Here is a 54,271-nt window from a genome sequence, read left to right on the forward strand (position 1 = left end):
CATCACCCCCGAGCGGGTCGCCGTGATGGGCGACAGTGCCGGCGGCAACATCGCGGCGGTCCTGGCCCTGCTGGCACGGGACGAGGGTGGCCCGCAGCTGCGCGCCCAGGTGCTGATCTACCCGAGCGTGGAGATGTACGAGCGCTGGCCGTCCGAGGACAGGCATGCCGAGGCGCCGGTGCTGACCTCGGCGAACATGCGCGGATACGCCCGGCTCTACCTGGGCGAGCAGTACGGCACCGAGGACTTCCGGGCGTCCCCGATCAGGGCGGCATCGCACGCGGGGCTGCCCAAGACCCTGATCGTGACCGCGGCGGCCGATCCGCTGCTCGACAACGGCGCCCGGTACCGGGACGCGCTCGCGGCGGACGGGGTCCCGGTTCGCTACGTCGAGCACGACGGCGCGATCCACGGGTTCATGAGCCTGCCGGGCGTCGTCCCGGTCGCCCGCGAGGCGCTGGACGACATCGTCGAGTTCCTGGGCGAGGCGCTCTGAGCCTATTGTGACAGTGGGACTGTCACGATAGTGTCCGGGCATGAGGCCCCTCTTCTGGCAGCGCAGTCACTGGCAGCAGCAGATCTCCCGGCTCGACCCGGAGACGCAGTACGAGCAGATCGCCCGCATCACCGGCATGCTCGAGTTCCCGTGGGACTCCCAGCAGGCGCTGAGCTTCGCCCTGTTCCGCACGTACGCCGTGCCGTCGATCGGCCGGCTCCTGTACGACACGGGGGAGTTCACGCAGGCGACGCAGAAGCGCCACGACGACACCGCGCTGATCCTGGAGACCCTGGTCGCCGAAGGGCTGGAGTCGCCCGACGGGCGCGCCGGCGTCCGCCGCATGAACCAGATGCACGGCAGCTACGACATCTCCAACGACGACATGCGGTACGTCCTGTCGACGTTCGTGGTCACCCCGGTGCGCTGGATCGAGCGCTATGGCTGGCGCGAGGGCCTGGCCGCCGAGAAGACCGCCGCGGTCCGGTACTACCAGCGGCTCGGACGTCTCATGGGCATCCAGGACGTGCCGGCCGACTACGACGGCTTCGCCGAGCTGATGGACGCGTACGAGCAGCAGACCTACGTCTTCGACCCGAAGGCGCGGGCCGTCGCCGACGCCACGCTGGACCTGTTCGTCGGGTTCTACCCGCGGCCCGTGCGCCCGCTGATGCGACGGTTCAGCATCGCGCTGCTGGACGATCACCTGCGGGAGGCCTTCGACTACCCGCGGCCGTCGCGGCTGGTGAGCCGGCTCGCGCACGGTTCGCTGGTCGCCCGGGGCAGGATCGTGCGGTTCCTCCCGCCACGCCGCAAGCCTGCGCTGCTGCGCGACAACCACCGCATCCGTTCCTATCCGGGGGGCTTCATGATCGAGCGCCTCGGCACGTTCCCGGCGACGATGCCGCAGGACAGTGGGACGCCGACGGGCTGATCAGGGGTTGCCGTGAGGGCGGGTCGCGCCGACGATGGAGTGATCCTCTCGACGACAGGACCGATCATGAGACAGTTCCGTTGGGCGGTGGGACTCGCCGTGATGATCATGGCCGGGTCCGTCCTGCCCGCCTCCGCCCACCACGACCACGACCGACGCCCCGCGCAGCCGGACCGCATCGAGCTGCCGAACGGCTGGCTGCCCGAGGGAATCACGACAGACGGCAAGAATCTCTACTCGGGCTCCCGCGCCGACGGGGCCATCGTGAAGATCGCCATCCGCTCGGGACGCACCACCCGCTTCGCCGGGGCAGCCGGGCGGGTGGCCGTCGGCATCGACTACGACCGGCGCCGGGACGTCCTGTGGGTCGCCGGTGGGGCCGGCAAGCAGGTGCGTGCGCAGGACGCCGACACCGGCAAGGTCCTGGCGACGTACGCCTTCCCGAGCGCGGGCGCGCGATTCGTCAACGACCTGACCGTGACCCGCACCGGCGTCTACGCCACCGACTCGCTGTCCAAGGAGCTGCTGGTCATCCCGTTCGGGCACGGGCGGAGCGCGAAGCTGCCCGCGGCCGGTCGCGCCAGGATCGTGCCGTTGACCGGCGATCTGCAGCTCGCGGAGGGCAACAACCTCAACGGCATCGTGAGCTACGGCAGGTCGTTGGTCGCGGTGCAGAGCAACACCGGTCTGCTCCTTCGCATCGACCCGCGATCGGGCCGGACCCGCCAGGTCGACACCGGCGGCACGACCTTCGTCAACGGCGACGGTCTCGAGCGGGGCCGCGGCGTGCTCTACGTCGTGCAGAACCGGTTCAACAAGATCGCCGTGGTCGACCTCGACCGGCGCCAGCGGACCGGCGAGCTGGTCGACACGATCGAGCGGAGTGACTTCGCGGACGAGATCGACGTGCCCAGCACGGTCGCCCTCGTGCATCGATCGCTGTTCGTGGTCAACGCCCGGTTCGGGATCGCGAGCCCGGGGACGGCCGCCTACTGGATCACGCGGGCGGACGCGCGTCGCTGAGGCGTTTGGAGCGCCAGGCCCGCCACGCGCCGGTCGACCACAGCGCCCAGACCACGAGCACCGGCTGGAAGAGCAGCCGGACGGCGCGGGCCCGGTCCGAGTCGAGGCCGAAGGCGTCCGTCCGGGTGACCAGCTGGGAGATGTTGCCGGGGAAGATGGCCACGAAGAAGGCCGCGACGACCCATCCCACGGTGGCCCGGTGGCGTCGCGGGGCGGCGACGAGTGCGCCGCCAAGAGCCAGCTCGACCGCGCCCGACGCGATGACGACCAGATCGGTCTCGGCCGGGAACCACGGCGGCACCTGGGCGGCGAACTCCTCGCGGGCGAAGGTCAGGTGGCTGGTGCCGGCGAACAGCAGGAAGGTGCCGAGCACGATCCGTCCGGCCGTGCGGGCAGGTGAGGTCGAGGGCATGTGCACCAGCGTCCCGCAGCGGCGGCCTCTGCGCACGACGGAGCCTTGGCAGGGATCTCTCGTCGGAGGCATCCGCCTAGAACCAGATGCTGAGGTACGGCTCGACCGGGGCGCGGAACATCCGGTCGAGCCGCTCGGCGTCTCCGGCTAGGCCGCCGGCCGCCACCAGCGTGCTGGCGGGGACGCCGCCGAGGTACAGCGCGCCGAGGGCGTTGACGCTCATCGAGACGTCGGCCGGGTCGTCCGTCGCGGTGACCGTGGCCTCGCCGGTGTCGCCGACGTCGAGCGCCCAGGTTCCGGCGGCGAAGCCCAGCGGGTCGTTGATCGCGATGACCAGCCGGCCCGCGGCGCCGTAGGTGCGGGCGGTCAGCGCGGCCGGGACGTCCAGGACGCGGACCCACAGGTGGTCGAACTCGCTGACCCGCACCGCGCGGAAGTCGTCGATCATCCAGCGCAACGGCTCGTCGACCGGACGCAGGTGGGCGGTGACGGTCGACACGAGGTCCACCTCGAGCAGGTACCGCCACAGCCCGGCGTACGCATCGGTGGTTGCCGCGACGAGCGTCTTGACCGCGAGCCGGTGGTCGGCGAAGTCGGACGGGTCCTCGGTGATCTCGTAGACCGCGAATCCCTGCGGTGTGCCATCGGCGTCGTCGTACCGGATCGTCTGCAGCTTCGGGGCGCTCGGGTCGCCCGCGGACAGGCCGAGCTGGCGGGTCCACAGGTGCCCGGAGTACGAGATCTGCCCGGGGCGGGCCAGGCGCACCCGCTCGACGATCGCGAGCCCGTCCTCGCGCAGCTGCTCGGGTGTCACGAGGCGCACCTGTCCCTGCGCCGTCGGGCCCGTCCAACGGACCCGACGGGTCGACACGGTGACGTCACGCGCCAGGGCCGCGGGGGAGAAGCCGAAGCGGGAGTAGATCGTCGACTCCGAGACCGTGAGCATCGCGACCGGCAGGTCGAGGGCACGGGCCGTGCGCAGCTCGGCCTCCAGGAGGGCGCGGGCGATGCCGCGCCGCCGGTGCGTCTGCGCGACCGTGACACCGCTGACGGCCCATGCCGGCACCGCCCGCAGACCAGGCACGGTCAGGTCGGCCGGCCAGCAGATGGTGGTGGCCACCGGCTGCTCGGGGATGCCGGCCGTGTCGTCGTAGACGCCGACGAGTCGTCGGTCCGGCCCCAGGTTCCGCTGCCGCTCGGCGATGACCTCCGCGGAGGGCCGGGCGTTGTGGAATCCACGGGTCTCCGCGAGGAACCAGCCCTCGTACTCCGCGGCGTCGGTGCCGTCGACAATGCGCAGGCGCAGGCCGTCAGCGGCCAGTCGGGCCCGCGACGTCTCGTCGATCGGGAGGTCTGCGGATGGGGTGCTCACGGGCCCCAACCTAGCCTCGTGCGCCGTCAGTCCGTCGTGACGCCGGCGTCCGCCCACTCCTGTCGGACCCGGGGCAGGTTGTCGGCCGACACCGCGGCGGTGAGGCCCTCGAGCACGCGCACCCGGAATCCCTCGCGGGCGGCATCGAGGGCTGTGGCCCGGACGCAGTAGTCGGTGGCGACACCGCAGATGTCGACCCGGTCGACGTCGTGGGACCGCAGCCAGTCGGCCAGGCCGGTGCCGGATGCCGAGGCGCCCTCGAAGCCGGAGTAGGCGGCGGCGTACTCGCCCTTGAAGAACGTCTCGGCGAACATGTCCGGCTCCAGCGGGGCGTGCAGCTGCTCGCCGTCGGTCCCGACGACGCAGTGCGGGGGCCAGGAGTCGACGAAGTCGGGAGCGTCCGAGAAGTGCGCGCCGGGATCGATGTGGTGGTCGCGGGTGGCGAGCACGATCGGGTATGCGCCGGAGCCGATCAGCCCCGCCACGTCGGCCGCGACCCGGGCACCGCCGGCCACTGCGAGGGAGCCGCCCTCGCAGAAGTCGTTCTGGACGTCGACGACGATCAGCGCGGCGGTCATGAGTCCATCTCCTGGTAGATCGTGTCCAGCACCGGATCGGCCTTGGACAGTCGGCGGGCGGACGCGGGCAGCTCCGCGAGCGATGCCTGCAGGCGCGCCCGGGCGTCCTCGAGGGAGTCGGTGTGGACCCGCTTGCCGTCGCGCACCAGCTCGACCAGCAGGGGCCGGTCGTTGGCGTCGTGATCGGGCGACGAGCCGATGCCGATGACCTCGGCCTGCGCGCGTCCGGTCGGGCCGAGCCGGCGCATGGCGTACTTGCGGCCGCCGACGGAGACCTTGTCGGCGCTCTTCTTGGCCACGGAGACCATCTGGCCGTCGTCGTCGGCGCGCGACACCAGCTTGTAGACGAAGCCGCTGGTGGGCACGCCCGAGCCCGTCACCAGGGAGGTGCCCACGCCGTAGCCGTCGACCGGCGCGACGGCCAGGGCCGCGATCGCGTACTCGTCCAGATCGCTCGTGACCGTGATCCGGGTCTTCGTGGCGCCGAGGTCGTCCAGCTGCTGGCGCACTGACCGGGCCAGGGACACCAGGTCCCCGGAGTCGAGGCGGACGCCGCCGAGCTCGCCACCCGCGAGGTCGACCGCCGTCCGGATCGCCTCGGCGACGTCGTAGGTGTCGACCAGCACGGTGGTGCCGGGCCCCAAGGCCGAGATCTGCGCCTCGAAGGCCTCCCGCTCGCTGTCGTGGACCAGCGTGAACGAGTGGGCGCTGGTGCCGGTCGTCGGGATGCCGTAGGTGCGGCCCGCCTCGAGATTGGACGTGGCCGCGAAGCCGGCGATGTACGCCGCCCGGGCGGCCGCGACGGCCGCCTGCTCCTGCGTGCGGCGCGAGCCCATCTCGATGCACGGGCGGTCCCCGGCGGCGGTGATCATCCGCGAGGCCGCCGTCGCGATCGCCGAGTCGTGGTTGAGGATCGACAGCAGCAAGGTCTCCAGGAGCACGCACTCCGCGAAGGTGCCCTCGACGATCATCACCGGCGACTGCGGGAAGTAGATCTCCCCGTCGGGATAGCCCCAGATCGTGCCGGAGAACCGGTGGTCGGCCAGCCAGTCGAGCGTGTCGGCGTCCACGATCTGCGCCTCGCGCAGGAACGACAGCTCGGCATCGCCGAAGCGGAAGTCCGCCAGTGCGTCCAGGGCCCGACCGACACCGGCGACGACACCGTAGCGCCGGCCCCCCGAGAGGCGCCGGGCGAACAGCTCGAAGACCGAGGGCCGGTCCGCGGTGCCGTCGCGCAGGGACGCCTGCAGCATCGTGAGCTCGTAGTGGTCGGTCAGCAGCGCGGTGCTGCGGGAGTCGGTCACGCACCCAGACTAGGCACTGCCGGCGCTCGCGGCACGCGCGCCGTTGGACTCGTCGGGGCACTGCGTAACAATGGTCTCGTGAGCACCCCGACCCCCGTCGAGATCGCCGAGCCCGACGTCGACAACGTTGTCGAGCTCGAGAAGCCGTGGGTCACGATCGTCTGGAACGACCCGGTCAACCTGATGTCGTACGTGGCGTACGTCTTTCGCAACTACTTCGGGTACACCGAGGAGAAGGCCCACGAGCTGATGCTCAAGGTGCACCACGACGGCCGGACGATCGTCTCCAGCGGCAGCCGCGAGGAGATGGAGCGGCACGTCCAGGCGATGCACGAGTACGGCCTCTGGGCGACCCTGGAGAGGCAGGACGCGTGAAGCCCTTCCGTCGTCGCCGGCGCGGCCGGCTCACGGCCACCTTCGAGCTCGGTGAGGCGCACCTGATCGCCAGCCTCGCCGCCCAGGTCGTCGAGCTGTTGCGCGACCGCAACGGCGCCGAGGAGTCCGATCCCGATCCCCTCGCCGCCCAGATCGGGATGGGCGGGCCGTCGCTGGCGCCCGAGGACCCGGTGCTGTTGCGGCTGCTGCCCGATGCCTACCGCGACGACCCGGAGGACGCCGGGGAGTTCCGCCGGTACACCGAGCGCTCGCTCACCTCGGCCAAGGTGCACAACGCCGAGACGCTGATCGGCACGCTGATCGACGGCGGGCTCACCTTCGGGGAGATGCCCGACGAGGACGACGACCCCATCGAGGTCGAGCTCGACCCCGACCAGGCGCAGGCCTGGTTGCGCGCGCTGACCGACATCCGGCTGTCGCTCGCGGTGCGGCTCGGCATCGAGACCGACGAGGACACGCTGCGCATCGCCGAGTCCGAGGACGACCAGACCCTGGCGATGTCCGACATCTACGACTGGCTCGGCTACGTCCAGGAGACGTTGATCGCCGCGCTGGAGTGAGTACTCCCGGGGGAGTAGTCGCGCCTCGTCCTCACGACGCATGACGACGGCCCGGGCGCGGGCCTAGGTTTGACGGGTGAGTCCCCGTCCGAACCGTCCCCGGCCGTGGGTGCTGGCGATCCCGGCGCTGCTCGTGCTGCAGGTGGCTGGGACGTTCGGCGCGTTCGCCAACCAGGTCGACTCCAGGCCGCCGCCCCTCGCACTGGCGATCGCGGTCGCCGGCCCGTTGCTGCTCCTGCTGTTCGAGCGGTCGGCGCGGCTGGTGATGGCCGCGACGGCGGCGCTGACCTGTACCTACGTGCTGGCCGGCTATCCGTACGGTCCGGTCTTCGCGACCTTGTCGGTCGTGTCGATCCTGACCGTCCTGCGCGGCCACCGGTACACCGTGTGGGCCGGCCTGGGGGTGCTGCTGGTGGTCACCCAGGTCCAGCTGGTCAGGGACGACGACTGGTCGTGGGCGTGGTTGTCGGGCGCGAGCGCCTGGTTGCTCCTGCTGGTCAGCATCAGTGAGCTCGTGCGGGTGCGCGGCGAGCGGGTCCGCGCGGCGCGGGCCGCCGAGCGGGAGTCGCGCCGGCGGGCGGCCGGCGAGGAGCGGCTGGCGATCGCCCGCGAGCTGCACGATGTCGTGGCGCACCACATGTCGCTCATCAACGTCCAGGCGGGCGTGGCGCTGCACCTCGTGGACCGCAGGCCCGAGCAGGTCCAGACGGCGCTGGCGGTGATCAAGGACGCGAGCCGTGAGGCACTGGCCGAGATGCGCTCGCTCGTCGGTGTCCTGCGCGACGAGGCAGATCCGGCGCCGCGTGCGCCGGGGGAGTCGCTCGCCGCCCTGGACGACCTGGCCGAGCGCGGTCGACTCGCCGGACTGGCGGTCGTCGCCTCGGTTGACGTGCCCCGGCCCGTGCCGGCCGCGGTCGAGCTCGCAGCGCTGCGGATCGCGCAGGAGGCGGTCACCAATGTCGTGCGGCACGCGGAGGCCCGCCACGTCGACATCGTGGTCCGGCTGGACGCCGATGGGCTCACGGTCCGGGTCGACGACGACGGTCGCGGCGCACCGGCGGGGCTGCGGCCCGGCAACGGCGTCATCGGCATGACCGAGCGGGCCGATGCCCTGGGCGGCCGGCTGACGATCGGTGCCTCACCCCGCGGTGGGGTGAGCGTCCACGCGCACCTCCCCGTCGGTGACGACTCGTGATCACGGTCGTGCTGGTCGACGACCAGGCGCTGCTGCGCGCCGGCTTCCGGGCGCTGCTCGACGCCGAGGAGGGCATCGAGGTGGTCGGTGAGGCGTCGGATGGTCGACAGGCCCTCGAGGTGGTGTCCCGGACGCGCCCCGACGTCGTCCTGATGGACATCCGCATGCCGGGCGTGGACGGCCTGGCGGCCACGAGCGCCATCACCACCGACCCCGCGCTGAGCGGGACGCACGTCGTGATCCTGACGACCTTCGACCTCGACGAGTACGTCTTCGAGGCCATCCGTGGCGGCGCCAGCGGCTTCCTGGTCAAGTCGACCGAGCCAGCCGAGCTCGTCGCGGCGGTGAAGGCCGTCGCGCAGGGCGATGCGCTGCTCTCGCCCGGCATCACCCGCCGGCTCATCGAGGAGTTCGCGAGCCGTTCGCGCGAGGGCGCCGACGACTCGCTGCTGGCGCCGTTGACGCAGCGGGAGCGGGAGGTCCTGGCCCTCGTCGGCGCCGGGCTCACCAACGACGAGATCGGTGCCCGGCTCTTCATGAGCCCGGCGACCGCCAAGACCCACGTCAGCCGCTCGATGACCAAGCTGCAGGCACGCGACCGCGCCCAGCTCGTCGTGATCGCGTACGAGACCGGCCTCGTCCGCCCGGGCTGGTCCTAGCCGCGGTACTCCCGGGGGAGTAGTGCAGGACGCGACGCCGGGCGGATTCGGCGGGGCGGCGATCTCGCGACGCTGGACAGGTACCCAGCCGCCGACGTCCGAGGAGGACCCCATGCTGACCCAGCTCTTGACCAACGACCATGGTTACGACGGCCCCGGGCCGTGGTGGCCGCTCTTTCCGCTCATGTGGTTCGCGTTCTTCATCCTCGCGGCACTGATCTTCATGCGAGCCGGTCGCGCGCGGCGCTCCGGCCACGGCCGGTGCGCGGGCGAGGCCAGGCTCGCCGAGCGGTTCGCGACCGGCGAGATCGACGAGTCCGAGTACCGCCAGCGGCTGGCGGTGCTGCGGGAGAAGGACCGATGAGCGGCGACGCAGCCGTCGAGGTCCGCGACCTGACCAAGCGCTACCGGGGGACCGCGGCTGTCGACGGCGTCAGCCTGACCGTGCGTCCGGGCGAGGTCTACGGGTTCCTCGGCCCCAACGGTGCCGGCAAGACCACGACGCTGCGGATGCTGCTGGGTCTGGTCCGCCCGACCAGCGGGCGCATCGCGGTGCTCGGCTGCGCGCCTGGAGCGCCCGAGGCGCTGGCCCGGACCGGGTCGATGATCGAGGGGCCCGCGTTCTACCCGTTCCTGTCCGGTCGGCAGAACCTGAGGGTCGTGGCGCGGTACGCCGCAGCCCCCGCCAGCCGCATCGACCACGCACTGAGGGCCGTCGACCTGGCGGATCGGGGCGACGACGGGTTCTCGACGTACTCGCTGGGGATGAAGCAGCGGCTGGGGGTGGCCGCGGCGTTGCTCAAGGAGCCGGATCTCGTGGTGCTGGACGAGCCCACCAACGGGCTGGACCCCGCCGGCATGCGGGACATGCGCGCGCTCATCCGCCGCCTCGGTGACGACGGCTGCACCGTGATCCTGTCGAGCCACATGCTGGCGGACGTGCAGCAGGTCTGTGACCGTGTCGGCGTCATCGACGCCGGACGGATCGTCGCGGACAGCAGCGTCGAGGACCTGCGGGGCGACGGTGAGCTCGTCATCCGGGCGGCCCCGGCCGATGTCGTGCGGTCGACGCTGGAGGGCCTGCCGTTCGTCCAGGCGGTCAGGTCCCTCGGCGACGGCCACGGGGTGCGGGTCGACGAGACCCGCACCGGCGACGTGACCCGCGCCCTCGTCCTGGCGGGGGCGGACGTCCGTGAGGTGCGCCGGGTCGACCGGCAGCTGGAGGACGTGTTCCTCGAGCTGACGACCGGGGCGGGCTCCGATGCGTGACGTCGCCGCGGTCGCCGGGGCCGAGCTGTTCAAGCTCGTGCGCAGACCCGCGGCGTGGACCCTGCTGGCAGCGGCAGCCGTGCTGAACCAGGTCTTCGGGTACCTCATCCCGTACCTGGCCTATTCCGGCGGCGGCTCCGGGCCCATGGAGGGCGCGCCCCGGGCGTCGGTCCTGGCCAGCACGCTGCCCGACCAGCTCGTGGCCAGCACCCTCGGTGGGTTCCCGGTGTTCGCGGGGGCGTTGGCCCTTGTGCTGGGTGCGCTGGTGCTCGGCAGCGAGCACGGGTGGGGGACCGTCAAGACAATATTGACGCAGCGCCCGGGACGCACGGCCGTGATCACGGGGCAGGGCGTCGCGCTCGCGGTCTCGCTCGGCGTCGCGGTGCTGGTGCTGTTCGCGCTCGGCGCCGTCAGCTCGACCGCGATCGCGCTGGCCGAGGACCGGTCCGCCGCACTGCCCCCGGCGGCGGACCTCCTGGCCGGGTACGGCGCAGGCGTCGCGATCATGTGGATGTGGGCCGCCCTCGGCGGCGTGCTGGCGGTCGTCCTGCGCGGGGTGGCCCTTCCCGTGGGGCTCGGCGTGGTGTGGGTGCTGGGCGTCGAGAACCTGGTCGCCGGGGTCGCCGGCTCCGTCCTGAGCTCGCTGGCGCCGCTGCGCGACGTGCTGCCGGGCATCAACGCCGGCTCGCTGGCCGCTGCCGTGATGCCGGGGCGGCCGGCCGGTGTCGACAGCCCGCCGGGCATCAACACCGACGTCGCGGACGGCCGGGCCCTGCTGACCGTGGCGACCTACATCGTGATCTGCCTCGCGGTGACGACGTGGACCTTCCGTCGCACCGACGTCTCCTAGGACCGGCCGCGGTGCGTCACCGGAATCTCAGCGCTCGACCGTCGCGAGGCGCGGGTGGTGGGCCCCGATAAACTCGGCGGGTGCTGACCATCGACCGGGCCATCCATGACGCGATCATCGCCCATGCGCGCCGCGACCATCCTGACGAGGCGTGCGGCGTCGTCGCCGGCCCGATCGGCTCGGACGTGCCGACCCGCTTCGTCCCGATGCTGAACGCGGCGATGTCGCCGACGTTCTACGAGTTCGACTCCGGCGACCTGCTCGCGCTGTACCGCGAGATGGACGACAACGACGAGGAACCGGTCGTGGTCTACCACTCCCACACGTCGACCGAGGCCTATCCCTCGCGCACCGACATCGATCTCGCCGGCGAGCCCGGCGCCCACTACGTCCTGGTCTCGACGCGCGACGGCGCCGACGAAAGCGGTCCGGTCGACTTCCGGTCGTACCGGATCGTCGACGGTGTCGTGACTGAGGAAGAAGTTCGCGTCGTCGACGCTTGATACTGAGTAGAACCCCCGAACACCCGAGCCCCGAACAGAAGGCAGAGCACTGATGGCCATCCAGGTCCGCATCCCCACGATCCTGCGCACGTACACCGACGGCGAGCGTGTCGTCGAAGGCGCCGGGTCCACCGTGACCGAGCTGATCGACAAGCTCGAGGCCGATCACCCCGGCATCAAGGAGCGTCTGGTCGAGAACGGTGAGGCCCGCCGCTTCGTCAACATCTACGTCAACGACGAGGACGTCCGGTTCACCGGCAACCTCGAGACCCCGGTCGCCGACGGCGACACCGTGGTCATCCTGCCGGCCGTGGCCGGCGGCTCCCTCTCCTGATCGGAACATCGTGCGCTTCAACTCCCTGATCGACTCGGTCGGCGGGACCCCGCTGGTCGGCCTGCCGTCCCTGTCGCCGTCCCCGGACGTCCGCCTGTGGGCCAAGCTCGAGGACCACAACCCGACCGGGTCGATCAAGGACCGCGCGGCGCTGAGCATGATCCTGCGTGCCGAGAAGGAGGGCCGGCTCCAGCCGGGCTCGACGATCCTGGAGCCGACCAGCGGCAACACCGGCATCTCGCTGGCGATGGTCGCGCGCCAGCGCGGCTACCGCATCGTGTGCGTCATGCCCGAGAACACGTCGATCGAGCGCACCCAGCTGCTGACGATGTGGGGCGCCGAGATCATCTCGTCGCCGGCCGCCGGCGGCTCCAACGAGGCCGTGCGGGTGGCCAAGAAGATCGCGGCCGAGCACCCCGACTGGGTCATGCTCTACCAGTACGGCAACCCGGCCAATGCCGACGCGCACTACGAGGGCACCGGCCCCGAGATCCTGGCCGATCTGCCCGAGATCACCCACTTCGTGGCAGGGCTGGGCACCACCGGCACCCTGATGGGCGTGGGCCGGTTCTTCCGCGAGCACAAGCCCGAGGTGCGCATCGTCGCTGCCGAGCCTCGCTACGGCGAGCTCGTCTACGGGCTGCGCAACCTCGACGAGGGCTTCGTCCCCGAGCTGTACGACGCCTCGCTGATCGACTCCCGGTTCTCCGTCGGCCCCCGCGACGCGGTCCGACGGGTCCGCGAGCTCGTCGAGCGTGAAGGCATCTTCGCGGGCGTCTCGACCGGAGCGATCCTGCACGCGGCGCTCGGTCAGGCCGCGAAGTGCGTCAAGGCCGGCGAGTCCGCCGACATCGTCTTCGTCGTGTGCGACGGCGGCTGGAAGTACCTGTCCACCGGCGCCTACGAGGGCACGCTCGACGAGGCCGAGGACAAGCTCGACGGTCAGCTCTGGGCGTAGGTTGGGCGGTCAGGCCTCGACCCGGGCGCGTTGCTGGCGCAGGGTCGGCACGACCAGCAGCACGAGTCCGAGCACCAGCCACGCGACCATGACGAGCACAGGACCGCGCACGCCGGCGTCGTCGAAGTAGACGATGCCGCGGATCGCGCTGGTCCCCGCCCCGGGTGGCAGCCACGGGCCGATGGCGCTGAAGAACGGCGGCAGCAGATTGGTCGGGAACGCGCCGCCCGCGCTCGGATTGCCCAGCACCACGAACAGCACGATCGCCACTCCGATCCCGAGCACGCCGAGCCACGCCTCGCACCCGAGGGTGAACACGGTCACGCCGAGGACCAGCAGGGTGCCGAATGCGGCGAGCGGCCAGAAGCCATGGTCGAGCGCGTTCAGCCACGGCCCGACGATCCAGGCGCCGCCCAGACCGGACAGCACCGAGTAGACCACGATCCGCGCGAGCCGGATGCCCAGTCGGCGCATGGTCGGCAGCCGCTCACCCTCGGTGATGCCCAGGATGGACGCCGCGAGGTAGCCGCCGACGACCCAGCCCACCGCGAGGTAGAAGGCACTCAGCCCGAGGTCGTCGCCCTTGCCGGCGGGGATGACGTCGGAGGTCTCGACCGGGAGCCGCTGCTCCGCGGCCACCCCCTTGACGACCTTCTCGACCGCCTCGGACAACGATGACCCGTCCGCGCTCGCGACGAGCAGCTGGTAGCCCTGCTCGCCGATGACCAGGACCGCACCCACCGAGCGGTCCTTCAGCTTGCGGCGGCCCTCCGCCTCGTCCTTGACGACGGTGGCCTTCAGCGGCTTGTCGTCCAGTCCGTTCAGCGTCCGGGCCAGCTCGCGGGCGGGCTGGTCCGGTGCCCCGGCGGGCGGGGCGACCGCGATCGGCACCTTGTGGGGCGTGGGGCTGTGGAAGGCCCCGACATAGCTCGCGGTGAAGCCCAGCTGGATCAGCAGGACGCCGATCAGCAGGACGACCGGGCTGAGCGTGGGGCCGATGGAGAAGGACGACGGCTCGTTGGTGGACTCAGGCACGGGTCAGATCCTTCGTTGGGGCCCTGGAAGTCGGACGTTACTCGCGAGCGTCCCGGCCGACCCGGGACCAAGGTCGCTAACTCGCGGGCCCCCTGCGGGACCGAGTGGGGCGCTACGACCGGGTGCGGCGAGCGGCCGGGCTCGGCTACTCTCGACCACGTGAGCCAGATCGTGGTCTTCTCCGGAAGCGCGCACCGTCCCCTTGCCGAGAAGATCTGTTCGGAGCTGGGGCAGCCTCTGTCGCGATCCGAGACCGTGCGGTTCAGCAATGACTGCCTGCAGGTGCAGCTGCTGGCGAACTGCCGCAAGAAGGATGTCTTCATCATCCAGCCGCTGGTGCCGCCGACGCAGGACCACCTGATGGAGCTGCTGCTGATGATCGACGCCGCGCGCGGTGCGAGCGCCGACTCGGTGACCGCGGTCATCCCGCACTACGCCTATGCGCGCTCGGACAAGAAGGACGCCTCGCGCATCTCGATCGGCGGGCGTCTCGTGGCGGACATGCTGACGACCGCCGGCGCCGCGCGGGTGGTGACCATGACGCTGCACGCGCCCCAGGTGCACGGCTTCTTCAGCGTCCCGGTGGACCACCTGACCGCGATCGGTGAGCTCGCCGACCACTACCGCAACCGTGACCTCACCGACACGGTCGTCGTCTCCCCAGACCTGGGCAATGCCAAGACCGCCTCGCTGTTCGCCCGTCTGCTGGGCATCCCCGTCGCGGCGGGCAGCAAGCAGCGCCAGGCCGACGACAAGGTCGTGATCGACGCGATCGTCGGTGACGTGGCCGGCAAGAAGGCCATCGTGCTCGACGACGAGATCGCGACCGGTGGATCGATCATCGAGCTCATGAACAAGCTCGGCGAGGAAGGCTGCACCGAGGCCTCGGTCGCCTGCACCCACGGCCTGTTCACCGGCAACGCCGTCGAGCGGCTCCGCGGGCATCCGGCCATCACCGAGGTCGTGACGACCGACACCGTGCCGCCGCCGGCGGACTGGCCCGAGCTGCAGGTGCGCTCGGTCGCGGCGCTGTTCGCCGAGGCGATCGCCCGCATCCACGCCGGCGAGTCGGTGTCATCGCTGTTCGACGGCGTCGACCCCGCGCACGCGCCGCCGCAGGCCAAGCTGCCGCTCTGAGCGTGGGACGCCGCCCGCCGGTGTGATCTTTGGCCCGTTCACTTTCCCGCAACACCGCGGACCCGTAGGCTTTTTCGTTGTGGACGCACCCATCGGCATCTTCGACTCCGGCTTCGGTGGGTTGACCGTTGCCCGAGCCGTGCTCGACCAGCTGCCGCACGAGCCGGTGCTCTACCTGGGCGACACCGCCCGCCAGCCCTACGGCCCCAAGCCGATCTCCGAGGTGCGCGAGTACGCGCTGGAGTGCCTCGACCACCTCGTGGCCCAGGGCGTCAAGACGCTGGTCATCGCCTGCAACTCGGCCAGCGCCGCGGTGCTGCGGGACGCCCGTGAACGCTACGACGTCCCGGTCGTCGAGGTCATCGTCCCCGCCACCCGTCGTGCCGTGAGCGCCACGCGCAACGGCACGGTCGGAGTCATCTGCACAGAGGCCACCGCGACGTCGCGGGCCTACGACGACGCCTTCGCCGCCAATCCGGGCATCTCGCTGCACACACGTGCCTGCCCGCGCTTCGTCGAGCTCGTCGAGCAGGGGGTCACCAGCGGACCCGAGCTGCTGGCCGCCGCGGAGAACTACCTGCAGCCGCTGATCGACCTGCGGGTCGACACCCTGGTGCTGGGCTGCACGCACTATCCGCTGCTGACCGGCGTGCTGTCGTACGTCATGGGCGACGGCGTCACGTTGGTCTCCAGCGCCGAGGAGACCGCCAAGGACGTGTACCGGCTGCTCGTGCGTGAGGGCCTGGAGCGGGACGCCGCCCTGCCGGCGCCTCAGCACCGATTCCTGACCACCGGCCGTCCCGAGGAGTTCGCCGTGCTGGGGCGTCGTTTCCTGGGCCCCGAGATCGTCGCCGCGGAGCAGTTCTCGCATCCCGCGTCGGTGACGATCGGCGGCCGACCGTGAAGCTGACCGTCATCGGCTGCGCCGGATCATTCGCCGGCCCCGACTCTCCCGCGAGCTGCTACCTCGTGGAGGCTCCGTTCGAGGGGCGCTCCTACCGGCTGCTGGTCGACCTCGGCAGCGGCGCGTTCGGCCCTTTGCAGCGCCACAGCACCATCCGCGACATCGACGCGATCGCGTTGTCACACCTGCACGCCGATCACTGCTTCGACATGTCCGGGTTCTACGTCGTCAGCCGGTACCACCCCGACGGCGCGTTCGACCCGATCCCGGTGCTGGCGCCGGAGGGTGCGGGCGAGTTCCTGGCGGCTGCCTACGGCTCGGGCGAGAACGCCGGGATGCTCCAGCAGTTCGACTTCAGGGCCTGGCAGGACGGCGGCACGGTGCAGCTGGGCCCGTTCAGCGTCACGTCGGTGCGGGTCAACCACCCCGTGCCGGCCTTCGCGATCCGGATCACGTCCTCGGCCGGCACGCTGGTGTACTCCGGCGACACCGGGCGGTCCGAGGCGCTCGCCGAGCTCGCCGAGGGCGCCGACCTGTTCCTGTGCGAGGCCTCCTTCGTCGAGTCGGCGAACAATCCGCCGGACCTGCACCTGACCGGTGCCGAGGCTGGCAGCTACGCCGCGCGGGGATCGGTGGGCCGGCTGCTGGTCACCCACATCCCCAGCTGGACGGACCCGAACGAGGTCGAGGCCGACGTCAAGAGCACGTGGGACGGGTCGTTCGAGCTGGTCGCCGCCGGGTCCACGTACGAGCTCTGAGCCGGCCGATAGGCTCGCGGCATGACCCGCGAAGACGGCCGCAGCGCCGATCAGCTCCGTCCTGTGACGATCACCCGCAACTGGCTCGACCACGCCCAGGGCTCGTGCCTGATCGAGTTCGGCAAGACCAAGGTGCTGTGCGCCGCGAGCGCCAGTGAGGGCGTGCCGCGCTGGCGCAAGGGATCGGGTCTCGGCTGGGTCACCGCCGAGTACGCGATGCTCCCGCAGGCGACACACGACCGCTCCGCCCGCGAGTCGGTCAAGGGCCGCATCGGCGGACGCACCCACGAGATCTCCCGCCTCGTCGGCCGTTCGCTGCGGATGGCCATCGACTACAAGGCGCTGGGTGAGAACACCATCACGATCGACTGCGACGTGCTGCAGGCCGATGGCGGCACCCGCACCGCCGCGATCACCGGCGCGTACGTCGCCCTGGCCGACGCCGTCGAGCACCTGCGCGGCAAGGGCGCGCTGGTCGGCGAGCCGCTGGTCGAGTCCGTCGCGGCCATCAGCGTCGGCATCATCGACGGCGTGCCGCTGCTCGACCTGCCGTACGTCGAGGACGTCCGCGCGGAGACCGACATGAACGTCGTGATGACCGGATCGGGCAAGTTCGTGGAGGTCCAGGGCACGGCCGAGGGTGCACCGTTCGACAAGGCCGAGCTCGACGCGCTGCTCGAGCTGGCGGCGAAGGGCTGCGTCGACCTGACCCGCCTGCAGAACGAGGCACTCGGCCGGTGAGCGCACCCCGTGTGGTCCTCGCGTCCAACAACGCCAAGAAGCTCGCCGAGCTGCGTCGCATCCTGGAGCCGCTGGTCCCGGGCATCCAGGTGCTGGGCCTGGGCGACTTCCCGGCCTACGACGAGCCCGCCGAGACCGAGCCGACCTTCGAGGGCAATGCGCTGATCAAGGCGCGCGCCTGCCTGCAGGTCACCGGCCTGCCGTCGCTGGCCGACGACTCCGGTCTGTGCGTCGACGCCCTCAACGGGATGCCGGGCGTCCTGTCGGCCCGTTGGTCGGGGGTGCCGAGGTCCGAGGGCGGCGATGCGGCCAACAACCGGCTGTTGCTGAGCCAGCTGTCCGAGGTCCCGGACGAGCGACGCACCGCGCGCTTCCGCTGCGCCATGGCGCTGTGCACGCCCGACGGCCGCGAGATCGTCGAGCAGGGCGAGATGACCGGGCGCATCCTGGCCGCGGAGCACGGGGGAGGGGGCTTCGGGTACGACCCGCTGTTCGCCGCCGACGGATACGACGTGTCGACCGCCGAGCTGCCCCCGGCCGAGAAGGACCGCATCAGCCACCGTGGCAAGGCCCTCACGGCGATGGCCCCGGTGATCGTCGAGGTGCTCGGCTAGCTCTCGAGGGCGCGGATCACGCGGCGGGCGATCGCGAGGCTGCCGTCGCGGTTGGGGTGGATGCCGTCGACGACCCGGTCGGCGGTGAGCGCACCGCTGGTGCTGATGAACTCCATGTCGTGTGCGCGCGCCTCCTCCTGCACGATGCGGGTGATGCGCCGGCCGTTGAGGCGGTCCATGGGGCCCCACGGCGGGCCGAGCACCAGGATGCGGGTCGTGCTGGGCACGTAGGTGCGCAGCGTCGTGAGGTAGGTGGCGACCGCGTGCCGGATCTCGGCGTTCGTGGACGGCACGAACCGCCCGTCGACGCACTTGGCCCAGTCGTTGCGGCCGCCCTCGACGATCAGGATTGACGGCGCGTCGCCGGTGAAGGCGTCCGGGCGGTCGATGAACCGGTTGCCTGAACACCGGTGACCGGGCCGCAGGTAGCCGGAGCCGGACTGGGCGTAGGTGCGCACAGTCGCGTCGAAGTGGCGGCCCGTGACGCTCCACCAGGCCTGGCCGGGGTCGCCGGGGGTGTTGTTGTACCGGGCGGTGATCGAGTCCCCGACCACCACGATGCCCTGTGGTGCGATGGCCGACACGGGCCGGGACTGGCCACCCTGAGCGCCCTGCCAGGCGACGAAGGGTCCCAGCACGAGCGCCAGCACGAAGGCGACGACGAGCGGTCGGCGCGCCGCGGCTCTGGAGACGGTCATGGGGGAAGTACTTTCAAGATGCGAGAGCACGAACTCTACGTCCATCCCCGGGCGGGCAGGCTCAGATGTGACCAAGACGATCCCAAAGTCCCGTGAAGATCACCCCAAAGGACTACGTGCGGGGTGACTCTCAGCCCGGGATGCGGAATCCCTGCTGTCGCCATGCCTCGTACACCGCCACCGAGGCGGTGTTGGCCAGGTTCATCGAGCGCCGGCCCGGCAGCATCGGGAGGCGGACGCGCGCCTCGAGGCGAGGGTCCTCCAGCACCTCTGGCGGCAGCCCGGTCGGCTCGGCGCCGAACATCAGGACGTCCCCGGGCTGGTAGGCGATGTCGGTGTAGACGTGCTCGCCCTTGGCCGTGAAGGCGTAGACCCGTCCCGGTGCGAGCGCAGCCAGGGCGGTGTCCAGGTCCGGGTGCACCGTCATGACGGCCAGGTCGTGGTAGTCCAGACCGGCCCGCTTGAGCTTGGCCTCGCTGAGGTCGAAGCCCAGCGGCTCGACCAGGTGCAGCTCCGCGCCGGTCACCGCCGCCAGGCGGATGGCGGCGCCGGTGTTGCCGGCGATGCGGGGTTCGTGGAACAGGATGCGGAACATGTCAGGGCCTCCGGGCCGGGCGCAGATCGAGGACGAGGTGGATGACGAGTCCGGCGACGAGCGCCCAGAACGCGGACCCGATGCCGAGGGCGGAGATGCCCGAGGCTGCCACGAGGAAGGTGATGGCCGCGGCCTCGCGTCCCGCCGACTCGGTCAGTGCGCTGCTGAGAGCGTCCGCGAGGGTGCCCAGCAGGGCCAGACCGGCGACGGTCGCGATGACACCGGCCGGGGCCACCGCCACCAGGGCTGCCAGGGCGGCGGACGCGACCGCCAGGACCAGGTAGGTCGCTGCGGCCGACTGGGCCGCGATCCAGCGGCGCCCGGGGTCGGGCCCGGCCGGGGGACCGGCGGCGAGTGCCGCGCTGATCGCGGCCAGGTTGACCGACGGCCCGCCTGCGGTGGCGGCGGCCATGGTGGAGACGCCCGCCGTCACCATCGAGCTGCGCCACGGCACGGCATAGCCCAAGGACTTCATGATCGCGACGCCCGGGACGTTCTGGGATGCCATCGTGACGACGTACAGGGGAAGGGCGATGCCGATCATCGCCGCCCAGCTCCAGGCCGGAGCGGTGAGCGACAGCTCCGGCAGCAAGGACGACCCGGCGATCGTGCTGCCCTGGCGGACCATGTCGACGCCGATCACGACGCCGGCTGCCACGAAGGCCGCCGGTACCGCCCACCGCGGCGCCACGCGCATGCCGAGCAGCCACACGACCGCGATCGGCACGATGGCCCCGGGATTCTCGGTCAGCGCGGTCACGGGGGCCAGGCACAGCTCCAGCACGACGCCGGCCAGCATGGCCTGCGCGATCGGAGCGGGGATGAGGGAGATGAGTCGGCCGAGCGCGGGCCACAGACCGGTCACGACATAGGCGGCACCCGCCACGAGGAAGGCGCCGATCGCGACCGGCCAGCCGCCGTCGAGCGAACCGGTCCCCGCCAGCAGGGCGACGCCCGGCGTCGACCACACCAGGATCAGGGGCATCCGGTGGCGACGGCTGAGCCACCACATGCCGACCGCTTGCGCCACGCACAGGGCCAGCAGGCCGGAGGCGGCCTGGCCCGGGGTCGCGCCGACCGCGGTGAGCCCGGTGATGACCACGGCGAAGGAGCTCGTGTAGCCCACCAGCGCGGCGACGATGCCGGCGCTCACCGGTTGCTGGAGACCCGGGGGACCCTGGCTGCCCGTCATCTCCCGCTCCATGGGAATTCACCCTAGACTCTGCCGCTATGTCCTCTCCCCAGCGCGTCCACGTGACCCACACCTTCACCTCCGATCCCGCGACCGTGTTCGAGAAGTTGTCCGAGCACGAGAACCTCGGCCCCGTCTTCGGCGCGAAGATCACCCGGGTCAAGGACGGGGACACGTCCCGCAACGGGGTGGGCTCGACCCGCAGCCTCAAGATCGGGCCGCTGCCGGCCTTCCACGAGACGACGACGGTCTGGGAGCCGCACACCTTGATCGAGTACACGATCTCGAAGGGCAGCCCGCTCAAGGGGCACTGGGGGCGCCAGATCCTGACGCCGACCACTGATGGTGGGACGCAGCTGGACTACACGATCGGTTTCGACATGGCCGTGCCCGGCGCAGCCGTCGCGGTCGGCAAGGTGCTGCAGGCGGCGATCAGCAAGGGTCTGCCCAAGCTCACTCCCTGACGATCTTCACCGAGCCTTGACGCCGCGCACCGCGCGCGCGGCGTACCGGACGGCGTGCCGGCTGGCCCCCACTGGGCCGAGCAGGTTGACCTTCGCGGGCGGGCGATCCTTCTCGAGCACCGCGACGAGGCGCTCAGCGGCGACCTCGGGTGGGTCGGCGAAGACCGCCTGGACCTTCGCGAACGGCTTCATCATCCGTTCGCCGGCCTCGCCGACGGCGCGCGCACCGGTGAGCTTGTCGGTGAGCATCATCCCGGGGTTGAACCCGACCAGCTGGACGCCGCTGTCGGCGTACTCCTTGCGGACGCTGCTCGTGAAGCCGGCGACCCACGCCTTGGTCGCGCCGTAGGCCGTCGTGTAGGGCGTCGGGCCCGCGTTGTCGCCCCGGCCGAGGATGTTCACCACGACGCCACCGGTGTCGAGCATCCGGGTGACCGCGGCGCGGGTCCCGTGGAAGGTGCCCAGTGCGTTGACCTCGATCGCGCGGCGGAACTCGCCCGGGTCGAGGTCGAACGCGCGCCCGACCGGGGTGCTCGCGGCCGCGTTGTTGACCCAGATGTCGATCCGGCCGTAGGTCGCGACCGCGAGGTCGGCGAGCGACTCGACCTGGTCGGCGACGGTGACGTCGCACCCCGTCGCGACGGCGTCCACGCCCCGCGCCCGCAGGTCGGCGGCCTGCTCCTCGGCCTCGTCGGGCCAGGGCCCCGAGATCACGAGCCGAGCTCCCCGAGCGGCGACCAGCCCCACCAGCACCCTGCCGAAGCCCTGGGTGCACCCGGTCACCACGATCACCTTGTCCGTCAACGCCGTCACGTGTTCCTCCGCTCCCTGTGTGCGCCCAACCTAGGAGAAACGTGCGATCCCCGTGCGGGTTCCAGGGGATGGAACCGGTCGGATCCCGCGCGCCACGCTAGGAGGCGAGGCGCAGCCACAGGGTCTGCGTCTGCGCCTCGACGTCGCCGGGATGCGTCTGCTGGAAGTTGCGGCCCCCACGTGCGAAGGTCTGTGCGACGGCAGCCGGGATGAGCCCCGGGTCGACCGGCTCGGTGACCCAGTCGCAGTCGCGGACATTCACGAGATCCACCGCGGCGCCGTCCTCGTCACGACGCCATGGCCCGGTGATACGCCCGACGTACGCCGCGCCGTCCCCGTCGCGGGTCCAGACGAACGCGCCGTCGGGTGCCGCGATGAACCGGTCGAGACGTCGTTCGGCGCGCTCGTCGGTTGCCTCGCCCATGCCGACCAGCCCGAGCCGCAGCGCCCGCTCGACGGCGGCGGCGTCGTCGACGTCGTCGCGGCGCGAGCGCATGGGCGCGCGGTAGACCGGGCTGCGGTCCGTCGCTCCGCTCAGCTCAGGATCCCGCCGAGGATGCCGCCGCCCACCGCGGCGGCCGCGACGTTGCCGCCCTGTCCACCGCCGCCCTGGGTCTGGGCAGGCCCCTCGGACGGCTGGACCACGACGAAGCCCGGGCCGTGGAACGCGTACTGGAAGGCCTCGCCCGAACCGCCGCGCAGCGTCGAGCGCATGCTCATGCTGTTGTGCAGCTGCGGGGCCAGGTTCGCCGACCAGCACACGGCGGCGTTGATGTCGACGTAGGTGGGCTGCTGCGAGCAGTCCAGGATCATCGGGTCGCCGTCTGCGACGAGCGCGACCTGGCCGTGCCCGTTGACGATCGTGTTGAACAGGCCGCCGGCGGCCACACCGACGCCCTTGACGCGGCGGATGTCGTGATCGAGGGTCGCGTCGAAGGCCAGCAGGTTGCGGCCGTTAATCGAGATGCCGTCGCCCTCGAGGTTGAGGATGAAGACGTTCTTGGCGGTGTCGGCGAAGAACACCTCACCCTGGCCGGCCACGGTCATGAGCGGGTTGTCCTCGCTGGTCACGACCTTCTTCATGAGCTTGCCGATGCTGCCGGCCGACTTGTGCTCGAAGGTGACCTGCCCCTGGTAGGCGACCATGACGCCCTTGGTGGCGAGCACGGGAGCGCCCAGGGTGACCTTGAGCATCCGGGGGTTCTGGAGCGCGAACCGCTCGGTCGTCTGGACCTCGAGATGGGTCTGGGCGAACAGATCTGACTTCATGGCTGCCTCTCGTAAAACGGCACGTTCTCGTGCCTCGCCATGACAACGTACGAGACCGCCGCGAAGTGCCGGCCGCGACGGACCCGTATTCTGGGCCCGCAGCCGATGTGGTGGAACTGGTAGACACGCAGGTTTTAGGTACCTGTGTCTTCGGACGTGCAGGTTCAAGTCCTGTCATCGGCACGAGCGCGGTTCAGGTAGGTGAGCAGCAGCCCGCCCGCGACGCAGGTGGCGGCTCCCAGCGGCAGCGACGCGGTCGCGGAGACACGGTCCGTGAGGATCCCGCCGATCCCCGCGCCCACGGCGATGGCCAGGTTGGCCACCGTCACGATGGCCCCGCCGACCTGCTCGATGCGTGTGGGCTCGGTCCGTGCGCCCCAGCTCAGGACCGTCGTCGGCACACCGCCGAAGCCGAAGCCCCACAGGCCGGCGGCCACGAAGACGATCGCCGTCGATCCGCCGGAGAACAGGACGAGCATCCCGGTGCCCAGAAGCACGGGGAAGGCGAACAGGCCGAGGCGGGGTGATCGGTCGGCCAGCGGCCCGGCCAACAGGGTGCCGAGCAGGTTGGTCGCCCCGAACACGAGCAGCAGCACCGCGAAGGCGCCCGCGTCCAGGTCGGAGACTGCCTCGGTGGCGGGGCGGATGTAGGTGAACCCGCCGAAGTGGCCGGCGAACACCAGCAGGATGCTGACCAGACCGGCCACGACGACGCGCGAGCGCAGCACCGCCCCGAGCGCGCGGAGGCTGCTCTCGGCCCCGGGCCGCACCGAGGGCAGGGTCAGCGCCTGCGCGAGCAGGGCGATCAATGCCACGCCGGCGGCCATGACGAACACCCAGCGCCAGCCCCACACGTCCCCGAGGTACGTGCCGAGGGGGACCGCGGCGACCGTCGCCAGGGCGACGCCGGAGTTGATGATCGTCAGGGCACGGCCGAGGTGCTCGGCGCGCACGAGCTGGGCGGCCACCGCCGTGGACATCGCCCAGAACCCGCCGAGGGCCACCCCGAGCAGCAGCCGCGCCACCAGGAGCACGAGCAGGTCCGGCGCGATCGCGACGGCGACGTTGGAGGCGGTCGCGAGCAGGGTCAGCCCCATCATCACGCGCCGCCGATCAGCACGAGGCAGCACCACCGAGATGAACAGCGCCGATGCCGCGCCGGCGAACGCCGTGACGCTCACCGCCTGTCCGGCGGCCCCGGTCGAGACGTCGAGGTCCGCCGAGATGCGCGGCAGGAGGCTGGCGGGCAGGAACTCGGCCATGACGAAGGCGAAGACGCCAAGGCTGAGCGCGGTGACCCCCAGCCAGGACTCCGGCCCGGCACGTTCCGACGTGCCGTCAGGTGTCGTGCTCCGGGCAGCCCCGTGCGCTCGGACCGAACCGGTCACCCGTTCGTCAGGCATGTCCATGCTCTCTCTGCGGCCCCCGGCGGGGCCTGGTCGATGTGCTGGCCCGGTCGAGCCGCCATCAACGTATGAGCGCCCCGCAGCGCCAACCAGTGACCTGCCGATCAGGGGTGTGACAGGACCACCCCTCTCGTGCCGTTCACCGCCCCGCCGGCCGATCCTGCGACGTACTGTGGCTGGCATGAGCGAGAGTGCCAATCTCCTGGGCGACTACCTGAGGGCGCGACGCGGCCTCGTCACGCCGGAGCAGGCGGGCATCCGCAGCATCGGGGCGCGCCGCGTGAACGGTCTGCGCCGCGAGGAGGTGGCGATGCTCGCCGGCATCAGCGCCGACTACTACCTGCGCCTGGAGCGGGGGCGTGACCGCAATCCGTCCGCGCAGGTGCTGCGCGCGATCGCCCGGGTGCTGCACCTGGACGACGACAACGTGGCCTACATGCTGAGCCTCGTCGCGGACACGCCGAGACCGCCGCGCCGTCGTCGCCGGGCCGAGTCGGCTCCCGAGGGCATCGCGGCGCTGCTGGACACCATGCAGCAGCCGGCCTTCGTGGAGGGGCGCTACTTCGACGTCCTGGCCGCCAACCCGATGGCGACGGCGTTGTCGCCGCGGCTCGCGGCGGGGGGGAACCAGCTGCGCGACGTCTTCCTCGACCCCGACCCGGCGTTCTACGCCGACTGGGACGGGATGACGGAGTGCTACGCCTCGGGCCTTCGCCTCGCCGTGGGGGCCGACATCGACGATCCGCGGTTCATCGAGCTGGTGGGTGAGCTCTCGTTGGCGAGCCCACGGTTCCGCGAGCTGTGGAGCCGCCACGACGTCGCCGCGCCGAGACGCGCCACGCTGACCTTCAACCACCCCGAAGTCGGCGCCGTGCGGCTCAACCGCGAACAGCTGGCCATCAGCGGCACCGACGGCATGCACATCGTGATCTACCATCCCGATGCCGGATCCGGGGACGCCGACAAGCTGGCCCTGCTCGGGTCGTCCTCGCTCGCATCGGCGCAACAGAGCGACAGCTCCCGCCGCTGAGCGGTGGACGCACGCCGCCCGGGTTCAGGCCGCCAGGCCAAGGTCCTTGCGCAGCTTCGCGACGTGGCCGGTCGCCTTGACGTTGTACTGGGCCAGCGTGATCGTGCCGTTCTCGACGACGAACGTCGACCGGATGACGCCCTGGACGACCTTGCCGTAGAGCTTCTTCTCGCCGAAGGCGCCCCACGCGGTGAGGACCTCTTTGTCCGGGTCGGACAACAGCTGGATGGTCAGGCCGTCGCGCTCACGGAACTTGGCCAGCTTCTCCGGCTTGTCGGGGGAGATGCCCAGGACGGTGTACCCCTCGGCCTGCAGACGGTCGATCGAGTCGCTGAAGTCGCAGGCCTGCTTGGTGCATCCCGGTGTCATCGCCGCGGGGTAGAAGTAGACGATGACCTTGCCCTGCTGGTCCGACAAGGAGACGCTCTCGCCGGCGTCGTTGGTGAGGGTGAAATCGGGAGCCGTGTCGCCGGCCTGCAGTCGGGTCGTCATACGCCCTATCCTTACGTATGCGTGCAGGCCACCGGCCTGCACCTCCGCAGACTTCCAGGTGAGCGAGGCGTGACGTGGCCAAGGCCGAATCCGATGAGCTGGTCGACCAGATCGATGTGATCCGCGAGCGACTGGCGGAGACCGTCGACACGCTGATCGACCGTTCCAGCCCCAAGAACATCGCCCGCCGCGGGCTCGACGACCTCAAGGCGAAGTTCGTCGACGAGACCGGTTCACCGCGGATGGAGACGATCCTGCCGCTCGTGGGTGGCACGGTCGCCGTCATCGCGAGCATCATCGTGATCCGTCGGCTCCTGCGCTGACCATGTCCAGCAAGCTGCCGATCCGCATGCTCGCCGACCGGTTGCTGGTGTCGCTGGACAAGGACGCCGGCGACCGGCGCTCCACCGGCGGCATCGTCATCCCGGCGACCGCAGCGATGGGCAAGCGGCTGTCCTGGGCGCGGGTCGAGGCGATCGGTGCGCACGTGCGCGCCGTCGAGGTCGGCGACCGGGTGCTGTTCGATCCCGAGGAGCGGGCCGAGGTCGAGGTGCGCGGCGAGGACTATCTCCTGCTGTGTGAACGCGATCTGCACGCCGTGGCGGCGGAGCGCATCGAGGAGGGCCAGACGGGGCTCTACCTGTGAGCCCCTCCCGCGACGTGCCGCTGTGGCGGATCCGTCTGCCCCGGTCGGAGCTCACCTGGAACGACCGGCTCCGCATGCTGCGCAAGCGCTGGCGGCTGCTGCTGCGCCTGGGCGGCGCGACCGCTGCCGCCTACTTCGTGTCCACCCACCTGCTGGGCCACTCCCAGGCGTTCTTCGCGCCGATCTCGGCCGTCATCGTCATCATCGCCGGCGCCGGGCTGCGGGCGCGCACGCTGTTCGAGCTGGTGCTGGGCGTGGCACTCGGCGTGCTGGTCGGCGAGCTGCTGATCCTGGCCATCGGGCGAGGCACGTGGCAGATCGCACTGGTGGTCGTCCTGACGGTCATCGCGTGCACGTTGCTGGGCATCAAAGGGCTCGCCATGACACAGGCGGCGAACTCCTCGGTCCTGCTGGCCGCCGTCATCCCGGCCGCCAATGCGGGCAACCCGGCCGTCACCCGGTTCGCGGATGCCTTGATCGGCGGCTGCGCCGGCTTGGCGATGATCTTGCTGGTTCCGCGCAACGCCGTCCGGGACATCGACATCGAGGTGCAGTCCCTCCTGCGCCGGCTCGGCGGGGTGCTGGGGCAGATCGCCGAGGCGATGCGCCAGCAGGACAACGACCTGGCCGAGCGAGCGCTGGCCGAGGCGCGCGCGATGCAGCCGGGCCTCCAGGCGCTCGAGAGCACGGCTGCCAGCGTCTCGGAGATCACCCGCATGTCACCCATGAGGTGGAAGCAGCGTGAGCACGTCGGCATGTACGTGGGCGCCATCCGCGACTTCGACAACGCGATCCGGGACGCCCGCGTGCTGGCGCGGCGCACCGCGGCGATGCTGCGCCACCACGAGCAGGCCCCGGCGGGCATGGACCTGGCCGTCGAGTCGTTGTCGAAGGCGGTCGGGATCTTCGCCGACGACCTGTCCGAGCGCGACGACTTCGAGCAGGCCCGCCGCCAGCTCGTCGACGCGGCCCGCATCGCCGTCATGGCCCTGCCCGGCGCGATGACCATGAACACCGCTGCCATCGCGGCGCAGGTGCGATCGCTCGCGGCCGACCTGCTGTACGCCAGCGGTGCGACCCGCGACGAGATCGACGAGCGTCTCGACTTCGACTGAAATTCCCTGCGATGGGGGGGTGGACAGTCCGCGTGGCGGTGCGCTACGTTGCCTGGATTGCTCCAAACCGGAGTCCACGACCGTCAGGGAGGTGACACCATGATCGCGTTCAACAGCCAGGCGCTGATGACCCGTCGTGATGTCGTCGCGCCCTTTGCCGGTCCTGACTCCGGAGCAGTGCACCTGAAGTAGCCCACATCTGTCGGCTGTTCTGCCGCTTCGGATCCTCGGATCTGAAGCGGCTTTTTTCATGCCCGGACGACCTCGTCCGGCCTTCCATCCACCATCCGACCCTTCCCGAAAGGAGGCGCGCAATGACCACGAAACTCGATCAACCACTCATTCCCGCACTGAACTCAACGAATCCCGCTCCGGCGACGACACACGGAGAGGGGGTGAGGGAAGTGGCACTCTTCGAGTCCCGCAAGGGCGCTGGGCGCGCCTGGGATGAGTTGTCAGAGATCGACCGGCTCGTGCTGCTGGAGACGGTGCGTCAGCGCCGCAAGTACAACGCGCACAAGTCCAAGATCTACTCCGAGCTCTACGGCATGCGCACCAACAAGTGAGGTCCCCGCGGGGGGACATGAGAATCGGGGCTTGTCCGGATCGTCCGGACAAGCCCCGATTTTCTCGTTCCGGCGGGGTCAGCGCGCGGCGATCGCCTCGGCGAAGGCCAGGATGCGCTGCGCGTCGCGGACGTGCAGCTCCTCGACCATGCGGCCGTTGAACGTCACGACGCCCTGGCCGGCGGCCTTGGCCTCGTCGAACGCCGAGATCATCTCGCGGGCGTGCGCGATGTCGGCATCGGACGGGCTGAAGGCGACATTGGCCGGCTCGACCTGACCGGGATGGATCAGGGTCTTGCCGTCGAAGCCCATCTCGCGTCCCTGCTGGGCCTCGGCGTCGAAGCCCTCGAGGTTCTTCACGTCGTTGTAGACGCCGTCGATGATGACCTTGCCGGCCGCGCGGGCGGCGAGCAGGGTGAGCGACAGCGCCGTCAGCACCAGCGGGTTACGGCCGGGCACGTGCAGCCCGTACGTCTCGTTGACGACATCGTTGGTGCCCATGACGATGACGGTGAGGCGCTCGTGCGCGGCGCAGATCTCCTCCGCGTGCAGCAGCGCGATCGGCGTCTCGATCATGGCCCACAGCTTGGTCTTCTCCGGGGCGCCGGCCGCCTCGAGAGCGGCGACCAGCTGGCGGACCTCATCAGCGGAGTTGACCTTGGGCACCAGCACGGCGTCCGGCCCGGCCGCGGCTGCGGCGGCGATGTCGTCGTCGTGCCACTGCGTGCCGATGCCGTTGACCCGGATCGCGAGCTCGCGGTGCCCGTACTCACCGGACTGGACGGCGCCACAGACCCGCTCGCGGGCCTCGGGCTTGGCGTCGGGGGAGACCGCGTCCTCGAGGTCGAGGATCAGCGCATCGGCGTCGATGCCCTTGGCCTTCTCGAGCGCCCGCTCGTTGGCGCCGGGCATGTACAGGACGGAGCGGCGGGGGCGGAGCGTCACGGATTCGGTCATGGGCGTGGTCCTCACAGGTCGTAGGCGGCGGCGAGCTCGGGATCGCGCTCGGCGAGGGCCTTGGCGAGATCGAGCATGACGATGCACTGCTTGCAGGACGCGTCGTCCTCCATCTTGCCGTTGATCATGACGGCGCCGGAGCCGTCACCCATGGCCTCGACGACCTCCTTGGCGTGCGCGACATCGGCCGGATCGGGGGAGAAGACCTTCTTGGCGATGTCGATCTGCACCGGGTGCAGGCTCCACGCGCCGACGCAGCCGAGCAGGAATGCGTTGCGGAACTGGTCCTCGCAAGCCACGACGTCCTTGATGTCACCGAAGGGACCGTAGAACGGCAGGATGTCGTTGCCGGCGCAGGCGTCGACCATGCGCGCGATCGTGTAGTGCCACAGATCCTGCTGGTACGTCGTGCGTCCCTGCGTCAGGTCGTCGCCGGTCGGGTCCTGGCGGACCAGGTAGCCCGGGTGCCCGCCACCGACGCGAGTCGTCTTCATGCGGCGGCTGGCGGCGAGGTCGGCCGGGCCCAGCGAGATGCCCTGCATGCGCGGGCTCGCCGCGGCGATCTCCTCGACGTTGGTCATGCCCTCGGCGGTCTCGAGGATCGCGTGGACGAGGATCGGCCTGGTGATGCCGGCGCGTGCCTCGAGCTGGGCCAGGATGCGGTCGATGTAGTGGATGTCCTGCGCGCCCTCGACCTTGGGCACCATGACGACGTCGAGCTTGTCGCCGATCTCGGTGACCAGGGTGATCAGGTCGTCCAGCGCCCACGGCGAGTCGAGGCTGTTGATGCGGGTCCAGAGCTGGGTGTTACCGAAGTCGGTCGCCTTGGCGATGTCGACCAGGCCCTGACGCGCGGCCTCCTTGTTCTCGGTCTTGATCGCGTCCTCGAGGTTGCCCAGGATGATGTCGACCTTCTTGGCGATCTCCGGGACCTTGGCAGCCATCTTGGGGTTGCTGGGGTCGAAGAAGTGGATCATCCGCGAGGGGCGGAACGGGATGTCAGCCACGGGGGTCGGAGCACCGACGGCGAGGGGGCGGAGGAAGGCTCGGGGATTGCGCACGCGGTGATCTCTCCTGAAGGCGAAGTCGTCGAGGACAAAACTGCCTGTCAGTATGCCGATCCGGCGCGGATCCCGCGTAGGGCGGGGGTCACATCGGCCACGGCGTGCCGGTGGGCCGCCGGACGGGTGGTCAGGCGGCTTGGCGGTAGCCGGTTCGTCGTCGGCGACGAATCGGGCGACCGGCCCTGGTGGTGAAGGTGAACCCGTCGACGGCATTGCCCTCGATGTGCAGGCGTCCGCGATGCAAGAGGTGATGGCAGCGGACGCATAGCCCGATCAGCTGGTCGACGTCGGTGCGCCCACCCAGCGACCACCAGATCACGTGGTGAATCTCGAGGTGGGTGTGGTTGCACCCGGGAGTGGCACACACGCCGCCCTGGCGAGCGATGACTGATCGGCGTTGCTTGAGGTTCGGTTGGTACTTCGCGGTGCCGGCGTTGAGGACCTGGGCTTGGCGTTGGCCGCCGTCGGTCTTCATCAAGAAGGCGGTGACCTCGCTGGTGCACATGAAGTACATCAGCAGGTTCGGTCCGATCGCGCCGTGCCCGGCCAACGTGGCCGGTTCTGTCGGCGGCATGGGGTCTGGACGGAGGTAGGGCTCTTCGGTCTGCTGGCGGACGTGCTCGGCCGCCGCGGCAACGGTCTCGGCGTCGGCGAACACCGACACGTGCGGCTTCAAACCCTTGTCGGACGGTAATTCCCCGCTGCCCAGGATCGAGCTCAACAGGTCGTCCAAGCCCTGCACCCGTCGTTCCGAACCCGACCGGGTGTCCTCTGCATCGTGTGGGGCCGAGACGGAGTCGAGGACTTTCTTCAGCTTTGCCCCGGTCACGGTGTTCAGGAAGCCGGTGACGTGCCACCCGTCGGGTAGGGCGTTGACCTGGAAGTCCTGCTTGTCCATGCCCTTCTCCCAGGCATCATCCAGATCGTCCGGGTGCGTGCGGTCCTTCAAGTGCTTGACGGCCTCGAACAACTCGCCCGGCTCATGCTCGCAGGCGACCTGCACGAACAACTCCTCGTGCATCCGCATCAGCTCCAGCCCCACATGTGCGAGCCCGTAGACGAACACTCGAACATGCGCGGCGCTGATCTGCCCCGTCACGGCCGCCTCGGCCACCAGGGACAGATCCCGCAGAGCAGCCACGTTGCGCACCAGCGCAGTGGCTTGGCCGGCGTTCATCCGCAGCTGGGTGCGCACCCACGCGTTCAGGGTCGAGCAGCCGTCGATCTCGAAGTCCTTGGAGGCATCCAGCTCGGCCAGCGCAATCGCCTGCGCCGCATCAAGTGCATCCTTCGCGGCCTGGATCGCCACCGCACGCTCCCGTGCGTCCCCGCTTCGCAACGACTGTGCGGCGGTCCGCATCGCGTCGATCGTGGGGGCTGGGTCCATGGCCTCATTCTACTCGAACACGTGTTCGATGACCAGTGGAAAACCCTGTGAAATCAGGAAATAGTGCGGGCGGCCAAGGTTATCTGGCGAGGTGCTGCCTGACGATCTGGGCCAGTGTCTCGACGCAGGCGATCACCAGCATCGTCGCGGTCACGACCACCAGCACCCAGGATGAGATGTTGACGACGGCGTGTGGCCAGCGCGGACCGCCAGCGCGATAGGTCCCCAGCGCGAAGAGCGTCAGTGCGCCGAGGCCGCAGCCGAGCAGGACCAGGGCCTCGCGGGCCAGGGCTCCGGGGTGACGACGTGGCATAGGTCACACGCTACGACGCGGTTCAAATATCGGCATCAGCTCACGGGGTGGCAGCGGCACGGGCGCGTCCCTCCGCGAGGGTCGTCTCCCACGCGTCGAGCTCGAGCAGCATCGGCGCCGGGCAGCGCTCCCGGGCTTGCGCCTCGCCGAGCAGGTGGCACAGGATCCCCAGCTCGACGACCGCGAGCCGGCGGGCGCCCGACTCCCACAGGGCGTGCACCAGACGTTCCACCGCGACCGACTGGTGGTCGGCGTCCCGAGCGCGGGCCGAGACCTCGTACGCCTCTCGCAGGAGGGGGACCCGGTCGGCAGCCGACGCCCGTCTGGCCTTCAGCAACAGGGCACGCGTCAGGCACCGCAGATCGCCCACCGTCCGGAACTCATCGATGACCTCGTCGACGACGGGGTCGGGACGGCGGTCGCCGGAGAGGATGGTGCGAGTCAGCAGTGCGTGGGCGAGCTCATGGTGGTTGCCGCACCCGCGGGCGTACGTCGCGCACTGCTCGGCCCACCGCCGCGCCTCGCTCGTCCGGGTGCCGGCACCGGCGGCCGTCGCGGCCATCATGTATCGCGCGTTGTTGACGTGCATCGCGTCGCCCGCGCAGGCGTAGGCGTCCATCGCCGCTCGGAACGCGGCGATCGCCGCACTGGCGTCCTTGTCGCGCAAGGCGATGCCTCTGGCCTGCCGCACCGAGCCGAGAGCCCACTGGTCGTCCAGCTCGATCGCGAGCTGTTCTGCGATGCGCAGGTGCGCGAGCGCGGCCTGGGTGCGGTGCTGGTACGCGTCTGCGTAGCCGGCCAGATGGCGCGCCGTGAGCACCGAGGGTGGATCGGTGGCGCGCGTCATGGCCAGCTGCGCGAGATCGTCGACGATGTCCAGGTCCCAGTACGACATCGCCATCCCGAGGGCCAGGAGATCGCGGTTCGTGGCGAGTCGACGGACCTCGGGGTCGCGGGCCATCAGCGCGATCGTGCTCAGGCTGTCCACGTCGGGGTTGAACTGCTCGGCGCCCACCGACAGGGAGGTCGCGATCGACAGCGCGGACGCCGGGTCGTGGACGAGGGCCCAGTGCGCCGCCGCGTTGAGATCGACGCAGGCCTGTCCCGCGCGGGCGGCCGTGTCGCTGCTGTCATCGGTACGGGCGACGGCGGCCAGCCCTCGTGCCAGCGCCTCGAAGTGTCGGGTGTGGGCGGCGCGGACGGCGTGGATCACCTCGGGGTCGGTGCGGTCGAGGACGAACTCGCGCAGGGCGTCCAGCAGCCGGAAGCGACGTGTCGCCGTCATCTCGTCGAGCGGGGCGACGAGCGACCGGTCGAGCAGCCTGAGCACCACCCGTCCGGCGCCGGGCGCAGCGACGACCTCCGCAAGCTCGAGGTCGAACGTGCGCGGCAGCGCGGCGAGACGCGACAGGACCGACCGCTCGGCGTCCTCGAGCAGGTCCCACGTCCAGTCGAAGGCAGTCTCCAGGGTGCGGTGACGAGTCGCCGGGCGGGCGCGGTCCAGCCCGCCGAAACCGTGGTCCAGCAGGCGCTCGAGCTCGTCGAGGGGCAGGTGGCGCAGGCGCGCTGCAGCCAGCTCGATGGCCAGCGGCAACCCGTCGAGGCGCCGGCACACGCGGGCCATGGCCCGCTGCTCGTCCTTGGACGGGATGAACGAGCCGATCGCGAGGCGGGCCCGGTCCACGAACATGGCCACGGCGGCGCCGTCGTGGTCGACCGGGAGGGGGTGCAGGACGTGGAGTGACTCCCCGGCACCCCCGACGGGGGAGCGGGACGTGGCCAGGACCGCCACCGAACGCGAGGCGGCGAGCAGATCGGCGACGGCCGCGTCGACGGCGTCGAGCACCCGGTCGCAGTTGTCGAGCACCAACAGGTGCGGCCGTGCGTTCATCGCCACGGCGCACTGGCCCATCAGGTCCGCCGAGCTGTCGCTGCTCAGCCCGACGACCTTCGCGATGTTCTGGACGACCCGGCCGGCGGAGATGTGCTCCAGCTCGACGACCACCGGTGGTCGATCACCCGCTGCGGCGATCTCGAGGGCCAGACGGGTCTTGCCCGAGCCGGCGGGGCCCACGATGGTGACCCACCGGTTTCGCTCCAGGGATGCTCCCACGGCGGCCAGGTCATCGGCGCGACCGACGAAGGACGTCGACGGGATGCGGACCGTCGCGGAGCGCCGGGCCTGGGCCGCGTCGATCAGCGCGGCGCGGGAGTCGGCCGCGAGTTTGCGGCGCAGGGACGCGATGTGACTCTCCACCGTGCGGACGGAGACGTGGAACTCGGCGGCGATCTCCCCGTTGGTGAGTCGCCGCGCCACCGCGTCGAGCGTTGCGCTCTCTCGCGGTGTCAGCCGTTCCACGTGCACCATGCACCGACTTTACCGATCCACAATTCCGTGTCCAGCACGGATGTATCTCCCGGGACGGCGGCCCATTCTGGGCAGTGAGGACACCATCAACGAAGGAGCACATCATGAGTCAGCTGATCGAGCGCGTCGAGGCGGATCGGGCGCTGAAGACCAAGCACAAGGCCCTGTGGTCGTTGGGGGACTACCCCGCCGTCGCTGCCGAGGTGATCCCGGCGACCGGGCCCCGCCTGGTCGAGGCGTGCGGCATCCGTGCCGGGCAGCGGGTGCTGGACGTCGCCGCCGGATCAGGCAATGCGGCGATCCCCGCCGCTCTCGCCGGAGCCGATGTCGTCGCGTCCGACTTGACGCCCGACCTGCTGGACGCGGGCCGCCGGCTCGCCGAGGAACGAGGGGCGACCCTTCAGTGGCAGGAGGCAGACGCCGAGGCGCTGCCGTACGGCGACGCGGAGTTCGACGTCGTGATGTCGTGCGTCGGCGTGATGTTCGCGCCCCACCACCAGGCCGGCGCCGACGAGCTCGTCCGCGTGTGTCGTCCCGGGGGCACCCTCGGCCTGCTGAGCTGGACGCCGGAGGGCTTCATCGGCCAGATGTTCGCAACGCTCAAGCCCTACGCACCTCCGCCTCCGCCCGGCGCCCAACCGCCGCCGCTATGGGGCGACGAGGCGCACGTGCGCTTGCTCCTCGGCGACCGGGTCAAGGATGTCGACGCCCGCAAGGAGATGCTCACGGTGGACCGGTTCGGGTCGCCGGAGGAGATGCGCGAGTTCTTCAAGCGCGCCTACGGCCCGACCATCGCCGTGTACCGCAGCATCGCGGACGACGCCGCCAAGGTCGAGGCGCTGGACCGCGCCCTCGCGGACCTCGCCGCCGATCATTTCGGCCCGGACGGGACGACGATGGAGTGGGAGTACCTCCTGCTCACCGCGACCCGGCAGTGAGGGATGCTCAGGCGCAGGCCACGCACCTGCGCGCGGTCGGACGCGCCTCGAGGCGGGCTGCGGCGATGACCTCGCCGCAGCTCTCGCACCGGCCGTAGGTACCGGCGTGGAGCCGGGTCATCGTCAGCTCCCTGGTGATGCTTCTCGAGAGTCATCCGGCGAGGTGCCATCGGGCCGCGTCCGCCGGGCGCTCAGTCGAACAGCTCGGACAGCCAGTGGTCCTTCTTCTTGCGTCGGTACGGCATCTGCTCGGGCCGGCGGCGGTCGTCGCGGTACGGCTCGGCGACCTGTGTTGGGCGCGGAGCGGCAGGGACGTCGGCCGCCGCGCGGTCGATGATCTTGTCCAGCTCACCCCGGTCGAGCCAGACGCCGCGGCAGTCCGGGCAGTAGTCGATCTCGATGCCGGAACGCTCGCTCATGACGAGGGTGGCACCGTCTGTCGGACACTTCATGTGGTTCCTCCTTCACCCCTCCAACTGCATTCGTGGGCGCGAAGTTCCCGGGGGCGGTCAGCTGCAGGCGACACAGGTCCGCGCGGTCGGACGCGCCTCGAGCCGCGCGGCAGCGATCGGCTCGCCGCACACCTCGCACAGCCCGTAGGTTCCGGCGTCGAGCCGGGCCCGAGCGGCAGCGATCTCGCGCAGCCGGCGCTCGGCCTGGTCGATCATGGCGGTCACCTGTGAGCGCTCGAAGGCGATCGTCGAGCCCTCGGGATCGTGCTCGTCGTCGGCATTGGAGTTCGCGGACGCATCCACGATGCCGGTGAAGTCGCGCCGAAGACCGTCCAGCAGTGCACGTGCCGCTGTTGCCTCGGTGTCCAGACGATCAGCGGTGTCGCCGGGCTGGGTCATGCGGCGTCGACCACGGGCTGGCGCAGGATCGTGCGCAGTCTGGCCGGCTCGGTCCTGCGGAAGTCGCTGAGGTAGATCTCGTGGTGCCTGCCGGTCATCCGCAGCCCGTGTGCGGGGATGAACTCCTCGTGCATCCGGGCCAGCACCGGCGTCTCGTCCTCGAACGACCCGATGTGCAGCGTCTGCACGCACCGGCCCTCGGCGAGCGTCTCCCACCGGATGTCATCGAGGCGTGCCGAGCGGCCGTCCTTCGCGGCGGCTCGCCGGACCGCCGCTGCGAACAGATCGGCACCGATCCAGTCGGGCACCATCAGCAGCAGTGTCCAGCTCCACCGGGACTTGTCCCGAGCCGTCGTGAACGCCGCCATGTCGTCGGCCCACCACAGGGCCTCCAGGGGCGGGACGACGTAGTCGCGCCCCAGCTCGCGCTTGCTGGTCATCTTGAGCCCGTAGGCGACCGGGTAGAGCGCCTGCACGGCTTCCTCAAAGGTGGGCGACGTGTTCGGATCGCCGCGGCCGTCGACCATCAGGTACGTCAGCGCGGGCACGTCCACGATCTCGAAGCGGCCGCGCGGTGCGCGGTAGCTCGCCAGTGTCTTCTTGAAGTCGGTCTTGTCGGCCATCCTCAGCCTCCCGGGGCGCGTCCGGGTCCAGCATGACAGCACCGCCCCGCACGGACCGGCCCGGAAAAGAGCAAAGGCCCCATTCGGCGAGGAATGGAGCCTTTGCAGTGCGGCATCAGGGACTCGAACCCCGAACCCGCTGATTAAGAGTCAGCTGCTCTGCCAATTGAGCTAATGCCGCCTTGCGACCGCTGGCCGCGAAGCGAGTAGAACGTTAGCAGGCCCCGTTCACGAGTCATAATCCAGGATGGCGTGGGCCGCGTTGTGGCCGGCGATGCCGCTCACCGCGCCGCCGCGGCGAGCGCCGCTGCCGCACAGCAGGACGCGCTCGTGGCCCGTCGCGACGCCCCAGCGTTCGGCGGGATGGCGGGGCTTTTCGCCCTCCTCCAGCCAGGGCCACTGCAGATCGCCGTGGAAGATGTGCCCGCCGGGCATCCCGAGCGACTCCTCGATCTGGGCCGGTGTCTTGTGTTCCATCCCACAGATCAGCGGCTCGATGGGCTCGGCGAGATGCTGGTCGATCGCCGTGACGAACTGCACATAGGCACGCTCAGCCTCGTCCCGGCCGGGCAGCACCTCGTAGGGCGTGTGCAGGCCGAAGTAGGTCAGCGTCTGCGCCTCGGAGGCGGCGAGCCCGGGGCCCAAGATCGACCGGTCGGTGAGGGTGTGGCAGTACAGCTCGCCGGCCGCGTGTGCCGGCAGCCGGCCCGCGGCCGCCTCGGCGTACGCCGTCTCGAGCTGCTGCATCGACTCGCCGATGTGCAGCGTGCCGGCGAAGGCGACGGCCGGGTCGATGCCGGACTTCAGCCGCGGCAGGCGGGAGACCAGCAGGTTGATCTTGAACTGCGAGCCGGACGGCTTGGCGGGAAGCGGCTCGCCCATCAGCCCGGCCAGGACGTAGGGCGCGACGCCGCTGAGCAGCCAGTCGCCCGTGATCTCGAAGCCGTCTCCAGCGACGACGACCGAGTCGGCGCCCGCCACGACGGACGTGACCCCGTGCCCCGTCAGGATCGTGGCCCCTGCCTCCCGCGCGACCCGCTCGAGCTCGCCGGTCACGGCGCCCATCCCGCCCACGGGCACCCGCCACTCCCCGGTGCCGTTGCCCATCAGGTGGTAGAGGAAGCAGCGGTTCTGGATCAGCGACGGGTCGTGCAGCGACGCGAACGTCCCGATCAGCGCATCGGTGGCCACGACACCGCGGACCAGGTCGTGGGAGAACCGTCGCTCGATGGCCGCGCCGATGGGCTCGTCGACGACATCGGTCCAGATGCCCATCTCGCTGAGGTCCCGCAGGTTGCCGATGTGGGGCAGCGGGGACAGCAGCGTCGGCGCGATGACGCCGGCCAGCCCGGCGAGCTCGCGGTAGAACTGCTCCCACGCCGCGAGCTCGGCGTCCGAGCCGGTCAGGGCACGGAACGACTCGCGCGTCGCCTCGCCCGGCGCCGTCTCCACCAGCAGGCCGCCCCCGTCGTACGGGGTGTACGAGGCGGTGTCGCGGGAGCGCAGCTCGAGGCGCAGGCCCAGTTCGTCGATCAGCTGCTGGGGCATCAGGCTGACCAGGTAGGAGTATCGCGACAGCCGCGCCTCCAGGCCGTCGAAGACCTGTGCGCTGACGGCGGCGCCGCCGACGTGGGGCAGCCGTTCGAGCACCACGACGCCCTTGCCGGCGCGGGCCAGATAGGTGGCAGCGACGAGGGCGTTGTGTCCGCCGCCGACGATGATGACGTCGTGATCTGTCATCAGCCCACCCCTCGGTACTTGCGGTGGATCGTCTGCCGGGTCACGCCCAGCAGGGTGCCGATCTCGGCCCATGACAGTCCTGCGTGGCGGCCGCGGCGGACGGCGACCTCCTCGCGGCGTGCCAGCTCGACCTTGGCCTGCGCGACGGCGGCGAGCTCGTGCACGACATTGCCGTCGTCGTCCCGGATGCCAGTCTCCATTCCGTCAGCATGTGCTGACGGCCTGTAGGTGTCAAGGGCCGGGCCGGAACCGACCGGGATCGAGCGCGCGGACCTCAGTCCTCGAGGGGCTCGGACGCCGGGCTGTGATCGGACGCGACACCGCGGGCCGCGGCCTCGCTGACCGACTGGCCGAGCCAGGCGGCGACCTCCCAGCCGCGCGCGCTGGAGCCCTCCACGACCACGATGCCGGTGTTCACGACGTAGTGGTTGTGGATGAACTCCGCGTCGACGTTGGTCGTGCGTGCCGCGCACCACGCGCGGATCATCGCGCCGTGGCTGACCAGCGCCACGGTGCCGACCTCCATGGCCTCGGCCTCCGCGACCACCTCGTCGAAGCGGGCGATGACCTCCTCGCCGGTGTCGCCGCCGGGCATGCGGACGTGTAGGTCGCCGTCGCACCAGGTCAGGAGGGTCGAGACGTACTGGTGGACCGAGGCGTCGTCGCGGTTGCCCTCCACATCGCCTGCCGAGATCTCGCGCAGGCCCGGGCGGACGATCGGCTCCAGCCCACGGGCGGCGGCCAGGGGCGCCGCCGTGAGGTGCGTGCGGATCATGGAGGAGACGAACAGGGCATCGATCGTGTCCCCGGAGAGGGCCATCACCAGCTCCTCGGCCTGTTGCTGGCCGAGCTCGGTCAGCCCCGGGCCGGGGACGCTCGACTCGAGGATGCCCTCGACGTTGGCGGGGGTCTGGCCGTGGCGGATCAGGATGAGGCGCATGCCCCCGAGCGTACGGATAGGGTCTGCGGCATGGCGGAGTATGTCGGCGCGATCGACCAGGGCACGACCAGCACGCGGTTCATGATCTTCGACCGTGACGGCCACGAGGTCGCGCGTCACCAGCTCGAGCACGAGCAGATCCTGCCGCAGGCCGGCTGGGTGGAGCACGACCCGCACGAGATCTGGGAGGCCACCCAGGACGTCGTCGAGGGCGCGCTCGGCCGCGCCGGCATCACGGCCGACGACCTGGTGGCGATCGGCATCACCAACCAGCGCGAGACCACCGTCGTGTGGGACCGGCGCACCGGTCAGCCCTACTACAACGCGATCGTCTGGCAGGACACCCGCACGGACACCGTCATCTCCGCACTGGACAAGACCGATGCGGGCGCACTGATCCACGACCGCTCCGGCCTGCCCCCGGCGACCTACTTCGCGGGCAGCAAGATCCAGTGGATCCTGGCCAACGTCGAGGACGCCCGCGCCGATGCGGAGGCGGGCCACGCGATCTTCGGCACGATCGACACCTGGCTCATCTGGTGGCTCACGGGTGGCCCCGACGGCGGCCTGCACCTGACCGACGTCACGAACGCCAGCCGCACGATGCTGATGGACATCGAGACGCTGCAGTGGGACGACGAGCTGCTGGCCCTGTTCGACGTGCCGCGCTCGATGCTGCCCGAGATCCGGTCGTCCTCGGAGGTCTACGGCACGACGAGCGCGGACGGCCCGTTCGGCGGCGAGGTCACGATCGCCGGGGACCTGGGCGATCAGCACGCGGCGCTGGTGGGCCAGGTGTGCTTCCAGCCCGGCGAGCTCAAGAACACCTACGGCACCGGCAACTTCCTGGTGCTCAACACCGGCACCGACATCGTCCGGTCCAGCAACGGCCTGCTGACGACCGTGGCCTACCAGCTCGGCGACGCACCGCCGGTCTACGCGCTGGAGGGCTCGATCGCCGTCACGGGCTCGGCCATCCAGTGGTTGCGTGACCAGCTGGGCCTCATCAAGGCCGCGGCCGAGACCGAGGGCCTGGCGGCGAGCGTGGACGACAACGGCGGCGTCTACTTCGTCCCGGCGTTCTCCGGCCTGTTCGCACCGTACTGGCGCTCGGACGCGCGCGGGGTCATCGTCGGCCTGTCGCGCTACAACAGCGTCGCGCACATCGCACGGGCCGCGCTGGAGGCGATCTGCTACCAGAGCCGTGACGTCGTCGACGCGATGATCGCCGATGCCGACCTCGACCTGGAGATCCTCCGGGTCGACGGGGGAGTGACGGCCAATGAGCTGTGCATGCAGATCCAGGCCGACATCCTGGGTGTCCCGGTCAGCCGTCCCGTGGTGGCCGAGACCACGGCGCTCGGCGCCGCCTACGCCGCGGGGCTCGCGGTGGGCTTCTGGTCGAGCACGGACGAGCTGGTCGCGAACTGGAACGAGTCGATGCGCTGGGAGCCGACGTCCACGCCCGAGCAGAGGGACACCGGCCACGCCGAGTGGAAGAAGGCCGTCGAGCGGACCCTGGGCTGGGTCGACGTCGGTTGAGGCTCGGCAATGTCACATCCCGGCCGTTCGCCGCGTCGGCCGCGTACTGATTGACTGAGCCCATGCGTCCCGTCGCCCTCTCTCCCGAGAACCGTCGAGCTGCGCTCGACGCCATGGCGTCGACCCCGCTCGACGTCCTGGTCATCGGCGGCGGAGTCGTGGGCGGTGGCTCGGCCCTCGACGCGGTGACGCGGGGTCTCACGGTCGGGCTGGTCGAGGCGCGCGACTTCGCCTCCGGCACGTCCAGCCGCTCGAGCAAGCTGATGCACGGCGGCCTGCGATACCTGGAGATGCTGGACTTCCGGCTGGTGGCCGAGGCGCTGAAGGAGCGTGGCCTGAGCCTGCAGAAGCTCGCCCCGCACCTGGTCCGCGAGGTCGGCTTCCTGTACCCGCTGACCCACCGCGGCTGGGAGCGGTTCTACGCCGGCTCCGGCGTCGCGCTGTACGACGCGATGAGCAAGGCCTCCGGCTACGGCCAGGGCGTGCCGCTGCACCGCCACCTCACGCGCCGGGGTGCGCGTCGGATGATGCCGGCTCTCAAGAAGGACGCCCTGGTGGGCGCGATCCACTACTACGACGGGCAGGTCGACGACGCCCGGCACACGATGTTCCTGTCCCGCACCGCCGCGGCCTACGGTGCCCACGTCGCCAGCCGCACCCGTGTCATCGGCCTGCTGCGCGAGGGCGACCGCGTCGTCGGCGCCCGGGTCAAGGACCTGGAGTCGGGCACGGAGTTCGAAATCCGCGCCAAGCAGGTCGTCAACGCCAGCGGTGTCTGGACCGACGAGACCCAGTCGTTCGCGGGGGAGCGCGGCCAGTTCCACGTCCGGGCCAGCAAGGGCGTGCACCTGGTGGTGCCGCGTGATCGCATCCGGGGCGAGTCGGGGCTGATCCTGCGCACGGAGAAGTCCGTGCTGTTCGTCATCCCGTGGGGGCGGCACTGGATCATCGGGACGACGGACACCGACTGGTCACTGTCCAAGGACCACCCGGCCGCGAGCCGCAGCGACATCGACTACCTGCTCGACCACGTCAACAGCGTGCTGACCGAGCAGCTGACGCACGAGGACGTCGAGGGCGTCTACGCCGGTCTGCGGCCGTTGCTGGCCGGTGAGGACGAGGCGACCAGCAAGCTGTCGCGTGAGCACGCCGTCGGGACGAGCGTCAAGGGGCTCGTCGTCATCGCCGGCGGCAAGTACACGACCTACCGGGTCATGGCCAAGGACGCGATCGACGCCGCGGCGCACGGCCTGTCGACCCAGCTGGACCGGCACGCGCCGCCGTCGGTCACCGAGAACGTCCCGCTGCTGGGTGCGGACGGCTTCGAGGCCCTGTGGAACCAGCGGCACATGATCGCGCGGGACAGCGGCCTGGGGGTCGGACGCATCGAGCACCTGCTGGGCCGGTACGGCTCCTTGATCGACGAGGTGCTCGACCTGATCGAGCAGCGACCCGACCTGGCCGCGCCGCTGACCGGCGCCGACGACTACCTGCGGGCCGAGATCGTCTACGCCGCGACGCACGAGGGTGCCCGGCACCTCGACGACGCGATCGCCCGCCGCACCCGGATCTCGATCGAGACGTTCGACCGGGGAACCTCTTGCGCAGCGGAGGTCGCCGAGCTGATGGGCGGCGTGCTCGGGTGGTCGGGCGAGCAGCGTGCCAACGAGGTGGATCACTATCTCAAGCGGGTCGAGGCTGAGCGCGAGAGCCAGACCATGCCAGACGACGAGACGGCGGACGCCGCTCGCATGGGTGCAGAGGACGTCGTCCCCGTGTCGACGCGCGCCGGAGAGGTTCAGGAATGACCGACAGGACCGACAACATCGACATCGAGGGGACCGACGCCGGCGAGGAGCTCGTCGCGGACTACGACGTCCGGTCGCCGGCGTCCCGCACCTTGCTGACCGTGGTGGGCACGATCCTGGCGGTCGCGGTCGTCGGAGGGCTCGTGCTGGGCGTCTCCCTGCTCAAGCGCGGCACCACGACGTCCACGACCGACATCGCGCTGGACGATCCGGCGCAGATCGTGATCGACGCCGGCTCGGCCGATGTGCGCCTCGTGCAGGGCAGCCCGGGCATCGTGCGGGTGCGCGCCGACGTCACCAGCGGCCTGCGCAAGACCGATTTCCAGGTCGGCCGGCGCGGCGACGTGATCAAGCTCGTCGCCGGCTGCCAGGAATGGCTCAACCCCGGCTGCGGGGTCGAGGCGACCCTCGAGCTGCCCAAGGGCTTTCCCGTCGTGGTCCGCACCACGACCGGTGACGTCGCCGTGCGGGACATCGCGGCGGGCGTGCTGAAGGTCCAGAGCGCCGACGGCGACTTCACCGGCTTGGGGCTCAAGCTCGACGAGCTGGACGTGACGACCACCTCGGGCGACATCTCCGCGGCGTTCGCGAAGCAGCCGTACGGCGTCAAGATGACGTCCCGCAGCGGCGACGTCTCGGCGACGATGATCGATGGCAAGCGGACGTATGCGGTCACCACGGAGTCGCGCTCGGGCGATGTGTCCTCGGGCCTGGAGTCGGACGACAAGGGCGAGGGATTCGTGCGGGCGCGGACGGGCAGCGGCGACATCTCGCTGGCGATGAGCTAGTAGACCGACGCTGCGTAATCTTGATCCATTCAAGTAAATCGGCTAGGGTGGGGGCGTGCTCATCCCCGACTTCGAGACCCAGCTGCGGGAGGCCTCGCTTCGCGTGACGCGTCCGCGGCTGGCCGTTCTCGCCGCCGTGCACGAGCATCCGCACGCTGACACCGACACGGTGATCAACCTGGTTCGAGCCCATCAGCCGACCGTGTCGCACCAAGCGGTCTACGACATCCTTCGCGCGCTCAGCGACGCCGGGATCCTGCGGCGCATCCAGCCCGCCGGCTCAGCGGCTCGCTACGAGGGCCGCGTCGGGGACAACCACCACCACGTGGTGTGCCGCTCCTGCGGTGACATCGCCGACGTGGCCTGCTCCGTGGGTCACGCCCCCTGTCTGACCGCCTCGGTCGATCACGGCTTCGTGATCGACGAGGCGGAGGTCGTGTACTGGGGCACCTGCCCCCGGTGCGCGGCCACCGCATCACGCACTCTGCACGCAACCGCCAGCCCGGAAGGAATCAGATGAACGACAGCCAGACCCCGGAGAGCCCCCAGGGCATCGACAGCAAGACCGAGGCGGGATGCCCGGTCATGCACGACTCGGCGGCTGCCCACGGCAGCGAGAGCGAGAACCCGGCGATCGACTCGCCGACGCCCAAGACCGGTGGACGCCCCCGCACCAACAAGGACTGGTGGCCCAACCAGGTCGACCTGTCGGTGCTGCACGCGCACTCGTCCAAGGCCAACCCGCTCGGCCCTGACTTCGTCTACGCCGAGGAGTTCAAGAAGCTCGACCTGTCCGAGCTGCGCCGCGACATCGTCGAGGTGCTCAACACCTCGCAGGACTGGTGGCCGGCCGACTTCGGCCACTACGGCGGCCTGTTCATCCGCATGAGCTGGCACGCTGCCGGCACCTACCGCATCTTCGACGGCCGTGGCGGTGCCGGCGAGGGCAACCAGCGCTTCGCGCCCCTCAACAGCTGGCCCGACAACGCCAACCTGGACAAGGCGCGGCGCCTGCTGTGGCCGGTCAAGCAGAAGCACGGACAGAAGATCTCCTGGGCCGACCTGCTGGTCTACGCCGGAACCGTCGCCATGGAGGACATGGGCTTCACGACCTTCGGCTTCGCCTTCGGTCGTGAGGACGTCTGGGAGCCCGAGGAGATCATCTGGGGCCCCGAGGACACCTGGCTGGGCGATGAGCGCTACAGCGGCGACCGTGAGCTCGAGGAGGCCCTCGGCTCGGTCCAGATGGGTCTGATCTACGTCAACCCCGAGGGTCCCAACGGCAACCCCGACCCGCTCGCCTCGGCGCGCGACATCCGCGCGACGTTCGCCCGCATGGCGATGAACGACGAGGAGACCGTCGCGCTGATCGCCGGCGGCCACACCTTCGGCAAGACGCACGGTGCCGGTGACGCCGACCTGGTCGGCCCCGAGCCCGAGGCTGCTCCGCTGGAGGAGCAGGGGCTGGGCTGGAAGAGCCAGTACGGCAGCGGCAAGGGCGCCGACGCCATCACGTCCGGTCTCGAGGTCACCTGGACCTCGACGCCGACGCGCTGGAGCAACGACTTCTTCAAGTTCTTGTTCAAGTACGAGTGGGAGCTCACCAAGAGCCCGGCCGGCGCCTACCAGTGGGTCGCCAAGGACGCCGAGGACATCGTCCCCGGCCCCGCGGCCGACTCGCCGAAGCGCAAGCCCACGATGCTGACCAGCGACCTGGCCCTGCGCTTCGATCCCGAGTACGAGAAGATCTCGCGCCGGTTCATGGAGAACCCGAACGAGTTCTCGACCGCGTTCGCCAAGGCCTGGTACAAGCTGCTGCACCGTGACATGGGCCCGATCGACCGCTACCTCGGTCCCTGGGTTCCCGAGCCGCAGCTGTGGCAGGACCCGGTGCCCGCTCCCGAGGGCGAGCTCGTCGGTGACGCGGACATCGCGTCGCTGAAGGCCACGGTCCTGAAGTCCGGCCTGACGATCTCCGAGCTGATCGGCACCGCCTGGGCGTCGGCCGCGACGTTCCGGTCCACCGACAAGCGCGGCGGCGCCAACGGTGCCCGCATCCGCCTGGAGCCGCAGCGCAGCTGGGAGGTCAACCAGCCCGAGCAGCTCGCCCGGGTCCTGGAGACGCTCGAGGGCATCCGCAGCGAGTTCAACGCCGCCGGTGGCGCGCAGATCTCGATGGCCGACCTGATCGTCCTGGCGGGCAACGCCGCGGTCGAGAAGGCCGCGAAGGACGCCGGCGTCGAGATCACGGTGCCGTTCCACCCGGGCCGTGGCGACGCCACGCAGGAGCAGACGGACGTCCACTCGTTCAAGGTCCTCGAGCCCCGGGCCGACGGCTTCCGCAACTACCTGCGCGCAGCCGACAAGCTCTCGCCCGAGACCCAGCTCGTCGAGCGGGCCTACATGCTGGACCTCACGGCTCCGGAGATGACGGTGCTCGTCGGCGGCATGCGTGCCCTCGGCGGCAACGTCGACGGCGCGCAGCACGGCGTCCTCACGGACCGCCCGGGCGTCCTGACCAACGACTTCTTCGTCAACCTGCTCGCACCGGGTGCGCGCTGGAAGGCGTCGGAGTCGCAGGAGAACGTCTACGAGATCCGCGATGCGGCGACCGACGAGCTGAAGTGGACCGCCACCGCGGTCGACCTGGTCTTCGGCTCGAACTCGCAGCTGCGGGCCCTGTCCGAGGTGTACGCGTCCGACGACGCCCGCGAGAAGTTCGTCGCGGACTTCGTGGCTGCCTGGACCAAGGTCATGGAGCTCGACCGGTTCGACCTGGCCTGATCCTCAGGCCACATCAGACAGGCCCGGCCCCCGAACGAGAGTTCGGGGGCCGGGCCTGTCTTTCATCAGCACGCTGTCGTTCTCCGAACGCAGGGGAGCGGACAGAGCAATGGCCCGGAACCGAATCGGTTCCGGGCCATCCTTGTGGGGTGAGTGACGGGACTTGAACCCGCGACCACCGGCACCACAAGCCGGTGCTCTACCAGCTGAGCTACACCCACCACGCGTGCCGGGCATGCGCCCGACACGGCGAGAAAGAGTCTAACGCAGGCCTCGGGGTGGTCACGACCGGGTCACCCCCGAGCCCGGTGGCCGTCAGGACTGGCCGGTGACCGAGCCCGCGACCTCGGCGGCGATCGCCTTGGCGGTGTCGGAGTCGATGCCCGGCTCGGGGGTGAAGACCGCCCGCCGGTAGTAGCGCAGCTCCTCGATGGATTCCTGGATGTCGACCAGTGCGCGGTGCCGGCCGCCCTTGGCGGGCGCGGCGAAGTATGCGCGTGGGAACCACTGGCGCGACAGCTCCTTGATCGAGGACACGTCGATGACGCGGTAGTGCAGCCAGCCCTCGAGCTCGGTCATGTCCCGGGCCAGGAACGTGCGGTCCGTGCCGATCGTGTTGCCGGCCATCGGCGCCTTGCGCGGCTCCTTGACGAACTCGCGCACGTAGGTCAGCACCTGCTCCTCGGCCTCACGCAGGCTCAGCCCGTTCTCTAGCTCGGTGATGAGGCCCGACGTCGTGTGCATCTGCGTCACGAAGTCGTTCATCTGGTCGAGCGCGGCCTGCGGCGGCTTGATCACCAGGTCGACGCCATCGCCCAGCACGTTGAGGTCGTAGTCGGTGACGAGCGCCGCCACCTCGACCAGGGCATCGGTCTCGAGGGAGAGTCCGGTCATCTCGCAGTCGATCCACACCAGCTTGTCATTCACCCATCGCACACTAGTCCAGCGCCGGGACGCCGCGATCCGGCCGGTACGCTGAACTGGAACCTTTGCGGACTGAGCCGCGTTGGTCCACATGGTGACCGCCCCGAGCCAGGAGACGTCAGTGAGCAACGAACGCCAGCAGCGAGCAGCCCGCGCCGAGCAGATGCGCAAGGAACGCGAGAAGGCCGATCGCAAGCAGCGCAACCTGATCACCGTCGCGATCGTGGTCGTCGTGATCGCGCTCATCGCCGTCGGCGCCTGGGGCATCAAGGCCGCGAGCGACGACAACAAGGTCGAGACCAAGCTCACCGTGCCCAAGGACGTCACCAAGGACTACGGCATCGTCTACAACCAGGAGGCGGCCACCGGCACGGCGCCTGCGGCCGATGCGCCGAAGCCGGTGAAGGTCGTGCTGTACGAGGACTTCCTGTGCCCCGGCTGCGGTGCCCTGGAGGAGACGGCCGGCCCGTTCCTGGCCGGCGCGGTCGCGAGCGGCGAGATCGAGCTGGAGTACCGCCCCTTCTCGTTCCTGCTGCGTCAGAGCACCAACGAGTACTCGCAGCGTGCCTGGAACGCCGCCGTGTGCGTCTACAACGAGGCCGGCGCCAAGGCGTTCGAGGAGTACCACGACATCCTGTTCGCCAACCAGCCCCAGGAGGGCGGACCCGGACCCGATGACGCCGAGCTGATCGACTTCGCGAAGCAGGCCGGCGTCACCGGCATCGACAGCTGCATCAAGAAGCGGACCTTCGCCCGCTGGATCGACGATGCGCGCGAGAAGGGCCAGAAGGACGGCGTCTCCGGCACCCCGACGATCCGCGTCGACGGCAAGGACGTCAGCGGCGCGGACAACACCATCGCCACGGTCGCCGACATCCAGAAGGCCATCGACGCGGCCAAGAAGAAGTAGGGCCAGCGCCCGAGCAGGCAGCCCCGCGACGTCCAGGACCAGCACGGTCCGGCGTCGACGGCGGCTGCTGTGTGTCTGGGCCGGTTTCCCCAGCGCAGCGGTTCAGAGGCCGTGCAGGAGGGTCGCCGCGATCGCGACCATCACGACGGCGATCAGCGCGTCGAGGACGCGCCACGCCACGGGACGCGCGAAGACCGGCCGCAGCAGGCGCGCCCCGTACCCGAGCGCGGTGAACCACACGATGCTGCCGGTCATCGCGCCGGCTCCGAACCACCACCGGTCGTCGCCGTGGGTGGCGGCGACCGACCCGAGCAGCACCAGGGTGTCCAGGTACACGTGCGGGTTGAGCCAGGTCAGCGCCATCGCCGTGGTCACCACGGGCCACAACGACGTCCCCGAGCGAGCCTCCTCGGCCGCCATCGCGGAGGGGCGCAGCGCCCGACGGGCCGCCAGGGCGGCGTAGACCAGCAGGAACACCGCGCCGCCGATGCGCATGACGTCCACGAGCCACGGTGCCGCGTCCAGGAGGGAACCCAGTCCGCCGACACCGGCGGCGATCAGGATCACGTCCGACACCGAGCACACCGCGACGACCGGGAGCACGTGCTCGCGCAGCAGGCCCTGACGCAGGAGGAAGGCGTTCTGGGCGCCGATCGCGATGATCAGCGACAGGCCGAAGCCGAGTCCGGAGGCGAGCGCAAGGGCGGCGGTGTGGGTCACGCGGCAAATCTAGGGCTCGCACGCGATGAAAACCAGCGAATGTTCGTTGATCTGCATTAGCGTTGCTTCACATGGATCTGGGTCAGCTGAGCGCGCTCGCCGCGGTGGTCGATGAGGGCTCGTTCGAGGCGGCGGCAGCCGCGTTGCACGTCACTCCTTCCGCCGTGAGCCAGCGCATCAAGGCCCTCGAGCAGTCGGCCGGTCAGGTGCTCGTCCGGCGCACGAAGCCGACCACGGTGACTGCGCCCGGGCAGGTGTACCTGCGGCTGGCGCGCCAGGTCGACGGACTCATCCGCGAGGCGACCACCGCGACGACGGCCGCAGAGCCCGGACCGGTCACGGTGCCGATCGCGGTGAATGCGGACTCGATGGCGACCTGGGTGCTGCCGGCCCTGGCGACCCTGCCGGCGGGCATCTGCTTCGACCTGCACCGCGACGACCAGTCCCGCACCGCCGACCTGCTGCGCGCGGGCACCGTGATGGGGGCGATCACCTCGGTCGTCGAGCCGGTGCAGGGCTGCCGGTCGACCCGCCTGGGGGTGACCCGCTACCGGCCGATGGCCACCCCGGCCTTCGTGGAGCGGTGGTTCGCCGGGGGAGTCACGGTCGACGCGCTGGCCCGGGCGCCCATGGTCGTGTTCGACCGCACCGACGACCTGCAGGATCGCTACCTGAGGCGGCGGTCCCGGCGTCGGCTCCACCCGCCGCGCCACCATGTCCCTGCGTCGGCGGACTTCGCCGAGGCGGTCGCCCTCGGCCTGGGCTGGGCGGTCCTGCCGCGCGAGCAGTCGTCCGGGCGGGACCTGGTCGAGATCGACCCGGGCCAGCACGTCGACGTCGTCCTGCACTGGCAGCAGTGGACCCTGCAGACGCCAGCGCTGGAGGCGGTCGCCGCCGCGATCCGCGAGGCCGCGGCGGACCACCTGCTCTGACAACCCCACGAGAGTGCGCCCGGCAGGATTCGAACCTGCGACCTAGAGATTAGAAGGCTCTTGCTCTATCCAGCTGAGCTACGGGCGCGCAGGTCCAACACTATCGGCGTGCGCGATCGGGTCGACGCAGCGCCGTGATCCCCTACGATGATGCGGGTGACAGAAGCGACCGCCGTGCGTCCCCCGGCCGCGCCGACGCGTTACCGCGAGCCGTTCCGGCAACGTGGGCGCACGGCACTGATCGTCCTGTTCGTCCTGATCGCCGTCGCCGGCGTCGTCGGGGGAGTGGTCATCTCGCAGAGCGCCGGGGACGCCGAGGGCGCGGGCCTGTCGATCTTCTACGCGATGATCCCGATCCCGTTCCTGTGGCTGGTCTACTGGTGGCTCGACCGCTACGAGCCCGAGCCGCGCCGGTACAAGTTCGCGGCCTTCGTCTGGGGTGGCGTGGTCGCGGTGGCCATCGCACTGGCCGTGGAGGTCTGGGCGCAGAACTACTGGGACCTCAGTGACGAGGCGACGGCGTCCTTCGTCGCGCCGCTGGCCGAGGAGCCGGCCAAGTGCCTGTTCCTGCTGCTGACGTTCGTGCGGGCCCGGCGGGTCATCGACGGCGTGCTGGACGGGATCATCTACGCCGGGATCGTCGGCATCGGCTTCGCCTTCGTCGAGAACATCGGCTACTACGCCGCGAGCTACCTCGGCTCGCCCGACATCGCGATCGCCGGATCGGAGGGTGTCACGACGACCTTCGTCGTGCGCGGCATCTTCAGCCCGTTCGCGCACCCGCTGTTCACCACCGCGTTCGGCATCGCGATCGGCCTGGCCGTGAACCGCCGCTCGAAGGTGGTCCGGGTGCTGATCGTGCTGGTGGGCCTGGCTGTCAGCATCGGCCTGCACGGTCTGTGGAACGGCTCGCTGAGCTACGGCCCCGACAACGGCACCGGATTCGTGCTGGCCTATCTCGTCCTCGCGGCGCTGCTGCTGGCGGTGGCGGTCGTGGCGATCGTGGTACGGGTGCGGCAGGTCCGCGTCCTGGAGCGATCGCTGTCGTACGTCGCCGACCGCGGCTGGATCCACCCGGCGGAGATCCCGTACCTGTCCCGCTTCGGGTACCGCAAGGCGGCCCGGCGCTACGCCCGCAACAACTACGGCAAGCCGGCCGGCCAGGTGGTCAAGCAGTACCAGCAGCTCGCGACCGAGATGGCCTTCCTGCACGACGCCCTCATGAGCGGGCGTCACAAGCCGCACGGGGTCGAACGCACCTACGCGCTGCTCGACGCGATGTACGCGCTGCGCCCCGCGTTGCACCTGCCGCCGGCACTGCACACGACGGCCCGTCACTACTGACCCGCCAGTCCCAGGGTGCGGTGGCGCCGGGGTGGTCCGGAGTCGACTAATCTGTGCGTACACCCCGCCCCTGCAGGATCACGTCGACGAGAGGAGCTCATCGTGCCCGGCGACCACGCTTCGGCCGAGCTCCTGGCGGCCATGAGCTCCCTGCTGCTGAGCGTCCGCGACGCCCCGTTGCGGTTCGAGACCGATGGCGTCGAGCACGTGCGCTCGATCCAGTCCGGGATCGTCGACCAGCTGTCGGACTACATCCTGCCCAGGCTCGTCCAGCTGGACGCCCCGCTGCTCGCGGTGGTCGGCGGATCGACCGGGGCCGGGAAGTCGACCCTGGTCAACTCGCTCGTGCGCGAGCGCGTCACCGAGTCAGGCGTCCTGCGGCCGACGACCCGCTCGCCCGTGCTGGTCCACCATCCCGACGACGCCGAGTGGTTCCGTCCCGATCGCATCCTGCCCGATCTGCCGCGCACGACAGAGGCCGGCAACCAGACCTATGGGCTGCGGCTCGCGTCGACGACCAACATCCCGAAGGGGCTGGCGATCCTCGATGCGCCCGATGTCGACTCGATCGACAAGGGCAATCGTGACCTGGCGACCCAGCTGCTCGCAGCCGCCGATCTGTGGTTGTTCGTGACCTCCGCCGCCCGCTACGCCGACCAGGTCCCGTGGGACCACCTGCGGCACGCGGCAGAGCGCAGCACGTCCGTCGCGGTGGTCCTGGACCGAACCAGCGACGAGGCGCTCATGGAGGTCCGTGGGCACCTCGCGCGCATGATGACGTCACGCGGGCTGTCGGACTCCCCGCTGTTCACGGTCCCGGAGTGCAGCCTGGATGCCGACGGGCTGCTGCCCGTCGAGGCCGTCTCCTCGATGATCGGCTGGCTGCAGGAGCTCGCGGCAGACCCCGACGCCCGCCAGATGGTCGTGCACCGCACCCTTGACGGCGCCGTCCGGCAGCTCGTGCTCCGCACCCACGACGTCGCCGATGCGATGGACGCCCAGATCGAGATCGCCCAGACGCTGGACGGCGCGGTCGAGGGGCCGTACCGCTCGGTGCTCGAGGACGTGTCGGCGCGCACCGCTGACGGCACGCTGCTGCGCGGCGAGATCCTCGCGACCTGGCGCGAGTTCGTCGGCACCGGTGAGCTGCTCAGCTCGGTCGAGGAGAAGGTCAGTCGCATCCGTGACCGCTTCGTCGGCGGCATGACGGGCAAGCGGACCCGGTCCACCGAGCTCGTCGAGGCGACCGAGAGCGCCCTGCGGTCGTTGCTGACGGAGCGAGCCGAGGCCACGGCCGAGCAGGTCTCCCGCAGCTGGGGCACGACGGACTCCGGCCGCGCCGTGCTGGACGCCCATCCCGGCCTGACTCGGGCCGCGCCGGACTTCCGGGTCAGGGCCGAGCGCATCGTGCACGACTGGCGCCAAGGCGTCGACGAGCTCGTCCGGGCACAGGGTGCCGACAAGCGCATGAGTGGGACCTTCCTGGCCCTCGGCGCCCAGGGCGTCGCCGCGGCGCTGATGGTCGTGATGCTGGCGCGTGATGCCGACCCCACGACCACCGACAGCACCGTGGCCGCCGGACGCAAGCTGCTGGACGCCGTCTTCGGCGCGGAGACCGTCGACGAGCTGCTGGACTCCGTGCACACCGATCTGGAGCTGCGGTCGGCGGCGCTGTTCGAGAGCGAGCAGCTGCGTTTCCTCACGGCGGTCGAGTCGCCCGACAGTCTCAAGACCCACCAGGCAGCAGTGCGCGAGTCCGCCCGCCGGGCCGAGTACGCCCGGCATGCCGACTTCCTGAATGGAGAGACGACGTCATGACCAGCCCCGCGACCGCCCCCGAGGCCGTGTTCGACGGCGGACGCAATGACGTCGCGCAGCGCTTGGACGGCCTGACCCAGGCGGTCGAGGCCGGCCGCGGGCGCATCGACGACGACGTCGTGGCGCAGGCCGAGACGCTGACCGATCACGCCTCGCAGCGGCTCACCCTGTCCGGCGAGCACACGATCGTCGCGCTGGCCGGTGCCACCGGATCGGGCAAGTCATCCCTGTTCAACTCGCTGACCGATCTGGAGCTGGCCGGCGTCGGCGTGCGCCGTCCCACCACCTCCTGGGCACTGGCCTGCTCGTGGGGACCCGACGGCGCCCAGGGGCTGCTGGAGTGGATGGGCATCCCGGCGCGTCACCAGATCTCCCGCATGAGCATGCTCGACCAGTCGACGGAGGACACCAAGCTCGACGGGCTCGTGCTGGTGGACCTGCCCGACCACGACTCCACGGAGGTGTCGCACCACCTGGAGATGGACCGGCTCATCGCGCACGCCGATCTGCTCGTGTGGGTCCTGGACCCGCAGAAGTACGCCGACGCCGCGATCCACGACCGGTACATCCGCCCGATGGCCTCGTACAGCGACGTGACGCTGGTCGTGCTCAACCAGATCGACCGCATCCCGTTCGAGGAGCGCGAGCGCACCCTGTCCGACGTCCGGCGCATCCTCGCCGACGAGGGACTGCCGGACGTGCCGGTCATCGGCGTCTCCGCGACCCGTGGCGACGGGGTCGACGAGCTGAAGCGTGAGCTGGCGGCGCGCATCCGCGCCAAGTCCTCCGCGAAGGCCCGGCTGGCGTCCGACATCGCCGCCGCCGCGGGCGCCATGGCCCGGGTCGGCGGCTCCGCCGAGGCGCCCGGGATCACCCAGGACGACCGACGGGCGCTGGACGAGGCCCTCGTCGAGTGCGCGGGCCTGCCACAGGTCGTCGACGGTGTCGAGGCGTCGACGCGCCGACGGGCCGCGGCCCACACCGACTGGCCGGTGATGCGCTGGCTGGGCCGGTTCGGCGACGACCCGATGCAGGACCTGCGAGCGGATGCTGACCCCGCCGGGGCGAGCGGTTCCGGGGTGCCCCGTGCCGGCAGCGTGCAGCGTTCCGGCGTCGACCTGGCCGTCCGCGATCTCGCGGAGCGGGCCTCCGAAGGGCTCGCGCGCCCGTGGCGCGACGCCGTCCGCGATGCGGCCCGCCCG

The 54,271-nt window shown here is 70.6% G+C and carries 62 protein-coding genes and 4 tRNA genes (2 of these 66 running past the window's edge); 36 read left to right on the forward strand and 30 right to left on the reverse strand.

From position 1 onward, the window contains the following. From NQV15_RS04825 to NQV15_RS04835, 3 genes are all read left to right on the forward strand, one after another. Window positions 1-496, forward strand: the 3' portion of a protein-coding gene (locus NQV15_RS04825) for an alpha/beta hydrolase (protein WP_232398470.1). 452 nt of this gene lie to the left of the window's left edge; the window shows 496 of its 948 coding nt (coding positions 453-948); its start codon lies beyond the left edge, outside the window; the stop codon is at window positions 494-496. A 40-nt stretch (window positions 497-536) separates the two neighbouring features. Beyond that, a complete protein-coding gene (locus NQV15_RS04830) occupies window positions 537-1,430 on the forward strand; it encodes an oxygenase MpaB family protein (RefSeq protein ID WP_232398471.1) in 894 nt (297 codons plus the stop codon). Window positions 1,431-1,496: 66 nt separating this feature from the next. Further along, entirely contained in the window at window positions 1,497-2,453 is a 957-nt protein-coding gene (locus NQV15_RS04835; RefSeq protein ID WP_232398472.1) for an NHL repeat-containing protein, read from the forward strand. On the opposite strand, the gene NQV15_RS04840 is transcribed toward NQV15_RS04835, so the two are convergent. The 4 genes from NQV15_RS04840 to NQV15_RS04855 form a co-directional block, all read right to left on the reverse strand. Continuing rightward, on the reverse strand, window positions 2,428-2,865 hold the full coding sequence (locus NQV15_RS04840; protein WP_232398473.1) for a DoxX family protein: 438 nt from the start codon (window positions 2,863-2,865) through the stop codon (window positions 2,428-2,430). The genes NQV15_RS04835 and NQV15_RS04840 overlap by 26 nt on opposite strands. A gap of 76 nt (window positions 2,866-2,941) precedes the next feature. After that, entirely contained in the window at window positions 2,942-4,237 is a 1,296-nt protein-coding gene (locus tag NQV15_RS04845) for a GNAT family N-acetyltransferase (RefSeq protein ID WP_232398474.1), read from the reverse strand. Between the two features lie 26 nt (window positions 4,238-4,263). Beyond that, the gene (locus tag NQV15_RS04850; RefSeq protein ID WP_232398475.1) at window positions 4,264-4,815 is read right to left on the reverse strand and encodes an isochorismatase family protein; all 552 of its coding nucleotides are present in this window, start codon (window positions 4,813-4,815) and stop codon (window positions 4,264-4,266) included. Beyond that, complete coding sequence (locus NQV15_RS04855) at window positions 4,812-6,119, reverse strand: nicotinate phosphoribosyltransferase (protein ID WP_257125093.1); 1,308 nt, start codon at window positions 6,117-6,119, stop codon at window positions 4,812-4,814. Before NQV15_RS04855 ends, NQV15_RS04850 begins: the two co-directional genes overlap by 4 nt. Window positions 6,120-6,197: 78 nt before the next feature. On the opposite strand from NQV15_RS04855, the gene clpS reads away from it, so the two are divergent. The 10 genes from clpS to NQV15_RS04905 all read left to right on the forward strand — a co-directional run bounded on the left by clpS (window position 6,198) and on the right by NQV15_RS04905 (window position 12,843). Further along, a complete protein-coding gene (clpS, locus tag NQV15_RS04860) occupies window positions 6,198-6,494 on the forward strand; it encodes an ATP-dependent Clp protease adapter ClpS (protein WP_232398476.1) in 297 nt (98 codons plus the stop codon). Continuing rightward, on the forward strand, window positions 6,491-7,075 hold the full coding sequence (locus tag NQV15_RS04865) for a DUF2017 domain-containing protein (RefSeq protein WP_232398477.1): 585 nt from the start codon (window positions 6,491-6,493) through the stop codon (window positions 7,073-7,075). The genes clpS and NQV15_RS04865 overlap by 4 nt, the downstream gene beginning before the upstream one ends. Before the next feature lie 76 nt (window positions 7,076-7,151). Next, window positions 7,152-8,270 (forward strand): sensor histidine kinase, encoded by a 1,119-nt coding sequence (locus NQV15_RS04870; RefSeq protein ID WP_232398478.1) that lies wholly within the window; start codon window positions 7,152-7,154, stop codon window positions 8,268-8,270. Further along, complete coding sequence (locus tag NQV15_RS04875; RefSeq protein ID WP_232398479.1) at window positions 8,267-8,929, forward strand: response regulator transcription factor; 663 nt, start codon at window positions 8,267-8,269, stop codon at window positions 8,927-8,929. Before NQV15_RS04870 ends, NQV15_RS04875 begins: the two co-directional genes overlap by 4 nt. A gap of 112 nt (window positions 8,930-9,041) precedes the next feature. Beyond that, window positions 9,042-9,293, forward strand: a complete 252-nt coding sequence (locus tag NQV15_RS04880; protein ID WP_232398480.1) for an SHOCT domain-containing protein — start codon at window positions 9,042-9,044, stop codon at window positions 9,291-9,293. Then, window positions 9,290-10,198, forward strand: coding sequence for an ABC transporter ATP-binding protein (locus NQV15_RS04885; protein ID WP_232398481.1), 909 nt, complete (start codon window positions 9,290-9,292; stop codon window positions 10,196-10,198). The genes NQV15_RS04880 and NQV15_RS04885 overlap by 4 nt, the downstream gene beginning before the upstream one ends. Then, entirely contained in the window at window positions 10,191-11,048 is an 858-nt protein-coding gene (locus NQV15_RS04890; protein WP_232398482.1) for an ABC transporter permease subunit, read from the forward strand. The genes NQV15_RS04885 and NQV15_RS04890 overlap by 8 nt, the downstream gene beginning before the upstream one ends. An 80-nt stretch (window positions 11,049-11,128) precedes the next feature. After that, window positions 11,129-11,551: a Mov34/MPN/PAD-1 family protein gene (locus NQV15_RS04895; protein WP_232398483.1), complete on the forward strand. Its 423-nt coding sequence runs from the start codon at window positions 11,129-11,131 to the stop codon at window positions 11,549-11,551. Window positions 11,552-11,603: 52 nt separating this feature from the next. Further along, a complete protein-coding gene (locus tag NQV15_RS04900) occupies window positions 11,604-11,885 on the forward strand; it encodes a MoaD family protein (protein WP_232398484.1) in 282 nt (93 codons plus the stop codon). A 10-nt stretch (window positions 11,886-11,895) separates the two neighbouring features. Further along, on the forward strand, window positions 11,896-12,843 hold the full coding sequence (locus tag NQV15_RS04905) for a cysteine synthase (RefSeq protein ID WP_439647520.1): 948 nt from the start codon (window positions 11,896-11,898) through the stop codon (window positions 12,841-12,843). 9 nt (window positions 12,844-12,852) lie between these two features. Here the strand turns inward: NQV15_RS04905 and NQV15_RS04910 are convergent, their stop codons facing one another. After that, window positions 12,853-13,878: a DUF3533 domain-containing protein gene (locus NQV15_RS04910; protein ID WP_232398485.1), complete on the reverse strand. Its 1,026-nt coding sequence runs from the start codon at window positions 13,876-13,878 to the stop codon at window positions 12,853-12,855. 159 nt (window positions 13,879-14,037) lie between these two features. On the opposite strand from NQV15_RS04910, the gene NQV15_RS04915 reads away from it, so the two are divergent. Genes NQV15_RS04915 through rdgB form a run of 5 tightly spaced genes read left to right on the forward strand, consistent with a single transcriptional unit; the run spans window position 14,038 to window position 18,032 of the window. Beyond that, a complete protein-coding gene (locus tag NQV15_RS04915; protein WP_232398486.1) occupies window positions 14,038-15,015 on the forward strand; it encodes a ribose-phosphate diphosphokinase in 978 nt (325 codons plus the stop codon). A gap of 25 nt (window positions 15,016-15,040) precedes the next feature. Then, a complete protein-coding gene (gene murI, locus NQV15_RS04920) occupies window positions 15,041-15,919 on the forward strand; it encodes a glutamate racemase (RefSeq protein WP_404801325.1) in 879 nt (292 codons plus the stop codon). Further along, window positions 15,916-16,677: an MBL fold metallo-hydrolase gene (locus NQV15_RS04925; RefSeq protein ID WP_232398488.1), complete on the forward strand. Its 762-nt coding sequence runs from the start codon at window positions 15,916-15,918 to the stop codon at window positions 16,675-16,677. Before murI ends, NQV15_RS04925 begins: the two co-directional genes overlap by 4 nt. A gap of 21 nt (window positions 16,678-16,698) precedes the next feature. Continuing rightward, a complete protein-coding gene (gene rph / locus NQV15_RS04930) occupies window positions 16,699-17,418 on the forward strand; it encodes a ribonuclease PH (protein ID WP_232398489.1) in 720 nt (239 codons plus the stop codon). Beyond that, a complete protein-coding gene (gene rdgB / locus NQV15_RS04935) occupies window positions 17,415-18,032 on the forward strand; it encodes an RdgB/HAM1 family non-canonical purine NTP pyrophosphatase (RefSeq protein WP_232398490.1) in 618 nt (205 codons plus the stop codon). Before rph ends, rdgB begins: the two co-directional genes overlap by 4 nt. Here rdgB and NQV15_RS04940 read toward each other — a convergent pair. From NQV15_RS04940 to NQV15_RS04950, 3 genes are all read right to left on the reverse strand, one after another. Then, entirely contained in the window at window positions 18,029-18,730 is a 702-nt protein-coding gene (locus tag NQV15_RS04940) for an SGNH/GDSL hydrolase family protein (RefSeq protein ID WP_232398491.1), read from the reverse strand. The two genes, rdgB and NQV15_RS04940, sit on opposite strands and share 4 nt — an antisense overlap. 130 nt (window positions 18,731-18,860) lie before the next feature. Continuing rightward, window positions 18,861-19,325 (reverse strand): tRNA (cytidine(34)-2'-O)-methyltransferase, encoded by a 465-nt coding sequence (locus NQV15_RS04945; RefSeq protein ID WP_232398492.1) that lies wholly within the window; start codon window positions 19,323-19,325, stop codon window positions 18,861-18,863. 1 nt (window position 19,326) lies between these two features. Continuing rightward, on the reverse strand, window positions 19,327-20,517 hold the full coding sequence (locus NQV15_RS04950) for a benzoate/H(+) symporter BenE family transporter (protein WP_257125094.1): 1,191 nt from the start codon (window positions 20,515-20,517) through the stop codon (window positions 19,327-19,329). A gap of 38 nt (window positions 20,518-20,555) precedes the next feature. On the opposite strand from NQV15_RS04950, the gene NQV15_RS04955 reads away from it, so the two are divergent. Beyond that, window positions 20,556-20,981, forward strand: a complete 426-nt coding sequence (locus NQV15_RS04955) for an SRPBCC family protein (RefSeq protein ID WP_232398494.1) — start codon at window positions 20,556-20,558, stop codon at window positions 20,979-20,981. A gap of 6 nt (window positions 20,982-20,987) precedes the next feature. On the opposite strand, the gene NQV15_RS04960 is transcribed toward NQV15_RS04955, so the two are convergent. The 3 genes from NQV15_RS04960 to NQV15_RS04970 all read right to left on the reverse strand — a co-directional run bounded on the left by NQV15_RS04960 (window position 20,988) and on the right by NQV15_RS04970 (window position 23,063). Continuing rightward, window positions 20,988-21,794 (reverse strand): SDR family NAD(P)-dependent oxidoreductase, encoded by an 807-nt coding sequence (locus tag NQV15_RS04960; protein ID WP_232398495.1) that lies wholly within the window; start codon window positions 21,792-21,794, stop codon window positions 20,988-20,990. Between the two features lie 97 nt (window positions 21,795-21,891). Further along, window positions 21,892-22,290: a GAF domain-containing protein gene (locus tag NQV15_RS04965; protein WP_232398496.1), complete on the reverse strand. Its 399-nt coding sequence runs from the start codon at window positions 22,288-22,290 to the stop codon at window positions 21,892-21,894. A 38-nt stretch (window positions 22,291-22,328) separates the two neighbouring features. After that, window positions 22,329-23,063, reverse strand: coding sequence for an AIM24 family protein (locus NQV15_RS04970; protein ID WP_232398497.1), 735 nt, complete (start codon window positions 23,061-23,063; stop codon window positions 22,329-22,331). A 101-nt stretch (window positions 23,064-23,164) separates the two neighbouring features. Here NQV15_RS04970 and NQV15_RS04975 point away from each other — a divergent pair. Next, window positions 23,165-23,246: transfer RNA gene (locus NQV15_RS04975), tRNA-Leu, on the forward strand. On the opposite strand, the gene NQV15_RS04980 is transcribed toward NQV15_RS04975, so the two are convergent. Next, window positions 23,228-24,466: an MFS transporter gene (locus NQV15_RS04980; protein WP_232398498.1), complete on the reverse strand. Its 1,239-nt coding sequence runs from the start codon at window positions 24,464-24,466 to the stop codon at window positions 23,228-23,230. The two genes, NQV15_RS04975 and NQV15_RS04980, sit on opposite strands and share 19 nt — an antisense overlap. A 184-nt stretch (window positions 24,467-24,650) precedes the next feature. On the opposite strand from NQV15_RS04980, the gene NQV15_RS04985 reads away from it, so the two are divergent. Further along, a complete protein-coding gene (locus NQV15_RS04985) occupies window positions 24,651-25,499 on the forward strand; it encodes a helix-turn-helix domain-containing protein (RefSeq protein WP_232398499.1) in 849 nt (282 codons plus the stop codon). 24 nt (window positions 25,500-25,523) lie between these two features. Here NQV15_RS04985 and bcp read toward each other — a convergent pair whose 3' ends face one another. After that, window positions 25,524-25,991, reverse strand: a complete 468-nt coding sequence (gene bcp / locus NQV15_RS04990) for a thioredoxin-dependent thiol peroxidase (RefSeq protein ID WP_232398500.1) — start codon at window positions 25,989-25,991, stop codon at window positions 25,524-25,526. Window positions 25,992-26,065: 74 nt separating this feature from the next. Here bcp and NQV15_RS04995 point away from each other — a divergent pair, with 74 nt between their 5' ends. The 4 genes from NQV15_RS04995 to NQV15_RS05010 all read left to right on the forward strand — a co-directional run bounded on the left by NQV15_RS04995 (window position 26,066) and on the right by NQV15_RS05010 (window position 28,318). Next, window positions 26,066-26,314 carry a DUF3618 domain-containing protein gene (locus NQV15_RS04995; protein WP_232398501.1) on the forward strand — a complete coding sequence of 83 codons (249 nt, stop codon included), beginning with the start codon at window positions 26,066-26,068 and terminating at the stop codon, window positions 26,312-26,314. A 2-nt stretch (window positions 26,315-26,316) separates the two neighbouring features. Further along, the gene (locus tag NQV15_RS05000) at window positions 26,317-26,637 is read left to right on the forward strand and encodes a GroES family chaperonin (protein WP_232398502.1); all 321 of its coding nucleotides are present in this window, start codon (window positions 26,317-26,319) and stop codon (window positions 26,635-26,637) included. Beyond that, window positions 26,634-27,752 (forward strand): FUSC family protein, encoded by a 1,119-nt coding sequence (locus NQV15_RS05005; protein WP_232398503.1) that lies wholly within the window; start codon window positions 26,634-26,636, stop codon window positions 27,750-27,752. Before NQV15_RS05000 ends, NQV15_RS05005 begins: the two co-directional genes overlap by 4 nt. Before the next feature lie 404 nt (window positions 27,753-28,156). Then, window positions 28,157-28,318: a hypothetical protein gene (locus NQV15_RS05010; RefSeq protein ID WP_232398504.1), complete on the forward strand. Its 162-nt coding sequence runs from the start codon at window positions 28,157-28,159 to the stop codon at window positions 28,316-28,318. A 78-nt stretch (window positions 28,319-28,396) separates the two neighbouring features. Here the strand turns inward: NQV15_RS05010 and NQV15_RS05015 are convergent, their stop codons facing one another. From NQV15_RS05015 to NQV15_RS05035, 5 genes are all read right to left on the reverse strand, one after another. Then, entirely contained in the window at window positions 28,397-29,275 is an 879-nt protein-coding gene (locus NQV15_RS05015) for an HpcH/HpaI aldolase/citrate lyase family protein (RefSeq protein WP_232398505.1), read from the reverse strand. Between the two features lie 11 nt (window positions 29,276-29,286). Then, a complete protein-coding gene (locus NQV15_RS05020; protein WP_232398506.1) occupies window positions 29,287-30,336 on the reverse strand; it encodes an HpcH/HpaI aldolase/citrate lyase family protein in 1,050 nt (349 codons plus the stop codon). A 130-nt stretch (window positions 30,337-30,466) separates the two neighbouring features. Next, window positions 30,467-31,648, reverse strand: a complete 1,182-nt coding sequence (locus tag NQV15_RS05025; protein WP_232398507.1) for an HNH endonuclease — start codon at window positions 31,646-31,648, stop codon at window positions 30,467-30,469. 157 nt (window positions 31,649-31,805) lie between these two features. After that, window positions 31,806-32,039, reverse strand: a complete 234-nt coding sequence (locus NQV15_RS05030) for a hypothetical protein (protein ID WP_232398508.1) — start codon at window positions 32,037-32,039, stop codon at window positions 31,806-31,808. Between the two features lie 40 nt (window positions 32,040-32,079). Continuing rightward, window positions 32,080-34,407, reverse strand: coding sequence for an ATP-binding protein (locus tag NQV15_RS05035; RefSeq protein ID WP_232398510.1), 2,328 nt, complete (start codon window positions 34,405-34,407; stop codon window positions 32,080-32,082). Between the two features lie 104 nt (window positions 34,408-34,511). On the opposite strand from NQV15_RS05035, the gene NQV15_RS05040 reads away from it, so the two are divergent. Further along, on the forward strand, window positions 34,512-35,345 hold the full coding sequence (locus tag NQV15_RS05040) for a class I SAM-dependent methyltransferase (RefSeq protein WP_232398511.1): 834 nt from the start codon (window positions 34,512-34,514) through the stop codon (window positions 35,343-35,345). Between the two features lie 7 nt (window positions 35,346-35,352). Here the strand turns inward: NQV15_RS05040 and NQV15_RS05045 are convergent, their stop codons facing one another. The 8 genes from NQV15_RS05045 to NQV15_RS05080 form a co-directional block, all read right to left on the reverse strand. Then, window positions 35,353-35,466 (reverse strand): TraR/DksA family transcriptional regulator, encoded by a 114-nt coding sequence (locus NQV15_RS05045; protein WP_232398512.1) that lies wholly within the window; start codon window positions 35,464-35,466, stop codon window positions 35,353-35,355. Between the two features lie 70 nt (window positions 35,467-35,536). Beyond that, window positions 35,537-35,797: a TFIIB-type zinc ribbon-containing protein gene (locus tag NQV15_RS05050; RefSeq protein WP_232398513.1), complete on the reverse strand. Its 261-nt coding sequence runs from the start codon at window positions 35,795-35,797 to the stop codon at window positions 35,537-35,539. Between the two features lie 57 nt (window positions 35,798-35,854). Then, on the reverse strand, window positions 35,855-36,196 hold the full coding sequence (locus NQV15_RS05055) for a TraR/DksA family transcriptional regulator (protein ID WP_232398514.1): 342 nt from the start codon (window positions 36,194-36,196) through the stop codon (window positions 35,855-35,857). Beyond that, window positions 36,193-36,819, reverse strand: coding sequence for a GyrI-like domain-containing protein (locus NQV15_RS05060; RefSeq protein WP_232398515.1), 627 nt, complete (start codon window positions 36,817-36,819; stop codon window positions 36,193-36,195). Before NQV15_RS05060 ends, NQV15_RS05055 begins: the two co-directional genes overlap by 4 nt. Window positions 36,820-36,927: 108 nt before the next feature. Continuing rightward, window positions 36,928-37,000: transfer RNA gene (locus NQV15_RS05065), tRNA-Lys, on the reverse strand. A 47-nt stretch (window positions 37,001-37,047) separates the two neighbouring features. Continuing rightward, window positions 37,048-38,559: a phytoene desaturase family protein gene (locus NQV15_RS05070; RefSeq protein WP_232398516.1), complete on the reverse strand. Its 1,512-nt coding sequence runs from the start codon at window positions 38,557-38,559 to the stop codon at window positions 37,048-37,050. After that, a complete protein-coding gene (locus NQV15_RS05075; protein ID WP_232398517.1) occupies window positions 38,559-38,759 on the reverse strand; it encodes a hypothetical protein in 201 nt (66 codons plus the stop codon). The genes NQV15_RS05070 and NQV15_RS05075 overlap by 1 nt, the downstream gene beginning before the upstream one ends. A 74-nt stretch (window positions 38,760-38,833) precedes the next feature. Then, window positions 38,834-39,499, reverse strand: coding sequence for a histidine phosphatase family protein (locus NQV15_RS05080; RefSeq protein ID WP_232398518.1), 666 nt, complete (start codon window positions 39,497-39,499; stop codon window positions 38,834-38,836). Window positions 39,500-39,529: 30 nt separating this feature from the next. Between NQV15_RS05080 and glpK the strand changes: the two genes are divergently transcribed. The 5 genes from glpK (at window position 39,530) to katG (ending at window position 46,421) form a co-directional block, all read left to right on the forward strand. Beyond that, on the forward strand, window positions 39,530-41,041 hold the full coding sequence (glpK, locus tag NQV15_RS05085; RefSeq protein WP_232398519.1) for a glycerol kinase GlpK: 1,512 nt from the start codon (window positions 39,530-39,532) through the stop codon (window positions 41,039-41,041). A gap of 62 nt (window positions 41,042-41,103) precedes the next feature. After that, window positions 41,104-42,849, forward strand: a complete 1,746-nt coding sequence (locus NQV15_RS05090; RefSeq protein ID WP_232398520.1) for a glycerol-3-phosphate dehydrogenase/oxidase — start codon at window positions 41,104-41,106, stop codon at window positions 42,847-42,849. After that, entirely contained in the window at window positions 42,846-43,637 is a 792-nt protein-coding gene (locus NQV15_RS05095; RefSeq protein WP_232398521.1) for a DUF4097 family beta strand repeat-containing protein, read from the forward strand. Before NQV15_RS05090 ends, NQV15_RS05095 begins: the two co-directional genes overlap by 4 nt. Window positions 43,638-43,692: 55 nt before the next feature. Next, window positions 43,693-44,157, forward strand: a complete 465-nt coding sequence (locus NQV15_RS05100; protein ID WP_232398522.1) for a Fur family transcriptional regulator — start codon at window positions 43,693-43,695, stop codon at window positions 44,155-44,157. After that, on the forward strand, window positions 44,154-46,421 hold the full coding sequence (gene katG, locus NQV15_RS05105) for a catalase/peroxidase HPI (protein ID WP_232398523.1): 2,268 nt from the start codon (window positions 44,154-44,156) through the stop codon (window positions 46,419-46,421). The genes NQV15_RS05100 and katG overlap by 4 nt, the downstream gene beginning before the upstream one ends. 145 nt (window positions 46,422-46,566) lie before the next feature. Here the strand turns inward: katG and NQV15_RS05110 are convergent. Then, a tRNA-His gene (locus tag NQV15_RS05110) sits at window positions 46,567-46,642 on the reverse strand. A 94-nt stretch (window positions 46,643-46,736) separates the two neighbouring features. Then, on the reverse strand, window positions 46,737-47,348 hold the full coding sequence (orn, locus tag NQV15_RS05115; RefSeq protein WP_232398524.1) for an oligoribonuclease: 612 nt from the start codon (window positions 47,346-47,348) through the stop codon (window positions 46,737-46,739). 118 nt (window positions 47,349-47,466) lie between these two features. Between orn and NQV15_RS05120 the strand changes: the two genes are divergently transcribed. Next, entirely contained in the window at window positions 47,467-48,255 is a 789-nt protein-coding gene (locus tag NQV15_RS05120; RefSeq protein ID WP_232398525.1) for a DsbA family protein, read from the forward strand. A 102-nt stretch (window positions 48,256-48,357) separates the two neighbouring features. Here the strand turns inward: NQV15_RS05120 and NQV15_RS05125 are convergent, their stop codons facing one another. Then, window positions 48,358-48,975, reverse strand: a complete 618-nt coding sequence (locus NQV15_RS05125) for a LysE/ArgO family amino acid transporter (protein ID WP_232398527.1) — start codon at window positions 48,973-48,975, stop codon at window positions 48,358-48,360. A 71-nt stretch (window positions 48,976-49,046) separates the two neighbouring features. Between NQV15_RS05125 and NQV15_RS05130 the strand changes: the two genes are divergently transcribed. Then, the gene (locus NQV15_RS05130) at window positions 49,047-49,907 is read left to right on the forward strand and encodes a LysR family transcriptional regulator ArgP (protein ID WP_232398528.1); all 861 of its coding nucleotides are present in this window, start codon (window positions 49,047-49,049) and stop codon (window positions 49,905-49,907) included. A 14-nt stretch (window positions 49,908-49,921) separates the two neighbouring features. Here the strand turns inward: NQV15_RS05130 and NQV15_RS05135 are convergent. Then, a tRNA-Arg gene (locus NQV15_RS05135) sits at window positions 49,922-49,995 on the reverse strand. A 68-nt stretch (window positions 49,996-50,063) separates the two neighbouring features. Here NQV15_RS05135 and NQV15_RS05140 point away from each other — a divergent pair. From NQV15_RS05140 to NQV15_RS05150, 3 genes are all read left to right on the forward strand, one after another. Further along, on the forward strand, window positions 50,064-51,251 hold the full coding sequence (locus NQV15_RS05140; RefSeq protein ID WP_232398529.1) for a PrsW family intramembrane metalloprotease: 1,188 nt from the start codon (window positions 50,064-50,066) through the stop codon (window positions 51,249-51,251). A gap of 102 nt (window positions 51,252-51,353) precedes the next feature. Next, complete coding sequence (locus tag NQV15_RS05145; RefSeq protein WP_232398530.1) at window positions 51,354-53,069, forward strand: P-loop NTPase family protein; 1,716 nt, start codon at window positions 51,354-51,356, stop codon at window positions 53,067-53,069. Next, on the forward strand, window positions 53,066-54,271 hold the 5' portion of the coding sequence (locus NQV15_RS05150; RefSeq protein WP_232398531.1) for a GTPase. 438 nt of this gene lie beyond the right edge of the window; 1,206 of the gene's 1,644 nt are visible here — the first part of the coding sequence; the start codon lies at window positions 53,066-53,068; its stop codon lies beyond the right edge, outside the window. The genes NQV15_RS05145 and NQV15_RS05150 overlap by 4 nt, the downstream gene beginning before the upstream one ends.

The organism is Aeromicrobium wangtongii (assembly GCF_024584515.1).
GTDB lineage: Bacteria > Actinomycetota > Actinomycetes > Propionibacteriales > Nocardioidaceae > Aeromicrobium > Aeromicrobium wangtongii.

What these genes read in the sequence shown, in the direction of transcription:
- NQV15_RS04830 (WP_232398471.1), top strand. Translation starts at nt 537, where the DNA reads ATGAGGCCCCTCTTCTGGCAGCGCAGTCACTGGCAGCAGCAGATCTCC.
- NQV15_RS04835 (WP_232398472.1), top strand. Translation starts at nt 1,497, where the DNA reads ATGAGACAGTTCCGTTGGGCGGTGGGACTCGCCGTGATGATCATGGCC.
- NQV15_RS04840 (WP_232398473.1), bottom strand. Translation starts at nt 2,865, where the DNA reads ATGCCCTCGACCTCACCTGCCCGCACGGCCGGACGGATCGTGCTCGGC.
- NQV15_RS04850 (WP_232398475.1), bottom strand. Translation starts at nt 4,815, where the DNA reads ATGACCGCCGCGCTGATCGTCGTCGACGTCCAGAACGACTTCTGCGAG.
- NQV15_RS04880 (WP_232398480.1), top strand. Translation starts at nt 9,042, where the DNA reads ATGCTGACCCAGCTCTTGACCAACGACCATGGTTACGACGGCCCCGGG.
- NQV15_RS04885 (WP_232398481.1), top strand. Translation starts at nt 9,290, where the DNA reads ATGAGCGGCGACGCAGCCGTCGAGGTCCGCGACCTGACCAAGCGCTAC.
- NQV15_RS04890 (WP_232398482.1), top strand. Translation starts at nt 10,191, where the DNA reads ATGCGTGACGTCGCCGCGGTCGCCGGGGCCGAGCTGTTCAAGCTCGTG.
- NQV15_RS04900 (WP_232398484.1), top strand. Translation starts at nt 11,604, where the DNA reads ATGGCCATCCAGGTCCGCATCCCCACGATCCTGCGCACGTACACCGAC.
- rph (WP_232398489.1), top strand. Translation starts at nt 16,699, where the DNA reads ATGACCCGCGAAGACGGCCGCAGCGCCGATCAGCTCCGTCCTGTGACG.
- NQV15_RS04940 (WP_232398491.1), bottom strand. Translation starts at nt 18,730, where the DNA reads ATGACCGTCTCCAGAGCCGCGGCGCGCCGACCGCTCGTCGTCGCCTTC.
- NQV15_RS04945 (WP_232398492.1), bottom strand. Translation starts at nt 19,325, where the DNA reads ATGTTCCGCATCCTGTTCCACGAACCCCGCATCGCCGGCAACACCGGC.
- NQV15_RS04950 (WP_257125094.1), bottom strand. Translation starts at nt 20,517, where the DNA reads ATGACGGGCAGCCAGGGTCCCCCGGGTCTCCAGCAACCGGTGAGCGCC.
- NQV15_RS04955 (WP_232398494.1), top strand. Translation starts at nt 20,556, where the DNA reads ATGTCCTCTCCCCAGCGCGTCCACGTGACCCACACCTTCACCTCCGAT.
- NQV15_RS04965 (WP_232398496.1), bottom strand. Translation starts at nt 22,290, where the DNA reads ATGCGCTCGCGCCGCGACGACGTCGACGACGCCGCCGCCGTCGAGCGG.
- NQV15_RS04970 (WP_232398497.1), bottom strand. Translation starts at nt 23,063, where the DNA reads ATGAAGTCAGATCTGTTCGCCCAGACCCATCTCGAGGTCCAGACGACC.
- NQV15_RS04980 (WP_232398498.1), bottom strand. Translation starts at nt 24,466, where the DNA reads ATGCCTGACGAACGGGTGACCGGTTCGGTCCGAGCGCACGGGGCTGCC.
- NQV15_RS04985 (WP_232398499.1), top strand. Translation starts at nt 24,651, where the DNA reads ATGAGCGAGAGTGCCAATCTCCTGGGCGACTACCTGAGGGCGCGACGC.
- bcp (WP_232398500.1), bottom strand. Translation starts at nt 25,991, where the DNA reads ATGACGACCCGACTGCAGGCCGGCGACACGGCTCCCGATTTCACCCTC.
- NQV15_RS05000 (WP_232398502.1), top strand. Translation starts at nt 26,317, where the DNA reads ATGTCCAGCAAGCTGCCGATCCGCATGCTCGCCGACCGGTTGCTGGTG.
- NQV15_RS05015 (WP_232398505.1), bottom strand. Translation starts at nt 29,275, where the DNA reads ATGACCGAATCCGTGACGCTCCGCCCCCGCCGCTCCGTCCTGTACATG.
- NQV15_RS05030 (WP_232398508.1), bottom strand. Translation starts at nt 32,039, where the DNA reads ATGCCACGTCGTCACCCCGGAGCCCTGGCCCGCGAGGCCCTGGTCCTG.
- NQV15_RS05035 (WP_232398510.1), bottom strand. Translation starts at nt 34,407, where the DNA reads ATGGTGCACGTGGAACGGCTGACACCGCGAGAGAGCGCAACGCTCGAC.
- NQV15_RS05040 (WP_232398511.1), top strand. Translation starts at nt 34,512, where the DNA reads ATGAGTCAGCTGATCGAGCGCGTCGAGGCGGATCGGGCGCTGAAGACC.
- NQV15_RS05045 (WP_232398512.1), bottom strand. Translation starts at nt 35,466, where the DNA reads ATGACCCGGCTCCACGCCGGTACCTACGGCCGGTGCGAGAGCTGCGGC.
- NQV15_RS05050 (WP_232398513.1), bottom strand. Translation starts at nt 35,797, where the DNA reads ATGAAGTGTCCGACAGACGGTGCCACCCTCGTCATGAGCGAGCGTTCC.
- NQV15_RS05055 (WP_232398514.1), bottom strand. Translation starts at nt 36,196, where the DNA reads ATGACCCAGCCCGGCGACACCGCTGATCGTCTGGACACCGAGGCAACA.
- NQV15_RS05060 (WP_232398515.1), bottom strand. Translation starts at nt 36,819, where the DNA reads ATGGCCGACAAGACCGACTTCAAGAAGACACTGGCGAGCTACCGCGCA.
- NQV15_RS05070 (WP_232398516.1), bottom strand. Translation starts at nt 38,559, where the DNA reads ATGACAGATCACGACGTCATCATCGTCGGCGGCGGACACAACGCCCTC.
- NQV15_RS05075 (WP_232398517.1), bottom strand. Translation starts at nt 38,759, where the DNA reads ATGGAGACTGGCATCCGGGACGACGACGGCAATGTCGTGCACGAGCTC.
- NQV15_RS05080 (WP_232398518.1), bottom strand. Translation starts at nt 39,499, where the DNA reads ATGCGCCTCATCCTGATCCGCCACGGCCAGACCCCCGCCAACGTCGAG.
- glpK (WP_232398519.1), top strand. Translation starts at nt 39,530, where the DNA reads ATGGCGGAGTATGTCGGCGCGATCGACCAGGGCACGACCAGCACGCGG.
- NQV15_RS05090 (WP_232398520.1), top strand. Translation starts at nt 41,104, where the DNA reads ATGCGTCCCGTCGCCCTCTCTCCCGAGAACCGTCGAGCTGCGCTCGAC.
- NQV15_RS05095 (WP_232398521.1), top strand. Translation starts at nt 42,846, where the DNA reads ATGACCGACAGGACCGACAACATCGACATCGAGGGGACCGACGCCGGC.
- katG (WP_232398523.1), top strand. Translation starts at nt 44,154, where the DNA reads ATGAACGACAGCCAGACCCCGGAGAGCCCCCAGGGCATCGACAGCAAG.
- NQV15_RS05130 (WP_232398528.1), top strand. Translation starts at nt 49,047, where the DNA reads ATGGATCTGGGTCAGCTGAGCGCGCTCGCCGCGGTGGTCGATGAGGGC.